Raw genomic sequence first — 57,671 nt, 5'->3', positions numbered from 1 at the left:
GGGTGAAGCTAGAGGCGACATCCCTTAACTCATCGAGCGACTCGGTAGACACCTGCGCCGCCTGACCTACTTGATTGTTCGCATACTCGACAAACTGCACAAGCGAGTACATCCAGAAGTTCTCAACCCCCGCAACCCGCCGCATCTCCGCAACAAGTTCCGGATGGGGCCCGATGGTCTTCCCCTGGACCTGCAGCCACCAATCGTCCTTCTTATCTGACGTAATAAAAATTACCGAATTCGAGCCGATAGACCGAACGTGCTCCAGTGTTTGCCGCCAAACAATCAAATCACCGCATTTCCTTGAGTAGGTTAGCCCGTCAGCTACAAAACGAGCACTCTTCGGGTCGCGATCCTTGTCTAAGTCATTAAACCCGGGAGGAACGCGCAACGAGTACCTTTCATCTGCTTCTCGTTGCAGCTCTTCCACCGCAGCTTGGTCAGCGGGCCGCGGCCCCACCTTTCCTGCAAACAGCTCATCAATTGAATCGCGGACGCTGTCCGCATGAGATAGCGCCAGTTGCTTGTCTTGCGCTTTCTTGACTGCGTCACTTAGGTTGCTGTGTGCGTTTTCCAGCGCCTCAAGAAGCGGAGCAGATCGAACATCAATCCCTTGTCGATCCAAGTCGAGCTTTTCAACGCGACCTCTTACGACTGCAAGAGCGTCTTGGCACTCTTTCAGCGTGTCATCTACGAGCTGCCTCTGAGATACGATTACACCCAGCCGATTACGCTGAAACTCAAGTCCAACATGATAAGGAATCCAAATCCGATCAGATAACTGCTTCAACAATGCGACTGTCTCAGCTCGTGCCTGGTCAGGAACCCGGTAAAGGTGTAACAACGCATTCGTGTCGAACACGAAAAGAGCGCGCCCCCATAGCTCCGAGAGCCTTGCTTTATCTAAACCGTAGCACCACGCGAAATCTGATCTCACGGTTGCCTCTCACCGAAAAACCCAAGCACTTAGAAAGATTGATCCAGTTCAATTTCCTATTTTATGCTCACCCGCACTTGCTATACCCACAGTTCAAGCAAGTCGCACACCCATCCATGATCACCACGGCCTTCTGGTTGCACTTGTGGCACATCACCGCCGAGGGCGGGAAGCTCGCGCCTTCGCCGGTGACTTCGACGTCCTCGCTGCGCGGCTCGGCGTGCACGCGCGGCTCGGGGAACAGGTCGCCCGCCGGGCTTACGTCAGAGTTTTTTTTTGAGGTGAGCGCGTCGTACTGCTTGCGCTTCTCGGCGATGAGCGCGCGGGCTTCAAGGCTCATTTCCGGGTCGTGGATCATGCCGATCGACTTGAGGTGGTCTTCGACCACGGCGCCGATCTCGGCGACCAGGGACGGCATGTACACGCCGCCGGCCTTGAAGTAGCCGCCGCGCGGGTCGAACACGGCCTTCATCTCGTCGACGAGGAAGGTGACGTCGCCGCCCTTGCGGAACACGGCCGACATGATGCGCGTGAGGCCGACGATCCACTGGAAGTGGTCCATCGACTTGGAGTTGATGAACACCTCGAACGGGCGGCGCTGCTCGTGCTCGGTGCCGGGGTTGAGCACGATGTCGTTGATGGTCACGTACATCGCGTGCTCGACGAGCGGCGTCTTGATCTTGTACGTGGAGCCGATGAGCACGTCCGGGCGCTCGACGCGCTCGTGCATCTGGATCACCTCGGCCGCCGGGCGCGCCTCGGGCTCGGCGCGCGGCGCGGGCTGCGCGGCTTTCGCTTCCTTCGCCTTGTCCTCGGGGGTGACGACGGCGTAGCCCTTGATTTTCTTTTCGATCTTGACGGCCATGGGTGTCCTGCTGCGGCGGTGCGCTCAACGCGCGGTGGTGTGGGTGGCGCGCCGGCCGCGGTCAGGCGGCCGGCGCATGGGCAACGCGGTTACGCGCGGCCCGGGTTCTTCCATGCGGTGCGGCCCGCGGTCCGGCCGGCGCTGCGGCCGCCGCCGCGCGTGGAGACCGAGCGCGTGCCGACGCCCTTCTTCGTCGCGGCCTTCTTGGACACGCCCGAAGCGGACTTGGTGGCGGCGCGGCCGGCGCTCTTCTTGGCGACGGTCTTGCTGCCGAAGGTCTTCTTGGAGGCGGTCTTCTTGCCGACGGCCTTTTTGCCGATTGCCTTCTTGGCGGCGAACTTCTTCGTGGCGGTCTTCTTGCCGACCGCCTTCTTGGCGACGGCCTTCTTCCCGACGGTCTTCTTGGCGGCGAACTTCTTCGCTACGGCCTTCTGACCGACCGTCTTCTTGCTCGCGACCTTCTTGCCGACCGTCTTCTTCGACGCGGCCTTCTTGCCTGCGGCCTTCTTCGCGATGGCGGTGCGGCCGGCGTTGACGGCACCGGTGCGCTGGGCGGCGTTGCGCGAAGCGGCGCCGGCGCTCTTGTTGGCGACGATCTTCTTGGTGGCGAACTTGCGGACCGGCAGCTTCTTGGTCGTGGTCTTCTTTGCGGCGGCCTTGCGCAGCGAGGCCTGCTTGGCGACCGACTTCTTCGTTGCAACACCGCCCGAACCGCCGGCGGCGGACTTCGTCGCGGCGCTCTTCTTGGTCGCGGCTTTCTTCGTCGCGCCCTGGGTCACCCCGGCGCGCTTGCCGGCGGCGGCCTGGGTGCCGGCCGACTTCTTCGATGCGGACTTCGTGACCTTCGTCGCGGCGCCCGTGGACGCGGCGCCCGCGGTTGCGCCCTTCTTCACGGCGGCGCTGCGGCCGGCCTTGCGGGCGGTGGTGCCGGCGCTGCCGGCGGCGGTCGTGCGACGCGTGGCCTTCTTCGTCGCGCCGGCGCTTGCGCCCTCGCCTTCGCGCGCACTGTCGCTATCGGTGTCGTCGCCGGTGTCGACCTGACCCTCGCCCTCACCCCGGCTCTCGTCGTCATCCGACGCATCGCCACGGGCCTGCTCGCGCGCCTCGCGGCTGGCGACTTCGAGCTGGCGCTTGGCGGTGTCGACCGCTTCGCTGACCGCCTGGCGTGCGGCGTCGGCGGTTTCGACGACGGCGGCGATCGCGCTTTCAGCGGTTTCGACGACGGCCGAGACCGCGCTGCCGGTGGTTTCCGCGATCGCGGTGCCAATGTTGGTCGCGGTCTCGGTCACCGTCTCGGCGGCCTCGGACAAAGTCGCCGTGACGCCATTTCCGTTGCTCTGCATGTTGCCCTCCTTGCGGGCGATGTGAGTGCTGGATGGTGCTGCCGGGCGAAGCTATACCCGCGGCGCGCGCAACGAACGTGAAAGCTCGCGCTAGGACCGCCGGGCGGACGCGCTGAAAAACACGCCGCGCGAAGTGCGGATGGAACGAGTGGGAGCGCGCCGCGCGGTGACACGCGGCGCGCCGTGCGGCTTAGAACTTGCCGTAATAGCCTTCCTTGAGTGCATCGAACAGGTTCGCGGCGGTGTGCATCTCGCCGTCGTATTCGATCTGCTCGTTGCCCTTCACTTCGACCACGCTGCCGTCTTCGAGCTCGAAGCGGTACATCGTGTTCTCGAGGTCGGCTTCCTTGACGAGCACGCCCTGGAACGCGGCCGGGTTGAAGCGGAACGTGGTGCAGCCCTTGAGGCCCTGCTCGTGGGCGTAGCGGTAGATGTCCTTGAAGTCCTCGTACGGGTAGTCGGTGGGGACGTTCGCGGTCTTGGAGATCGAGCTGTCCACCCACTTCTGCGCGGCGGCCTGCACGTCCACGTGCGCCTTCGGGGTGATGTCGTCGGCGGCGATGAAGTACTCGGGCAGCTTGCCGGCCTCGTCCTCGGCGAACGGCATCGCCTTGGGGTTGACCAGCCCGCGGTAGGCGAGCAGCTCGAAGCTGTAGACGTCGACCTTTTCCTTCGACTTCTTGCCTTCGCGGATCACGTTGCGGCTGTAGTGGTGCGCGAAGCTCGGCTCGATGCCGTTGGAGGCATTGTTCGCGAGCGACAGAGAGATCGTGCCGGTCGGCGCGATCGAGCTGTGGTGCGTGAAGCGCGCGCCGGTCTCGGCGAGCTCATTGACCAGCTCCGGCGCGACTTCGGCGATGCGCTGCATGTAGCGGCTGTACTTCGCGTGCAGCACGCGGCCGGGGATCTTGCTGCCGAGCGTCCAGCCGTCCTTCGCCATCTCCGGACGCTTGCGCAGCATCTCGGCGGTGACCTCGAACTCCTCGTCCATGATCGGCGCGGCGCCCTTTTCCTTCGCGAGCGACAGGCCGGTTTCCCAACCGGCGACGGCCATTTCGCGCGCGACGCGCTCGGTGAACTCGCACGACTCGGCCGAGCCGTACTTCATGCGCAGCATCGTCACCGTGCTGCCCAGGCCGAGGAAGCCCATGCCGTGGCGGCGCTTGCGCAGGATCTCGCGGCGCTGCTGCTCGAGCGGCAGGCCGTTGACCTCGACGACGTTGTCGAGCATGCGGGTGAACACGCGCACGACTTCCTTGTACTCGTCCCAGTCGAACTCGGCCTGCTCGGTGAACGGGTTGCGCACGAACTTGGTGAGGTTGACCGAGCCGAGCAGGCAGGCGCCGTACGGCGGCAGCGGCTGCTCACCGCAGGGGTTGGTGGCGCGGATCTGCTCGCACCACCAGTTGTTGTTCATCTCGTTGACGCGGTCGATGAGGATGAAACCCGGCTCGGCGTAGTCGTACGTCGAGACCATGATCATGTCCCACAGGTGCCGCGCCCTGATGTGGCCGTAGATCTTGCAGGCCACCAGGCCGTCGTCGCGGGTGACGTAGTTGCGGTGCGTCGGCCACTCGCGCCAGATCACCTGCTCGGCGTTGTTCAGATCGAGGTCGTCCTGCTCCTTGATGTGCACCGGGAACACGAGCGGCCAGTCAGCGTCGGTGTTCACGGCCTCCATGAAGCCGTCGGTGATCAGCAGCGAGAGGTTGAACTGGCGCAGGCGCCCGTCCTCGCGCTTGGCGCGGATGAAGTCCTTCACGTCCGGGTGCGACACGTCGAACGTGCCCATCTGCGCGCCGCGGCGGCCGCCGGCCGAGCTCACGGTGAAGCACATCTTGTCGTAGATATCCATGAACGACATCGGGCCCGACGTGTACGCACCGGCGCCGGCGACGAACGCGCCGCGCGGGCGCAGCGTCGAGAACTCGTAGCCGATGCCGCAGCCGGCCTTGAGCGTGAGGCCGGCCTCGTGGACCTTCTCGAGGATGCCGTCCATCGAGTCCTCAATGGTGCCACTCACGGTGCAGTTGATCGTGCTCGTGGCGGGCTTGTGCTCGAGCGCGCCGGCATTGGACGTGATGCGGCCGGCGGGGATCGCACCGCGGCGCAGCGCCCAGGTGAAGCGCTCCATCCAGTACTGCTGCAGCTCGGCGGTCGGCTCGGCTTCGGCCAGCGCCTTTGCGACACGCTGGTAGGTGCCGTCGATGTCGGCGTCGAGCGCCTGTCCGGTCTTCGTCTTGAGCCGGTACTTCTTGTCCCAGATGTCGAGCGATGCCGGCTGCATCGGGATCTCACGCGGGGGCTGGGTCTTGACCATCTCGAGACGCGCGGTGCTCATGTGTGCCGTAGCTCCTGTCGGCCGTGGGACGAACCCGCGGCGCCATGCTGGAAAGAAGTGCGCTCAGGCCCGCGCGGTCGACCGGGCGAAGCCGGCGACGACGCGCGCCGCACCGCCGGAACCGGCCGTGCACGCGATTGCAAAATGGGTCGAAACAGTGGGGTGGAACGCACGCCCAAGCGATGGAAACAAGCGGTTCTGCATGGCGTACGGCTTCCTGTGCTGGCGGAGCCCAACCCCCCTTGGTTGGGTTTCGCAACACTACAGACACAAGATGTAGTGCCTGCGTGAGCGGGCAAAGCTAAACCCGGGTTCGGGTGAAGTCAACGACCGGAGCGGGCCGATTCGGTGCACTTCACCCCTTGCAATTTGCTGCGCACCGCGCCGCGCGTGGGCTGCAGCGGGGATGAGAAAAAACCGGGGTGGCCGGCTTCATGTTCGGTTTCGCGAATGCGGTCGAGACTGGCTCGGCCGTGCGGCGCGGCGCCCGCTTCGACCCGCCCCGATCCGGGCGCAACTTGAATACGGGCTGCTGCGCCGCGACATCCCACCCATCGCCTTCCCGTGCAGCCCCGATGCGCCGACCGACCTCGCCCACGAAGACCCTGATCGCACTGAGCTGCGCCGCCGCGTTCGGCGGCTTTGCCGCGACCGCGATGCGCGACGGCGTGCAGACGCCCGCGCAGGCCGCGCCGCTGGCGAGCGCCGCGACGCCGGCCACCGTTGCGGCGCTGCCGCCGCAGGTGAACGGCCAGCCGCTGCCCTCGCTCGCGCCGATGCTCGCGCGCGTGACGCCCGCGGTGGTGAGCGTGCACACCAAGCAGCGCATCCGCGTGAGCCCGTTCGCCGACCCGTTCTTCCGGCGCATGTATCCGGAGCTCACGCAGGAGCGCATCAACGAATCGCTGGGCTCGGGCGTGATCGTCGATGCGCAGAGCGGCATCGTGCTCACGAACCACCACGTGGTCGAAGGCGCGGACGAGGTGTCGGTGACGCTCGCTGACGGGCGCACGCTGAAGGCGGAGTTCGTCGGCTCGGACCCGGACACCGACATCGCGGTCATGAAGATCCCCGCGCAGAACCTCAGCGCGGTGCCGTTCGCGGATTCGGGCCCGCTGCAGGTCGGCGATTTCGTCGTCGCGGTCGGCAACCCGTTCGGCATCGGGCAGACGGTGACGAGCGGCATCGTCTCGGCGGTGGGCCGCAGCGGCCTGCGGGGCCTGGGCTTCCAGAACTTCATCCAGACCGACGCGTCGATCAACCCGGGCAACTCCGGTGGCGCGCTCGTGAACCTCGAAGGCCGTCTGGTCGGCATCAACACCGCGAGCTTCAATCCGCGCGGCAGTGCGGCGGGCAACATCGGGCTGGGCTTTGCGATTCCGGTGAACCTCGCGCGCGACGTCATGACGCAGCTCGTCGCCACCGGCGAAGTGCGGCGCGGCACGCTCGGCGTCGAGTCCCAATTGCTCGATGCGCGCATCGCGCAGGCGCTCGGCCTCGGCGCCGACGTGCGCGGCGCAGTGATCACGCGCGTGTACAGCAACGGCGCCGCGCAGGCGGCCGGGCTCGAGGTCGGCGACGTGATCGTCGAGGCGAACGGCCAGCGCATCGACGGGCCCGACGCGCTGCGCAACTTCGAGGGCCTGCAGGGCATCGGCCGGCCGGTGCGGCTTGCGGTGCTGCGCGAGGGCCGACCGCTTACGCTCACCGCCACGCTGCGCGAGCAACCGCGCAGCACGGCCGGCGCGGAGATCGATCCGCGTTTGACCGGAGCGACGTTCACCGAGTTGCCCGAGCGATTCCGCCAGGGCGGCTTGACCGGCGTGCTGGTCGAATCGGTCGCGCGCGGCTCGCGTGCGGCGCGCAGCGGGCTGCAGGCCGGCGACGTGGTCGTCGAGGCAACGAGCGGCGGCTTTGTGGATCTCGCGGGATTCCGCGCTAACTTCACGCAAGCTCCGCCACAGTTGATTTTGCGCATCGTGCGCGGCAATCGCCAAGGCACCTTGGCGATGCAATGAACCGCTCCAGGAGACCACCCACCATGAGCCCCACTTCGACCGATCCGGTCATGACGAACCTTGGCGAATGCGGCACGCAGTTGAAGCAGGCCGCGCTGGATGCAGGCGCCGCGATGCGCAACGCGGCGAGCGCCGCAGGTGAGGAACTGCGCCTGGGCAAGGCCGCGGTGAAGGCCGACCTGGCCGACGGCGCACTGGCCGGCATTGCCGCCGGTGAGCAGGCTTCGCAGATCGCCGCCGAGCAGGTGGACGAGCTGATGGAGAAGGGCCGTGAGTTCGTGCAGAGCGCATCCGAACTCGTGCGCGAGCGTCCGCTCGCCTCGTTTGGTGTTGCGTTCGCGGCGGGCTGGATCATCGCCAAGCTCGGTCGCAGCAAGTAAGCGCAGACGTGAGCGCGCCCGGAGAGACGCGCACGTCGGGCCGGCCGGCGTCGGAGGATCGTGCGCGCGCGCCTGATCCGCTCGAAGCGTTGCGCGAACTGCGCGACGCCGGGCGCGCCGGCCTTTCGGCCACGAGCGAGGCCGGCAAGGCGTTCCGCACGCTGCTGTCGGCCGACGTCGCGCTCGCACGCAGCGCGATGGGCCGCGCCGTCGCGTTCATCGCGGTCGCCATCGTGTTCGGCGCGTCGGCGTGGCTGCTCATCGTCACCACGCTCGTCATTGCGCTCGTGCGGCATGCGGACTGGCCGTGGTCGGTCGCGCTGCTGACGTGCGCGGTCGTGAGCCTGGCCGTCACCGCCTATGGCGCGTGGCGGGCGCTGTACTACTTCGAACACACGCGGCTGCGTGCGACGCGTCGCCAGCTCGCCCGCCTGGGCGTGGGTGAGCTCGCCGCGTACATGCCCGGTGCCGGTTCGCCGGAGTCGACCCGCGCGGCGACGGATCGCCTCGCCGACCACCCGCCGGGCAAGGATGAGCGCGGCATCGACGTGACCCCGCCATGAGCGCGCCGCACGCATCCGACAGCGAATCCACGGCGACCGCGAAAGCCGCCGACCCGACACCGACGCCGTCGCTGCTCGGGAGTTCGCGCGCACCCAAGCACAACGTCCACTCGGTGATGAACTTCGACCAGCTGCTCAAGAAGGTCGAACAGGCCGAGGACGCGCTCGAAGCGCGCGAGCGCGAAGCGGTGGCCGACTGGCGCCGGGTTCAGGCCACGTGGAACGCCGCGTGGACGCCGGGCCGCATCCTGATCGCGGGGCTGACGAGCGGGTTCGCGTTCGGGCGCGCGTCGCGCGGCAGCAAGGGCGCCGGGTCGGGCTTCCTGCGCATTCTTTCGACGGTGTCGAACCTGATCGCGAGCGCAAACGCGCAGATGGCGGCGCACGAGGCCGAGCACGTCGCCGATCGTGTCGACGCAGCGACCCGCGGTCACGGCCACGACGAGTGGTATGACGACGTGCCGGACGAGGGCGCGCACCACGGCTACGCCGATGATGAACTCCGGATCCGCGTGCAGCCGCCGGCAGGTCGCGACCCGCGAACGGCGCAGACGCTGTCACCCGATGAAGCCGTCCGGCGCGCAGGCGCGGAGTCCGCACGCCAGTGAGCGCTCCCGTGCCTGCCCCGGAAATCCACATCACGCCGGACGGGGCGCACAGCCCATCGCCGGAACCGCGACCTCGCTCCTCACTCGCAGCGATCGTCATCGCGACGCTGCTGTCCGGCGCGGCCCTGTGGGCGGCGCAGGACCTGCTGCTGCCGGTGCTGCTGGCGGGCTTCTTCGCGCTCGTCGGCAATCCGATCATCCGCGGCCTGCAGCGCCTGCTCGTGCCGCGCTTTCTCGGCGCCGTGCTCGTGATCTGGGCCGGCCTGACGTGCACCTACGTGCTCGGCGAGCAGCTCGTGCAACCGGCCGCCGAATGGGTGCGCGAGGTGCCGCGCGAGATGCGCCGGCTGGCGCCGAAGCTGCGCGACCTCGCCAAGCCCGTGCAGGACGCCAGCAAGGCCGCCGAGAACATCGCGCGCGCGGCCGGCAGCGGCAGCAACTCGCGCACGGTGCAGGTCGTGCAGGCCGAGAAGAACGACCCGTACCGCATGCTCGCCGCCACGCCGAAGCTGCTGACAGCCGTGCTCGCGGTGGTGCTGCTCACGTTCTTCTTCATGGTCTACGGGCAGAACCTGCAGAAGAACGTGTTGGCGCTGCTGCCCACGCGCCAGCAGAAGAAACTGACGTTCGAGATCCTCACCTCGATCGAGCGCGAGATTTCGCGCTACGTGCTGACGATCAGCGTCATCAACGCGGTGGTCGGTCTGGTGTTCGCCTCGCTGCTGCATTTCGTGCTCGACGTGCCAGCGCAGGAGGCGCTGCTGTGGGGCACGATGGCCGCGCTGTTGAACTTCGCGCCGTACGTGGGCCCCTTGATCGGGATCCTCACGATGCTGCTCATGGGCTTCGTGAGCTACGACGAACTGTGGCCGTCGTTGATGCCGGCGGCGCTTTATCTCGCGCTGCACACGCTCGAAGGCCAGATCCTCACGCCGATCGTGCTCGGCCGCCGCATGCACCTCTCACCGCTCGTGCTGATCCTGGCGCTCATGGTGTTCGGCTGGCTGTGGGGAATTATCGGCCTGCTGCTCGCGGTGCCGCTGCTCGTGTGCGTGAAGCTGGTGCTGGCGCGCGTGGAAGGCATGGAGGGGTGGGCGCGGTTGCTGGAGTAAGCGCTTTGCGCTTTGCGCTTTGCGCTTTGCGACTTGCACGCTCCCTACCGAGCTTTCCCTTTTGTGCTTTCCGCGTTGCAGTTTCCGCTCGCGCCCCTACGCATTTCGCGTTGGCTTAAGGCTCAAAGCCTGGCGCTTTCGCCTTTGATCTGGCACGTAGCCTCATCGATCAGGCGAATCGGAGACCCGAAGGGCGGCGGCCATGGATGGCCGCCGTTTTGCGACTGAGCCATGGAATGGCGAATCGGAAAATTGCGTCGTGGTGTCCGCCTGTCATTGAGCCCTGTCGAGGAAGGCCGTTTCTTTTGGTTACTTTTCTTTGGGCCAGCAAAGAAAAGTGACCCGCCGTAAGGCGGAAGCTTGCGCTGTGCATGAGGCAAAGCTTTCGCGCTCGCGCGCGAGTCACTTTCTCTTGCTGGCCCAAGAGAAAGTAACCAAAGAGAAGGGCCTTCCCCGACACACCTCCCGCTGCAGCGTGAAGTGCATGACAGATTTTCCGACTCGCCCTCCTGGCTCAGCCGGAAAACGGCGGCCATCCATGGCCGCCCTTCGGGTCTCCGATTGTCGAAAAGCCGAGGACCAAGGCAGTGGCTCCGCCTACGTCGATGGCGATGGCGATGGCGATGGCGATGGCAGAGGCTCATCGAGCTGCTGGGAGCTGTCCCGTGATGAATCCGGCGGGCGGACGCACACGTAGCTGCACAGCCGTGCACGCGGCGCCGGCCGCAACCACACGATGACGACATCCCGCCCCGACACGCTCGCTAGAATCGCCCGATGACGTTCCCCGTCCACGCGATCACCCTCGACCTCGACGACACGATCTGGCCGGTCTGGCCGGCGATCATGCGCGCCGAGGCGGCGCTCGATGCCTGGCTGGCCGAGCACGCACCGCGCACCGCCGCACGCTGGCCAATGGAGGCGCGGCGTGTGCTGCGCGAGCAGGTCGATGCCGAGCATCCGCACCTCGCGCACGACTTCACGCAACAGCGGCTCATCACGCTCGAGCGCATGCTGCGCGCGGGCGGCGATGACGTCGCGCTCGTCGAGCCCGCGTTCGAGGCGTATTTCACAGCGCGCTGCGAGGTCGAGCACTACGACGATAGCGTCGACGCGCTCGAGCGCCTGGCCGCGCGCGTGCCGCTTGCCGCGCTCAGCAACGGCAACGCCTGCCTCACCCGCATCGGCCTGATGCCGCTGTTCCGCTTCCAGCTCGGCGCACGCGAGCACGGCCGCGCCAAGCCCGATCCGAGCATCTTCCTCGCCGCGTGCGAGCGGCTCGGGGTTGCGCCCGAGCACGTGCTGCACGTCGGCGACGACGCCGAGATGGACGTCGTTGGCGCGCACCGCGCGGGCCTGCGCACGTGCTGGATCAACCGCGTCGAACACGCGCCGACGCCGCGCCGCTGGTCGCACGCTGAAGTCCGCCCCGACCTCGAATTTCCCACCCTCGCCGCGCTCGCCGACTGGCTCGACGCGGCGCACCTGCCGGACACCGCCACCGCATGAACCTGCCCCTCGGATTTGCCGCCGCCTCCCCGGACGCCCTGCCGCTGCACATCGTCGACCGCGCGGGCTTCACGCAGTGGCGCACGTCGCAACCGGCCGCGACGCAGGCCTGGCTCGACGCGCACGGCTTCGACGGCGCGCCGGGCAGCGCACTCGTGATCCCCGATGCGGAAGGCCGGGCGAGCAGTGCGGTGATCGGTGTCAGCGATGCGCTCGATCCGTTTGCATACGCGCATGCGCCGTTCGCGCTGCCGCCCCGCGTGTGGCGACTGGCAGGCCAGTTCGATGCGATGCCGCTCGCCGCCGTGCGCCTGGGCTGGGGCCTGGGTTGCTACCGCTTCGATCGCTACAAGGCCGCGCCGCGCAAGCCCGCGCAGCTCGTGATCGACGGCGACGCGGACGCGGTGTTCGCCGAGCTCGCGGCCTGCGTGCGCGTACGCAACCTCGTCAACACGCCGACCGAGCACATGGGCCCCGACCAGCTCGAGCAGGTGGCCTGCGAGATCGCGCAGGTGCACGGCGCGCGCATCGAAGTCGTCAGCGGCGATGACCTGATCACCCAGAACTTCCCGTCGATCCACGCGGTCGGCCGCGCCTCGCACCGCGCGCCGCGCCTGATCGCCGTGCACTGGGGCGACGAGGCGCACCGCCGGCTCGTGATCGTCGGCAAGGGCGTCTGCTTCGACACCGGCGGCCTCGACATCAAGCCGGCCGACGGCATGCGCAACATGAAAAAGGACATGGGCGGCGCCGCGCATGCGATCGCGCTCGCCGAATGGATCATGGCGCGCAAGCTGCCGGTCCGGCTCACGCTGCTCGTGCCCGCGGTCGAGAACGCGATCGGCCCGGATGCGCTGCGTCCGGGCGAGGTGATCGGCACGCGCGCCGGGCTCAGCGTCGAGATCGACAACACCGATGCCGAAGGCCGGGTGATCCTCGCCGATGCGCTGGCCTACGCAGGCGAGTTCGATCCCGAGCTCATTCTCGATTTCGCGACGCTTACGGGTGCGGCGCGTGTCGCACTCGGCCCCGACCTGCCGGCGCTGTACAGCAACGACGATGCCGTGGCGCAGGCCTGGCTCGATGCGGGCACGCGGCTGCGCGATCCGCTGTGGCGCATGCCGCTGTGGCGGCCGTACTGGCGCTACCTGACGAGCACGATCGCCGACATCGCAAACGCCGGCCCGTCGAAGATGGCCGGCAGCGTGACCGCCGCGCTCTACCTCGAACGCTTCGTCCCCGCGCAGGTGCCATGGGCGCACCTCGACGTGTACAGCTGGAATGACGCCGACCGCCCGGGCCGCCCGGCCGGCGGCGAGGCGCAGGCGCTGCGTTCGGCATTCGCGATGCTCGAGGCGCGGTTCGCCGGCTGATTTCGACGACGCCCGCGTGCGGGCGCCGTTACAGCCAGCCCTTCTGCCGCGCGTGGCGGTATGCCTCGATGCGGTTGGCGACGCCGAGCTTGCCGATCGCTTCGGACAGGTAGTTGCGCACGGTGCCGGGGGACAGCCCGAGCCGGGCGGCGATGTCGCCGGCGGCGAGCCCCTCGCCGGCCAGCCGCAGCGTCTGCCGCTCGCGGTCGGTGAGCGGATCGGCGTCGCCCCAGGCGTCGACCGCAAGCTCCGGGTCGATCGCACGCCCGCCGCGGTGCGCCTGGCGGATCGCATCGGCAAGCCGCTCCGCCGGCGCGTCCTTGAGCACGTAACCGGACACGCCGGCGTCGAGCGCGCGGCGCAGGTAGCCCGCGCGGGCGAACGTGGTCGCGATCACCACGCGCACCGGCAGGGCATGGCGCTGCACGCGCTGGGCGAGTTCGAGCCCGGTCAGCCCCGGCATTTCGATGTCGGTCACCAGCACGTCCGGCCGCAGCCGCTCGATCTCGCGCCACGCGGCCTCGCCGTCGGGCGCGGCGCCGACGACGTCGAGGTCGGGCTCGAGCCCGAGCAGCGCCGACAGTGCGCCGCGCACCATCGCCTGGTCTTCGGCCAGCAGCACCCGGATCATCGCCGTCCTCCGCGCGTCATCGCGGCCGCACCGTAGCAGATGCGCTCAGGCGGCCGCCGCGCCCGGCAGGCCGGCGGCGCGGCGGCCGGTGTCGGGCTCACGTTGGTCGCTGCCGCGGTCCGAGCGAGCGTCGCCGAGGGCAGGGTGATCGCCCTGCTCGCCCGTCGCCTGCGCCCCGGCGCTGGTCTGCAACTCCAGCGGCAGACGCGCTTCGAGCCGCGTGCCGCCAGCGCGCGCGGTGTCGATGCGCAGCCGTCCGCCGAGCGCTTCGATGCGCTCGCGCATGCCGGCCAAGCCATTGCCCGGCACGATCGCACCGCCGCGGCCGTCGTCCTGGACATGCAGCACGAGGTCATCGCCGTCGCGCTCGAGCGCGATCGACGCCCGCTGCGCACGGGCGTGCCGCTGCACGTTCGTGACCGCCTCGCGCACGGTCATTGCGAGCACGGTTTCGAGCGCGGGCGGCATCGAGAGCGTCGCCAGCGAATACCGGAACTCGACGCCGTCGGCCTCGAGCAACAGACGCGCCGATGCGAGCTCGGCGGCGAGGCCCGCGGCCCGGATCCCGGTGACCGCGCTGCGCACCTGGGTCAGTGCGTCGCGGGCCACGCGCCCGACCTCGGCCAGCTCGCGCCGCGCCGCCTGCGGGTCGCGCTCGACGAGCCGGCACGCCAGCTCGGACTTCAGCGCGACGAGCGACAGCGTGTGGCCCAGCAGGTCGTGCAGGTCGCGGCCGATGCGCTCGCGCTCGGCGAGCGCGGCAAGGCGGCGCACTTCATCGTGGCTCAGACGCAACTCAGCGCGCTTGCGCGCGTTCTCCTGCATGAAGTGGTTGCCCGTGAACACCGCGACCGCGACGACCAGCGTCAGGCCGAACACGATGAGCGGGTGGCCGAGCCAGACGATCTCGGCGAGATACAGCGCGAGCACCAGTGCAAGCCAGCCCATGCGGCCGGCCAGCCCACGCGCCGCGAACGGTGCAAAACCGGCCGCGTAGATCACGTAGGTGTTCGAGTACGGGTTGATCGGCGCGAGTGCATAGCCGAGACCGGCGATCGCGAGCATGCACGCCACGCGCCGCGCGCCGGTGCAGCGGTAGACGGCGAAGTACAGGGGCAGGAATACCGCGACGGATGCCAGCGTGGGCACGAGCGCGCCGAGCCGCGGCCGCCAGCCGTCGAGCCCCTGCGCGCTGCCGAACAGCAGCGGCAGGAACAGGAACGCGAGGTAGCCGAGCACGAAGAACGGCATCCAGCTCAGCTGCAACTCGTCCGGCACGAGACGGTGGCGCAGACGCAGCGCGGCGGCGGCGAAGCGGTTCGGCATGCGCGCAGTGTGCCGCAGCGGCGCCCGCGTCATCGACCTAGCCACCGCGGGCGAGCCGCCAGCGCGCGTACATCAGGCACGCCGCGGTGAAACCGACCAGCACCGCGAGGTGCAGCGCGAGCGCGCCGCCGGCGTCTAGCCCGATCACCTTCAACGCGACCTGGCCCAGGTGGTAGGCCGGCCAGGCGGCCGCAAGTTTGGCGAACACCGGCGGCAGCGCCGTCAACGGCATCCACAGTCCCGACAGGAACGACATCGGCAAAAACAGCAGGTTCACGACCGCCGGCGCCGCCGAGCCACTGACGCTGACGCCGACTGCGAGCCCAAGTGCGCAGAACGGCAGCGCGCCGAGCACGTGGACCGCCGGCAGCATCAGCCACTGCCGCGGCGTGAGCACCACATCGCCGAGCGTGGCGGCGAGGCCGGCCAACGCGATCGAGATCACCGCCGAGAACGCGAGCGCCGTGGCGAGCTTGGCCGCGAGGTACGCGCCCGGCGGCATCGGCAGGGCGCGTTTGAGCGTGAGCAGGCCGCGCTCGCGCTCGACCGCCACGCTTACGCCAAACCCGAACAGCGCCGCGCCCATCACGCCGAAGACCCCGTACGTGGCCAGCAGATAACGCGCGGCCTCCGCACCGTGGCGGCCGGCGAGCAGCACACCGAACAGCAGGTAGAACATCAACGGAAACAGCAGCGTTGGCAGCACGAACGAGGGTGTGCGCAGCGTGCGGATGAGCTCGTACGCGGCCTCGAGTCGGTAGGCGCGCCACGGCGTGAAGCGCGCCGGCGGAACGATGTGCAGACCCGCGCGGTTCGATGCGGAAGCGTTCATCACGCGGCCTCCTGGTGCAGCGCCGGTGCGGCGTCGCGGGTCAGTTCGACGAATGCGTCGGCGAGGCCGGCGCGCTGCACTTCGAGGTCGACGCAGCCCGGGTCGGCGGCGAGCAGGCGCCGCACGACCGCATCGGCGTCGTCGACGACGAGTTCGAGCCGGGCGCCGTCGCGGCGCGCATCGCGCACCTGCGGCCAGGCGGCAATCTGCACCGGGTCGAGCGCGCTCGTGACACGGATGCGCGCCTGCACGATCTGCGCGCGCACCTCGTCCATGCGCCCGGCCGCGACGACCCGACCGCGGGCCAGCATCACGACGCGGTCAGCCAGCGCTTCGGCTTCCTCGAGGTAGTGCGTGGTCAGCAGCACCGCGCAGCCACCGTCGACGAGTTCGCGGATCGCGCGCCACAACCCCTGCCGCGCTTCGATGTCCAGGCCAGTCGTGGGTTCGTCGAGGAACAGCAGCTCGGGGCGCCCGCACAACGCAAGCGCGAACTGCACGCGCCGCTGCTGGCCGCCCGAGAGCTGCAGGTAGCGGCGCTCCAGCAGGCCATCGAGACCGGCGAGCGCAACGCAGTCCGCCGTGCTGCGCGGCGCTGCGTAATAGCTGCGCGTGAGTTCGATGAGCTCGGCGACGGTCGCGTGGTCCGGCAGGCCCGCGCTTTGCAGCATCACGCCGATGCGTCGGCGCGCGGCAAGCGCCTGCGGCCGCAGGCCAAACAGCGTCGCCGCCCCGCGATCGGGCTCGAGCAAGCCGAGCAGCAGGCCGATCGCCGTGCTTTTGCCGGCGCCGTTTGCGCCGAGCAGCGCGAGTACTTCGCCGCGGCGCACGTCGAGATCGACGCCGTCGAGCGCGGTCAGCGGGCCGTACGTCTTGTGCGCCTTCGCCAGGCGCGCGAGGGAATCGTGGGGCTGCATGGTGGCTTCGGGGTCGTGTCGAGAAGCCCCATGCTCCGCCGCCGCGCTAAGCGGCGGCAGTCGCGTGCATCATGCGATGCGCATGACAGCTGTCATGGGACGCGCACGGCAGCTGCACCTAGACTGGCTCGAACGCTGCGCTGGCCCCGTGCGTCTGCAGGCCGCCGATGTCCGAGTGCGCGAGCGCGAAGGTCCGGCGCGCATTCGGGGGACACCCGGCGCCGACCGCCGCCATGGCCTCGCGCGGCCGCGCCCCTCACACTGTGCGTTCGATCGCACTGGACCAGGACGATGACGGCACCGGCAGACCTGCTGCGGGAACTCAAGATCGACCGGCGCAAGGAGGCGAGCAAACCGCCGCGACGCAAGTGGCCGATCGTGGTCGGCGTGCTGGCCGTGCTGATCGCCGTGTTCGTCATGCTCGGCATGAACCGCCCCGTCGAGGTGCAGACCGCGACCGCAAGCGACGCGGCCGATCCCGCGAACGCATCGGTGCTCGATGCTTCGGGCTACATCGTGCCGCGCCGCATCGCGACGGTGTCGTCGAAGATCACCGGCCGCGTGCGCGACGTGCGCATCGAGGAAGGCCAGCGCGTCGAGGAAGGCGAGATCCTCGCGACGCTCGACCCGATCGAAGCGAGCGCGCAGCGCGAACTCGCGCAGGCGCAGCTTGGGGCCGCGCGCAGCCAGGTCGGCCAGGTGCAGGCGCAGCTGCGCGAAGCCGAGGCGCAGACGCGCCGGCTTGCCGCATTGCAGGGCGAGCAGCTCGTCTCGCGCGCGCAGTACGAGCAGGCCGTGGCGCAGCGCGATGCACTGCGCGCGCAGGTCGCGGCGATCCAGCGCAACGCGCAGGTGGCGGGCGAGCAGCTCGACGTCGCGCGCATCGGCGAGGACAACACGGTCGTGCGCGCACCGTTCGCGGGCGTGATCACCGCCAAGGCCGCGCAGCCCGGCGAGATCGTCTCGCCGATCAGCGCGGGCGGCGGCTTCACGCGCACCGGCATCGGCACGATCGTGGACATGGACTCGCTCGAGGTGCAGGTCGACGTCAATGAGGCCTACATCGGCCGCGTGCAACCGGGCATGCCGGTCGAGGCCGTGCTCAACGCGTACCCCGACTGGCGCATGCCCGGCGAGGTCATCGCGATCATTCCGACCGCCGATCGCAGCAAGGCGACGGTCAAGGTGCGCATCGCGCTCAAACAGAAGGACCCACGCATCGTGCCCGACATGGGCGTGCGCGTGAGCTTCCTCGAAAAGAACGCTGCGAACGCACCGAAGCCGACCGGCGCGTGGATCCCGCAGAAGGCGATCGTGCTGCCCGAGGGCACCGAGGCCGCGACCGCGAAGACCGGCCATGTGTTCGCGGTCGTCGATGGCCGCGCGCAGCGCCGCGAGGTGCAGCTCGCCGAAACGCGCGATGCGGACCGGCGCGTGAGCGCGGGGCTCGAGCCGGGTGCGAAGGTCGTGCTCGATCCGTCGAGCATCGACGACGGCGCGCGCGTGACGACCGGCGCGGACGACGCCGCGGAGCGCTGAACCGTGCACGCGCGTGCCACCGATGCGACCGCTGCCGTGGACACGCCGCTGGTCGAGATCCGCGGCCTGACCAAGAGCTACGAGCGCGGCAACCAACGCGTCGAAGTGCTGCACTCGATCGACCTCGACATCGCGCACGGGGATTTCGTCGCCCTGATGGGGCCTTCGGGCTCGGGCAAGACCACGCTGCTCAATCTCATCGGCGGGCTCGATTCGCCGTCGGGCGGCGTGCTGCGCGTGGACGGCGTGGCGATCGACGATCTCAATTCGAATGCGCTCGCCGCGTGGCGCGCGAACACGGTCGGTTTCGTGTTCCAGAGCTACAACCTGATGCCCGTGCTCAGTGCGCAGCGCAACGTCGAACTGCCGCTGCTGCTCACCGACATGGGTGCGAACGAGCGTGCACGCCGCGCCTCGCTCGCGCTGCAGCTCGTGGGCCTGGGCGAGCGCGCGAAGCACAAGCCGAACGAGCTGTCGGGCGGTCAGCAGCAACGCGTCGCGATCGCACGCGCGCTCGTGTCCGATCCCATGCTCTTGATCTGCGACGAGCCCACTGGCGATCTGGACCGCCAGACCGCGGACGAGGTACTCACGCTGCTGCAGCAGCTCAACCGCGAGTTCGGCAAGACGATCGTGATGGTCACGCACGATCCGAAGGCCGCCGAATACGCGCAGCGCACGGTGCACCTCGACAAGGGCACGCTCGTCGACGAGCCGACGCCGCACTGACGTGGACGCGCGCAAGTACTTCCCGCTCGTATGGACCGCACTGCTGCGCAAGAAGACGCGCACGGTGTTCACGCTGCTCTCGTTGACTGCGGCGTTCCTGCTGATCGGTCTTCTGCAGGCGGTGAACTCGCTGTTCGCGGGCGGCGCGGACTTCCTCGGCGCCAACCGGCTCATCGTCCAGGCGAGGACCAGCTTCACGCAGCCCCTTCCGATGCGCCTGCTGCCGCAGATCGAGGCCGTGCCGGGCGTCGAGCGCGTGGGTTTTTCGCAGTTCTTCGGCGGCCAGTACCGCGACGAACGCGCGGGCTTTCCGCAGTTCGTCGTCGACCCGCAGCGCCTGCGCGAGACCTACCCCGAGTGGGTCATGCCCGACGAGCAGTGGCGCGCCTTCGTCTCCACGCCCGACAGCGCGATCGTGGGCCGCAACCTCGCGTTGCAGTACGGCTGGAACGTCGGCGACATCGTGCCGCTCAACAGCTTCATCTGGACCAAGGCCGACGGCAGCCGCGTGTGGGAGTGGCGCATCGCCGGCATCTTCGATGGCATCAGTGAGAAGTGGCAGGACCAGACGCAGTTGATGTACCTCAACTACGGGCACTTCGACGAGGCGCGCAACGAACGCGCGCGCGGGCTCGCCGGCGTGTTCGTCGTGCGCGTGTCCGATCCGCTCGAATCGCCGCGCATCGCCGCCGAGATCGACCGCCGTTTCGCGAACTCCGCCGACGAGACGAAGACGCAGAACGAGCAGGACTTCCAGCTCAACTTCATCAACCAGTTCGGCGACATCGGCTTCATCATGAATGCGATCAGCGGCGCGGTTTTCTTCACCATCCTGATCCTCACCGGCTTCACGATGAGCCAGGCCGTGCGCGAGCGCATTCCCGAGCTTGCGGTGCTCAAGTGCCTGGGCTTCACCGACCGCACCGTGCTGTGGCTCGTGCTCGGCGAGGCGCTGCTGCTGTGCGCGCTCGGCGCCGCGCTCGGCATGGCGCTCGCGGCGGTGATCACCGCGAACCTGCCGCCGCAGTTCCCGCCGCTGCAGCCCGACCGGCGCGTGTGGCTGTTCGTGATCGCTGCGGTGCTCGTGCTCACCTGTGCGGTCGGCGTGCCGCCGGCGTTGCGCGCGAAGCGGCTGAAGATCGTCGATGCGCTGGCGGGCCGCTGACATGAGTGCGTCGACGTGAGCCTGCCGACATGAGCACGCTGCGGCAGACGCGCGAGATCGTCGCGCTCAACCTGCGGAGCATTCCGCAGCGCTGGGGTGCGTCGCTGGTGATCGTCGTTGGCATTGCGGGTGTCGTCGCGGTACTTGTGGCGATGCTGTCGATGTCGGCGGGACTGACACGCACGCTCGGCTCCACCGGCCGCGCCGACCGCGCGGTGGTGCTGCGCGCGGGCAGCAATGCGGAGCTGTCGAGTTTCATCGACCGCGCGCTGGTCACGCTCATCAAGCAGGATCCGACGATCGTGCGCGGCCGCGACGGGCTGCCGCTCGCCTCGGGCGAGATCATCGTAATCACGGAAGTCGCGCGCCGCGGCGAAGGCGGCAGCACGAACGTCACCCTGCGCGGCGTCGAGCCGAACGCATTCGAGCTGCGGCCGGAGTTGTCGATCGTCGAGGGCCGGCGCATGCGGCCCGGGTTGCAGGAGCTCATCGTCGGACGCAGCGCGCAACGGCAGTTCGAAGGGCTCGATGTCGGCGCGCGGCTGCTGCTCAAGGGCTCGTACTGGACGATCGTGGGCGCGTTCGAATCCGATGGCGACGGTCACGAATCCGAGCTGTGGGGCGACACCGAATCGGTGCAGGGCGCATTCAATCGCACCGGTTATTCGTCGGTGCTCGCGCAACTGCCCGACGCGGCCGCATTCGACGGCTTCAAGGCGCGACTCCAGGCCGATCCTCAGCTGACCGTCGATGTCGAGCGTGAGGTCGACTTCTTCAGCGAACAGGCCGAAACGCTGACGTTCCTGATCCGCCTGCTGACGAACGTCATCACCGCGATCATGGCGTTCGGCGCGTTGTTCGGGGCGCTCAACACGATGTACTCCGCGGTGTCGGCACGCACGCGCGAGATCGGCACGCTGCGCGCGCTCGGTTTCGGCCGCGTGCCGGTCATCGCCTCGGTCATGGCGGAGGCGCTCGCGCTCGCGGTGCTCGGCGGCGTCATCGGCGCGCTGCTCGCGTACGTGATGTTCAACGGCACGAGCGTGTCGACGCTGAGCCCCGGCTCGTTCACGCAGGTGGCGTTCAACTTCGCGGTCACGCCCGCGCTCGTGCTGCAAGGCCTGTTGTGGGCGCTGCTGATCGGTTTTTTCGGCGGGCTGATGCCTGCGCTGCGCGCGGCGCGCATCCCGGTGACCGAGGCATTGCGCGCGACTTGAGCCGGCCGACGGCTCGGGGCAGCGCCGTCGGCAGCCCGCGTGAAGAACGTGTGCAGCCGCGACCGTAGAATGGCGCCGCACTCAGGCCGCCGACCTCCCGCGGCCGTCGATCGAACTTCGCATGCACGACGAAAAACCCCGGTTGCACGGTCCCCGTCCGACGGTCGCCCAAGGCGCCGCGTCGGAAATCGGCGACCACAAGGACGACATCTTTTTCGCCGCGATCGAACTCACGCGCATGCCGATGCTCGTGACCGATCCGCGCCAGCCCGACAACCCGGTCATCTTCGCGAACCGCGCGTTCCTCGCGATGTCGCAGTACTCACTCGACGAAGTGATTGGCCGGAACTGCCGCTTCCTGCAGGGTCCGGCGACGGACCGGGACGTCATCGCGCAGTTGCGCGACGCCGTGGAGCGACGCACGGAGATCGCGGTCGAGGTGCTGAACTACCGCAAGGACGGTTCGAGCTTCTGGAACGCGCTGTTCGTGTCCCCGGTGTTCAACCACGCCGGCGAGCTCGTGTACTTCTTTGCGTCCCAACTCGACGTGAGCCGCCGCCGCGACGCCGAAGAGGCGCTCGCGCAGGCGCAGAAGATGGAGGCGCTTGGTCAGTTGACCGGCGGCATCTCGCACGACTTCAACAACCTGCTGCAGGTCATGAGCGGCCACGTGGACGTGCTGCGTGCGAAAGCGCAGCGCGGCCTGCTCCGCGAGGGCGAACTCGAACGCGGGCTCGAGAGCGTGCGCGGCGCGATCACGAAGGCGGCATCGCTCACGCAGCAGCTGCTGTCGTTCTCGCGCAAGCAGACGCTGCGCGGCCGCGTGATCAACCTCAACGGCACCGCGCGCAGCATGGAAGACCTCATCGGTCGCACGCTCGGCGAGGCGATCGCGGTCGAGTACGACCTCGACCCGACGTTGCCGAACTGCGAGCTCGACAACACGCACCTCGAGGTCGCGCTGCTGAACCTGCTCGTCAACGCGCGCGACGCGCTGCCGGGCGGCGGCACGATCCGCATCCGCACGCAGCGCGTGGACGTGGGCGACGCGGACGGGCGCGCGTTCCGCGGCCTGCCGCCGGGTGCGTACGCGACGATCGCGATTTCCGACAACGGCTCGGGCATCTCACCCGAGCTGGTCGACCGCGTCATGGAGCCGTTCTTCACCACGAAGGAGGAAGGCAAGGGCACCGGACTCGGGCTCGCGGGCGTGTACGGCTTTGCGAAGCAGAGCGGCGGCGTCGCGATGATCTACTCGGAGGTCGACCTCGGCACGACCGTGCGCCTGTTCTTCCCAGCCGTGGAGCGCGAACTCGGCGAAGCGCGCACGACGCCCGCGCACGCGCAACTGACCGGCGGGGACGAGACGATCCTCATCGTGGACGACCGCGTGGAGATCGCCGCGCTCGCGGCCGACATGCTGCGCAGCGTCGGATATCGCACGCTCGTCGCGCACAGTGGGGCCGAAGCGATCGCCTGCATCGAAGCGCAGCCCGACGTCGACCGGCCGCAGTTGCTGTTCTCGGACGTGGTGATGCCCGGTGACATGAACGGCTACGCGCTCGCGCAGGTCGTGCGGGCGCGCTATCCGTTGATGCAGGTGCTGCTGACCACCGGCTTCGACCGCGACCTCGGCGAGCTCGAACGCGTGGAGACCGGCGAGTTCGATGTGCTGCGCAAGCCCTACAGCCTCGCCGACCTCGTGCGCCGCATCCGCATGCGCCTCGACGAGACGTTCGGTCCGCGGATGTAAGTGCCCGCGGCGTGCCGGTCAGGTCGATTTGGGCGCACGCACCCGCGCGAGCGTGATGATCACCACGCCGACGAGGATCACGGTCATCGCGCCGATGTCATTGAGCGTGAACACCTCGCCGCCGAGCAGCGCGCCGAACGCCACCGCGATCGGCGGGTTCACGTACGCGTAGCTCGTCGCGAGCGCGGGCCGCACGTGGTGCAGCAGCCAGATGTAGGCGGTGAAGCCGAGAATCGAGCCGGCGGTGATGAGCCAGGCCAGTGCGAGCGTCGCGTCGAGCGGCGGCACCTCGGTCATGCGCTCGCCGTGCAACAGCGCCGCCAGCAGCATCCACACGCTGCCGCAGAGCATCTGCCCGCTGGCGGCCATGAACGGCTCGGGCAGGTCCTGGTCGCGGCTCCAGATCGAGCCCCAGGCCCAGGCGATCGGTGCGATCGTCAGGCACACCAGGCCGAGCAGCGACGACGACAGCTCGCTGCCGGCGTTGAGCCAGATCACACCGAGAAAGCCGATCACGAGGCCCACCCATTCGATGCGCGAGGGGTGCCGCCCGCGCAGCATCGCGAACACGCCGGCGAACAGCGGCATCGACGCGACCGCGATTGCCGCGATGCCTGAGCCGACCTCGGTCTCGGCGAGGTTCACCAAGCCGTTCGACAGCAGCACCATCCAGATCGACAGCACGGCGAGCGTGCGCCATTGCTTGCGCGTCGGCGCGCTCGTTCCCCGTGCGCGCAGTACGACATACATGAGCGCGCCGGCGATCGACATGCGGATCGCGCCGAGCAGGAACGGCGGGTAGCCCTCAAGCGCGAAGCGGATCGCGAGGTACGTCGAACCCCAGAGCACGTACAAGGTGACGAGCGCGGTCGCGACCGCAAGCGCCGAGGCAGACCGGACAGCGGGGGCGGATGCGGCGGTCATGGGCGGGGGCTCGGGGCGGTCGCGCATTGTCGACGAGCGCATGCGCGCTGCCTACGGCCTGGCGTGGTGATTGATGCGCGCTTCGTTGCTGCCACCGAGTTCCGACGCGCATCTGACAACAAAAAGGCCCGGTTGCCCGGGCCTTTGTGTGTCCGCCGAAGCTGGGCCTCAGTGTGCCCAGCGGCCGGGCTGGTCTGCGCCCGGCAGCACTTCCGCCGACAGGCGCTGGTCGTTGCGCAGCAGTCGGATCGCATCGGCCAGGATCGCCGCCGATTCGCGCAGCAGCGGATCGGGGCGGTCCTCGGCGGCCTTCTCGCGCGCGACGTCCTCGCGCAGGTCGCGCTCGTTCGCCTGCAGACCGTCGTCGAGGTTGTCGTCGCCGAGCGGATCGAGCGCGAGCCCGAGCTCACGGCGCTCGGCCTGGCGCTGCTTGCGCTTGGCTTCGTCGCGGTCACGCTCGGCGCGGCGCTCGTCTTCGTTGAGCGACACGGACTTCTCGGCGTTCTGCTTGCGGAACTCGGCCACGTCCTCGGTCCACCACTGGAATTCCTTGTCCTGCGCGATCCGCGTGTCGTGCAGCGCATCGAGCTTCGGCACCAGCGAAGCAAAATCGCCGTAGCGCGCGTGCGGCACCGACGCGATACGCGTCCACGGCAGCGCGTTCTCGTACGTGCTCTCGCCGAACTCGCTGGCATCCACCGACGCGGGGAACGCGATGTCGGGCACGACGCCCTTGTGCTGCGTCGAGCCGCCGTTGACGCGGAAGAACTGGGCGATCGTGAACTTCACCTGCCCGAAGCGCGCCTTCTCGGCCGAGGGCCAGCGGTCGAGGTCGTAGAGGTTCTGCACGGTGCCCTTGCCGAAGCTCGTCTCGCCGATCACGAGGCCGCGCCCGTAGTCCTGGATCGCGCCCGCAAAGATCTCCGACGCCGACGCCGAGCCGCGGTTGATGAGCACGGCGAGCGGGCCTTCCCACTTCACGCCCGGGTCCTGGTCGCCTTCGACGCTCACGCGGCCGCCGGACTCGCGCACCTGCACGACCGGCCCGCGGTCGATGAACAGGCCCGTGAGTTCGATCGCCTCGTTGAGCGAGCCGCCGCCGTTGTTGCGCAGATCGAGCACGACGCCGTCGACGTTCTTCGCGCGCAGCTCCTCGAGCAGCTTCGCGACGTCGCGCGTCGCGGAGGCGTAATCGCCCTTGTTGAGGCGGCGGCCTTCAAAGTCCTGGTAGAAGCCCGGCAGCTCGATCACGCCGATGCGCTGCTCGCTCGCGCCCGATGCGCCAGCCGGGATCGTGATGACCTTCGACTTCGCGGCCTGGTCCTCAAGGCGCACCTTGTCGCGCACGAGCGTCACGCGCACGGGCTTGCTGTCGAGGCCCGCTTCGGCCGGCACCACGTCGAGGCGCACCTTCGTGCCCTTCGCGCCGCGGATCTTCGCGACCACATCGTCGATGCGCCAGCCGATCACGTCCTCCATCTGGCCGCTCTCGCCCTGCCCGACCGCAACCACGCGATCGCCTGGCTTGACCTTGCCGGAGTTGCTGGCCGGGCCGCCGGGCACGATCTCGCGGATCGCGACCACGTCGTCCTGCCGCTGCAGCACCGCGCCGATGCCCTCGAGCGAGAGCGACATCGACAGGTTGAAGTTGTCGGCCGAGCGCGGGGTGAAGTAATCGGTGTGCGGATCGATCGCGTTCGCGTACGCGTTGACGAACGCCTGGAACACGTCCTCGCCCTTGAGCTCGGAGATGCCGCGGGCGAGGGTCGCGTAACGCTTGTCGAGCGTCTTGCGGATCTCGTCGGGCTGCTTGCCGGCCAGCTTCAGGCGCAGCCAGTCATTGCGCACCGACTGCGTCCACAGCGCATCGAGCGCGGCGCGGTCGGTGGCCCAGGCGGCGTCCTCGCGGTCGTAGTCGAAGCGGTCCTCGCCCTCGAACGCAAAGATGTCCTGCTTGAGCAGCTTGCGCGCGAACGCGACGCGGTCTTCCACGCGCTGGCGGTACGTCGAGAAGATCGCGTACGCGGGATCGAGGCGCCCGGCCTTGATCGCATCGTCGAGCTTGAGCTTGTACGCGTCGAACTTCGCCACGTCCTGCGCGGTGAAGAACTGCTTCGAGCCGTCGAGCGATTCGAGGTAGCGCTCGTACATGTCCGCGGACAGTGCATCGTCGAGCGGGCGCGGGCGGTACGCATAGCGGCTGTCGGACAGCAGGCCGTAGACGAGCTTCGCCGCGGTGACCTGGTCGGTCGTGGGCGCGTTCGGCAGCGTGCTGACCTTCGCCTTGTCGATCAGGGCCTGGTCGGCCGGTGCATTGCCCGCGGGCGCACCCGTCGGCGGCACCGGCGTGTTGGCGCCGAGCAGCGCGAGCGGCGCGGCCAACAGGATCGCAGCGAACAGGGAGGTACGGCGGGGGAAAGAGGTCTTGGGCATGCGATCGCCGCGAAAGCGGCCAGCTGGAAGCGAGGGAGTTGCCGCGAACGTCATTGACGTAACTGTCGTCAGCGTGCTGCAACATACGACCACAGCACAGTGCCGAAAGTTGCCGAGGCTGTCACCTGCATCACCCCGGTTTCGGACCGACGGCAGGCCAACGTTCATCGACGGAATCGCGTGGCGCTTCCACACTGCGCGCGCAACCGTGATGGGCCGGTTACATCGCCGTTAGCGAATCGCTTGCAGTGGCCTCTGTGGCGGAACGCGCCGTTGCACTCACGCCGCAACGAAGCCCGCGTCGATCGCCTGCCGGTCGGCGTGATACGACGAACGCACGAGCGGGCCGGACGCAACGTGCGTGAAGCCCAGCGACATGCCGTAGTCCTCGAGCGCCTTGAACTCCTCGGGCGTCCAGTAACGCAGCACCGGATGGTGGTGCGGCGTCGGCTGCAGGTACTGGCCGATCGTGACCATGTCCACGTCGTGAGCGCGCAGGTCGCGCAGCGTGCCCTGCACCTGTTCCATGTCCTCGCCGAGGCCGAGCATGATGCCGCTCTTGGTGGCCACGTCGGGGTGCTGCGCCTTGAAGCGCTGCAGCAGCGTGAGTGACCACTGGTAATCCGCGCCCGGGCGCACGTTGCGGTAGAGCTCAGGCACGGTCTCGAGGTTGTGGTTGAACACGTCCGGTGGATTCGTCGCGAGGATTTCGAGCGCGCGGTCCATGCGGCCCTTGCCGCGGAAGTCCGGCGTGAGGATCTCGATCTTCGTGCGCGGGCTGTGCTCGCGGATCGCGCTGATGCAATCGACGAAATGCTGGGCGCCGCCGTCGCGCAGGTCGTCTCGATCGACGCTGGTGACCACGACGTACTTGAGGTTCATGTCCGCGACGGTGGTCGCCAGGCTCAGCGGCTCGCCAGCGTCGGGCGGCTTGGGCCGGCCGTGGGCGACGTCGCAGAAGCTGCAGCGGCGCGTGCAGACCTCGCCGAGGATCATGAACGTCGCGGTGCCGTGGCTGAAGCACTCGTGGATGTTCGGGCAGCTCGCCTCCTCGCACACCGTGACGAGGCGGTTCTCGCGGAGCTTGGCTTTCAGCTGCTGCACCGAGTTGCCCGACGGGATGCGCACGCGGATCCACGAGGGCTTGCGCAGCACCGGCGCATCGGCGAACTGCACGGGGCTGCGCGCGATCTTGTCGCCGCCGAGCTGCTTGACCCCGGCCTCGAGCGTTGCAGGCGCATCGGCGCCGACGACCGCGAGCGGGATGGTCTTCAGAGCGTCGGTCATGGCAGGTCTCGATGCGAACGGCGATGCGGGCGCCGATTTTCTCAGGTTTACGCGGGCAGCGCGTCCGCGGATGCCGCTACGGGCTTAATCGCGAGCCCAAACTGCCGCGCAATTTGCGAAAGCAGCACGGGCTTGACTGCACTGAGGCCGGACGGGCCGCCGAGATCGGCGAGCGAAACGACCTGCAGGCCCGCGTAACCGCAGGGGTTGATGCGCGAAAATGGCTCGAGATCCATCGAGACATTGAACGCGAGCCCGTGGAACGTGCAGCCGCGGCGCACGCGGATGCCGAGCGCCATCACCTTCGCGTCGTTCACGTACACGCCCGGCGCGCCGCAGCGGCGCGCGCCGTCGATGTTCCACTCGGCGAGCGTGTCGATCACCGCCTGCTCGATGCGCTCGACGTACTCGCGCACGCCGACCTTCATGCGCTTCAGATCGAGCAGCGGATACAGCACGAGCTGGCCGGGGCCGTGGTAGGTCACCTGGCCGCCGCGATCGACGTGCAGCACCGGGATGTCGCCCGGCACCAGCACGTGCTCGCGCTTGCCGGCCTGGCCGAGCGTGAACACCGGCTCGTGCTCGACAAGCCACAGCTCGTCGGGCGTATCGTCGCCCCGTGTGTCGGTGAACGCCTGCATCGCGCGCCAGACCGGCTCATAGGGGCGGCGTCCGAGATCGCGGGTGATCACAGTCAACGATCGAGAACCTGGAGGAGACGTCAAATCGTCCACTTCACGTCGGGGTTCGCCCGCAACACATCGTGGGCGCGCTCGTGGTCCTCACGGCTGGCGGCCAAAAACGGGATACGCACGGACACGTACTTTCCGTTCGACGACGGGCGTGTCGTGACTGCACCGTGCAACACCTGGATCCCCGCCGCTTCAAGCTGACGGGGTAGGTGCGCATCGAGCGCGGCGGCAGTGAGGCCCATCGCGCAGAGTTCGAATTGCCCGGGGTACTGGAAGCCGTGGTCCGGATTATCGGAATGGATGTCCATCCGATAAGTGTAAGGCGGGAACGCGCCCAGTACCCGACAGAGTCAGCCGCCGTTCTGCGGATGACGCATCTGGCTGTCGGAGTGCGAACGCGCGCGCTCCAATTCTGCCTTCGTGCGGCAGACCCGCTCCGGCCGGTTGCTCCCGATTTTTTTCTCGCTTCGGCAGATCAGCTTTTCAGCGTCCTTATCCACCGCAACGGCTTGGGGCGCCTCGCTCGGTGCAGGCGCGGGCGGGTCCGAGGCAAACGCAAGGGCGGGAAGCAGCAGCAAGCTTGCGGTAAGGGCACGGATCATCGGGGTAGCTCGTTCGAGGAAGGCCGGACAATACGGCGCCCACATCACGTGCTGAACGTGCCAGACGTCACGCGCCCGGCACGCCGGGAACGCGGGTGATTACGACTCCCACCACATCAGCAGCTCGTGCCAGAGCTTCTTGAAGAAGCCGGCCTCCTCGACGGCCGCGAGCGCCACCAGCGGGCGCTGCGCGACGGGCTTGCCGTCGAGCATGACCTTCACCGTGCCGATCTGCTGGCCCTTCTTGATCGGCGCGATCAGCTGGCCCGGCACGTCCATCGTCGACTTCAGCCGGTCGTAACGGCCGCGCGGAACGGTGATGAGCATCGGCGCGGTCAGGCCAAGCTGAACTTGGTCGGCACCGCCCTTCCAGACCTTCTGCGTCGCGACGGCCTTGCCGGCGTCGAACAGGCGATGGGTTTCAAAGAACCGGAAGCCCCAGTTGAGCAAGGCCTGGCTGTCGTCGGCACGCTGCTTTTCACCGGTGGAGCCGACCACGACCGAGATCAGCCGCTGGTCGCCGCGCTTGGCCGAGGCCATGAGCCCGTAACCCGCGCTCGAGGTGTGGCCGGTCTTGATGCCGTCGACCGACGCGTCGCGCCACAACAATAGGTTGCGGTTCGCCTGCGTGATCGGGCCGACCGTGAATTCCTTGATCTTGTTGTACGAGTACGCCTGCGGGAAATCGCGGATCAGGGCGCGGCCAAGCACGGCGAGATCGCGCACCGTCGTCATGTGGCCCTCGGCCGGCAGGCCGTGCGGGTTCACGAAGTTGGTGTTCTTCATGCCGATGCGCTTGCCGTACTGGTTCATCAGCGAAGCGAACGCATCGGTGCTGCCGGCGACGTGTTCGGCGAGCGCGATCGCCGCGTCGTTGCCGGACTGGATCACCATGCCCTTTTCCATCTGTTCGAGCGGCGCGGTCTTGTTGACCTCGAAGCCCGAGTAGCTGCCGTCGGTGCCGGCGCCGCCCTCGCGCCAGGCGTTCTCGCTCATCATCACCGGGTCGGTCGGCTTGACCTTGCCGCCGGCCATCTCGGCCGCGATGACGTAGCTCGTCATGACCTTGGTGATGCTTGCCGGTTCGACCGGCATGTCGATGTTCTCGCCCGCCAGCACGTTGCCGCTCGCGGCGTCCATGAGGATCCAGGCCTTGCCGACGACCTTCGGTGCCGGCGGAACAGGCAGCGCGTCGCTGAGCGCGCGCGGCGCGGCGGTGGCCGGCGTCGGCGTGGCGGGGGCCTGTGCGAAGGCGAGGCCGAACGTGGCGGTCAATGCCGCAGAGGCGGCCCAGACGACGAGCGTCGTCGCGGCGGGGATGGAACGGGCTTTCATGTGATGCGTCTCCGTGCCGGTCTGCGCCGGCGATCGATTCCAATCAGTCGTTCACGCGCCGCGGCGTGCCAAATCCCAGACCTGCGAGGCGGGAGGCGAGTTCCGCTTCGCCGGCCGCTGCGACCGGGCCTATGCGCAGGCGCCACACGTTCTGCCCGTTGACGACGCCATCCTGCAGGCGCGCGCCGCCGATGCCCGCACCCTGCAACATCTGGAGCGCGCGGTCGGCGTTCGAGCGCGCGCCGAAGCTTGCGACCTGGAGCGTGAGCCCGCCACCCGCAGCGGCGACTGGCGCGGCGCCGGACGCCGCGGCCGCCGCGACGATCGGCGCTGCGCTCGTCTCCGGCGACGGGCCCGGTGTTACCGGCTTGCCGGTCGCGACGCGGATCTGGCGGCTCTTCATCCAGGCATCGAACTCGTCCGCGTTCATCGCGCGACCGTCCTGGCGCATGTCGAAACGGACGTCGCCCGCGGCCGGCGTGTGCGGGGCCGCCGCGGCGGCGCCGGCGGCCGGCACCGTCACGCTCGATGCAGCAGCAGCGGCATTGACGGCGACACCGGCGCCCGACATCGCCGTCGGCAACGCACCGCCGGTGCCTGTCGGCGGTGCCACGTCCGGGGCGCTCGCGCTCGCGGCAGGCGTCGGCGCCGCCGGCTTGCGGCCCGGGATCACGGCGACGAGGCGGTCGAGCGCGCTGCGCACGACGCTCGGCGAGGTGTTGACCGCGCCCATCGCCTTCTTGCCGCCCTTGCCCGACGCGCCTGCGATCAGCGTGCCCGGATCGTCCGGATGCACCGCGCGCACTTCGACGCGGCCGGTGCCGGCCTGCGTGATGCCGAGCTTGACCGCGGCGGCGTAGCTGAGATCGATGACGCGGCCGTCGTGGAACGGGCCGCGGTCATTGACGCGCACGACGACGGACTTGCCGGTGTCGAGGTTCGTCACGCGCGCGAAGCTCGGCAGCGGCAGCGTCTTGTGCGCGGCGGTGAACGCGTACATGTCGTACACCTCGAGGTTCGAGGTGCGGCGGCCGTGGAACTTCTGGCCGTAATAGGAGGCCAAACCCTGTTCGACGTAGCCGCGGCTCGTGTCGAGCACGTGGTAGGTCTTGCCGAGCACGGTATAGCTCGAACGGTTGCCCACGTTCGAACGCGGGATGTCGGTGATCTCCGGCTCGGGGATCGCGTCGACGTCGGGCAGGTAGTCCGGGGTGCTGTCGGCCACGCCGGGCTTGTACAGGCCGCCGGCGACGTAATCGCCACGCGTGCTCGGGTCTTCCTGCGCGGGGGCATACGGCGAGGCCTTGCGCACCTTGGCAGTGGCCGGGACCTTTGCGATCACCGGCGCAGCGGCGGGCGGCGGCACGAGGGGGGGCAGCGGAGCCTTGTCGGCGGTTTTGGGCGCGCTTGCGCAGGCGGCGAGCCCGAGCGCCGCCGTCACGATCAGCAGTGGCTTCATGGTGCGGTCGATCCTTGAGCCGCGGCGTTGGCCGCCGGCGTGCGTCCAGCGATTGCGTCGGCCAGGTCACGCACGGCCATCGCGTAGTGCTTGGAGATGTTGTAGCGGGTGATCGCGTAGAAGTTGCGGAACCCGAGCCAGGCTTCGCGCCCGTCCGCGCCGTCCAGGTAGACGACCGTGGCAGGCGTCTGCGGCGGCAGCGGCGCCGATGCGCGATACCCGGCCTCGGCCAGGTCGCCGAGCGTGTAGACCGGCTCGAAACCCTCCGGCTCGAACGGCAGCGCATCGGGCGCAACCTGCGCGCGCGCCGCGATCGGGCCGCCGCGCTGCCAGCCGCCCTTGACGATGAAGTAGTTCGCGATCGAGGCGAACACGTCGTCGAGGTTGGTGAACAGGTTGCGCTTGCCGTCGCCGTCGCCGTCGACTGCGAACTCGAGGTAGCTCGAGGGCATGAACTGGCCGTAGCCCATCGCACCGGCATAGCTGCCGGTGAGCGAACTCACGTCGACACCCTCTTGCTTGCCGAGCGCGAACAGCATGGCGAGTTCGTTGCGGAAGAAGGCCTCGCGGCGCGCCTCTCGCTCGGCCTTCGTCGGGTCGCCGCTGCGCGGGTAATAGAAGCCGAGCGTGTAGAGCGCATCGACGATCGAGTGCTTGCCGGTGTTCGCGCCGTAGCTGGTCTCGACGCCGATGATGGCAACGATGATCTCGGCCGGCACGCCGGTGGCGGCCTCGACCTTCGCGAGCTTGGCGCGGTGCTGCTCGAGGAACTTGCGGCCGCCTGCGATGCGGGCGTCGGTCACCAGCAACGGGCGGTAGTCGCGCCACGGCTTGGCTTCGGCCGGGCGAGACATCGCGGTGAGGATGCTCTCGCGCTTGGTCGCCTTCGCGAGCACCGATTCGATGCGCGCCGGCTCGATGCCGTACTTCGCGGCCGTGTCGCGCACGAACTGCGCACGCGCCTGTTCGGGCGACATCGCCGGATACGGGTCGGGCAGCGGGCTCGTGCCCGGCGGCTTTGCGAACGGGACAGTCGGCTGCGGCAGGCGCGGCGCGGTGGACACCGGCTGCGGTGCGGCGGGCTGCGTGGGGTGCATCACCGGGGGCGGCGCCTGCGTGGCGCAGCCCGCGAGGGCGAGTGCGACGGTGCAGGTCATGATGCGTCGGGCGTGGGGGCTTCGGCTCATCGGCGCGAGGGTAGCACGCACCCCAAAGCCTCCAAACCCGACCGTAAACGCAGAAATGAACGCTCGAGTCAGGCTCGAGCGGGCACGGCCGAGCGCATCACGCGCGGTGCGGAGCGGCGCTCCGGCGCGCTCAGCGCCCATGCACCGGCCGATGCGCGCGCACCGCCATGACCACGCCGAGGCCCGCCAGCAGCGACACGGCCGACGTGCCGCCGTAGCTCAGCAGCGGCATCGGCACGCCGACCACCGGCAGCAGGCCGGAGATCATGCCGCCGTTGACGATCACGTAGACGCAGAACGCCAGGCCGAGCGCGCCGGCGAGCAGACGCGAGTAGCCATCACGTGCTTCGCTCGCAATCCACAGGCAACGCCCGATCACGAACAGGTAAAGCGCGAGCACGACGACGACGCCGACCCAGCCGAACTCCTCGGCCAGCACGGCGAAGATGAAGTCGGTCGTGTGCTCGGGCAGGTAATTCAGGTGCGCCTGCGTGCCCTCGCCCCAACCCTTGCCGGAAAAACCGCCGCCGCCGATCGCGATCTTGCTCTGGATGATGTTCCAGCCCGTGCCCAGCGGATCGGATTCCGGATCGAGGAACGTGAGGATGCGGTCCTTCTGGTACGGGCGCAGCAGCCAGAACCACGCGACCGGCGCGATCGCGGCGACGCCGCCAGCCGCCGCGCCGAACCACCACCACGGCAGCCCCGCGAGATACAACGCGAACGCGCCGCTCGCGGCGACGAGCATGCCGGTGCCGAAGTCGGGCTGCTTGAGGATGAGCAGCGTCGGCAAACCGATGATGAGCCCGGCGATCACGACCGTGCTCACGCGCGGCGGCAGCGGCTCGCGGTTGAGGTACCAGGCCACCATCATCGGCAGGCTCAGCTTGAGCAGCTCGGCCGGCTGGAAATAGAACACGCCCAGGTCGATCCAGTGATTGCCGTGCTTGCCGTCGCCGACGAACAGCACCGCGACGAGCGGCACCAGCGAGACAGCGAACACCGCCGGGGTCCAGTTGCGCAGCTGCGTGGGCGGCAGGCGCGAGAGCGCCCACATCGCGGCGAGGCCGACGCCGAAGCGTGCGCCCTGCGCGAGCATCATGCGCATCGAGTTGTCGGCCGCGCTGTAGAGCACGGGCAGGCCGATCGCCATCAGGGCGAGCAGCGCGGCAAGCAGCGGCAGATCGAGCGTGCGGGTGAAACGCTGCACGAGGTCGAACAGCCAGCGCAGGATGACGCTCATCGACGCGGCTCGCTGCTCGGCGGGGCCGGTGCGGCCTGGGTGCGCGCGGGCGAAGCGGGCGGACCGGCCGGGGCGCGGCTCGTCATGGCCTGCGCGCTTGGATCTGCGGCCGCCGGCGTGGCGCCTGCCGACGGCGCGGGCGCGGCGCGCGCACCTGGAGTCGTGGACGGCAGGTCTCGGCTGCCGGGCACGACCTGCTTGAGCGGCGGCGGCGCAACCGAGCCCGGGATCCCGTCGAGCGTGCCCGGCGGCAGCTGCCGCGTGCTCTCGGGATCGGGCTCGGGCATCTTGCCCGTCAGCCAGGCGTCGAAAATCTTGCGTGCGATCGGCGCTGCGGTGCTGCCGCCGTAACCGCCGTGCTCGACGACAATCGCGACCGCAATCGTCGGGTTGTCGGCCGGCGCGTAGCCCACGAACAACGCCTGGTGGCGCAGGTGGTAGGGCAGCGAGCGCGGATCCATGCTCTGGCTGCCCTTGCGGCTGATCTTCTGCGACGTGCCGGTCTTGCCGGCCATCAGGTAGGTGGCGCCCCGGGCCATCGCGGTCGCGGTGCCCTGGCCGTGGATCGTCGCCATCATGCCTTCCTGCACGATGCGCAGGTGCTCGAGGTTGTCGGTGATGCGCCGCGGCGCATCCTGCGGCAGCGGCGTCCACGGCGCGCGGTAGCCGTCGCGGCGCGCGTCGACGAGGTGCAGGCGGCGCAGCCGGCCCTGGTCGGCGATCGCCGCGGTGCCGCGGGCGAGCTGCAATGCGGTCGCGATCCAGTAGCCCTGGCCGATGCCGGCGATCACCGTCTCGCCCGGGTACCACGGCTCGCGCGTGCGGCCGCGCTTCCACTCGGGCGACGGCACGATGCCCGCGTTCTCGCCCGCGAGGTCGATGCCGGTCGGCTCGCCGAAGCCGTAGCGCCGCATGTACTGCGCGAACCGCGCAATGCCCATGTGGTAGGCGAGCTGGTAGTAGTAGTAGTTGATCGACAGCGAGATCGACTTGCGCAGGTCGGTCCAGCCCGCGCCGCCCGACGAGTCGCGGTAGCCGCGCCGCTGGCCGGGGATGCGGAACTCGCCGGTCGAGAACACGCGGTAGTCGGGGGTGCGCACGCCGCTGTCGAGGCCGGCGAGCGCGGCGAGCGGCTTGATCGTCGAGCCCGGCGGGCCGCCGCCAAGCACGTTGCGGTTGAACAGCGGACGCGACGGGTCGGTGGTCAGACGCTGGTAGTCATCGTGCGAGATGCCGTTGACGAACAGGTTCGCGTCGTAACCCGGCAGGCTCACCATGCCAAGCACGGCGCCGGTGCGCGGATCGACCGCGACGGCCGAACCGTCCTTGTCACCGAACGCGATCACCATCGCGCGCTGCAGGTCCAGATCCAGGCTCAGGCGCAGATCGGCGCCCGGCACGGCCGGAACGCGGTCGACGAGGCCGAGCTGGCGCCCTTCCACGCTGGTTTCGATCTTGTCGTAGCCGATCTTGCCGCGCAGCGCCTCTTCGTAGAAGCGCTCGAGCCCGGTCTTGCCGATGTGGGAGAACGCCGCGTTCGCCTCGCCCATCTTCTCGGCATCGGCTTCGTCGACGCGCGCGACATAGCCGATCGTGTGCGCGAACAGCTCACCGTAGAGGTAACGACGGTTGAGGTAGGACACGAGCTCGACACCCGGAAAGCGCCAGCGGTCGACCGCGAAACGCGCAGCCTCCTCCTCGGTGACGCGCAGCTTGAGTGTGATGGGCTTGAAGCCGCGCGACGCGCGACGCGCTTCATCGAAGCGGGCCAGGTCGTCCTCGCTGAGCTCGACAAGGCCGCGCAGCGCGGGCAACCAGACCGCGGGGTCGCCCGCGTCTTTCGGGGTCACGTCGAGCCGGTACGCGGGCACGTTGTCGGCCAGGATGCGGCCCTTGCGGTCGTAGATCAGGCCGCGGCCGGGGACGACCGGCTGCAGCTTGATGCGATTCGCCTCCGAGCGCGTGGCGTATTCCTCGTGCTCGATCACCTGCAGCTGGAAGTACCAGACGGCCAGGCCGAGCAGCGCGATCACGACACCCGCAAACGCGAGCGCAGACCGCTGGCGGAAACGCACGGCTTCGGCGGCGACGTTCTTGAGCACGCGACGACGCGGCCGGACCTTCAGAAAGCGCACGGCTCAGCGCCTCCGCATCGCGCCGACGCGCAGGGCATCGAGCCCCACGAACACGGGCGGCCACAGCAGCAGGCCCATGAGCGGCGCGAACCAGAACGCCGCGCTCAGCGTCGGCGCGCCGAGCACGAGGTGCAGGCCGGCCGCGACGATGCGGTCGTTGAGCAAGAGTGCGCCGATCGCGAGCGCCTGCTGCGACATCGGGAAGAAACGCAGCCGCGCGCGGAAGCGCTGCAGGATGAACGCCATCGCGACCAGCCGCAGCGCCTGCTCGCCGAGCAGGCTGCCGAACGCAAGGTCGGCCACGAGGCCGATGGAGAACGCGAAGCCCAGCCCGACGCGATCGGGCGTTTCGATGACCCAGTACGCGAGCACGAGCGCAAGCCAGTACGGGCGCAGCGGCTCGATCGATTCGGGCAGTGGCACCAAGCCGAGCAGCAGTGCGATGAACACGCTCAACGGCAAGGCCCAAGGCGCATGGCCGCGCATCAGCGGTCGCCTCCGTCGTCGGGCGGGGCGGGCTGCGGCTCAGCGGTTGCGGGCGGTGCGGTTACGGGCTCAGCAGCGGTCGGCTCAGCACTTGCAGTCGGCGCAGCTGGGGGCAGCGCGGTGGCGGGCGGTGCGGTGGTCGAACGCGTGGCCGCAGGCGGCGCAGCGGCGGACGGCGCGGCAATGGTCGTAGGCGTCGCGCGCCGCGGCGCAACGGGGCGCGGCGTCGTCGCTGCCTGCGGGGCTGCCTGGCGTGGCGCCGTGGCGGCGGGTGCGCCGGCCGGTGCAGGCACAGTCGTCGCGCTTGGACTTGAGCTTGGACTTGCGGTCGGGCTCGCGGCACCCGCGCGCGGCGGGACGGCGTCCGGGCGCAGCGGCGTGACCGGCGCCGAAGGCGCGGCGGCCCCGCTCGTGCCTGCCTTCTCGCCCGCGGAGCCACCCTCGCCTGCGGCCCCGGTCGCCGCGTTGACGTCCACCGGATCCACGCGGCGCGGCGCGGCGCGCAGCAGCAGCACTTCGCGGCCGCGATCGATCGCCGCCGCGGGCGTGAGGTCGCCGACCAGGAAGGCGCGGCTGTGATCGGGCTGCAGCGCGGTGACGGTGCCGACCGCGAAGCCCGGCGGGAAACGCCCACCGAGGCCCGACGTCACGAGCACGTCGCCGACCTTGACGTCACTCGACAGCGGCACGTTCTCGAGCGCGAGCCGGTCGCTGCGGCCGCGGCCGTAAGCGACGAGGCGCACGCCGTTGCGCGCGACCGAGACCGGCACCGCGTGGTCGGGGTCGGTCACGAGCAGCACGGTGGCCTGCAGCGGCGTGACCTGCACGACCTGCCCCACGAGCCCGCCGGCGTCGATAACCGCCTGGCCTGCACGCACGCCGTCGCGGCTGCCCGCATCGAGCACGAGGCGCTGGCGCGTGGGATCGAGATCGACGTCGAGGATCGGAGCGAGTTGCGCGTCGAGCCGGTTGCGCTGCGCGGCGTCGAGCAGCTCGCGCAGGCGCGCGTTGTCGGCCGCGACAGTCTGCATGCGCGCCATGCGCGCCCGGTCGAACAATGCCTGCCGGCGCAGTTCGCGGTTTTCTTCGGTGAGGCGCGCCAGCGTGCCGGCGTCCTCGGCCAATTGGCCGGTCACGCGCGCGGGCCAACCGGCCAGCGCCCACAGCGGCTGCACGAGCACCGTGGCCTCCGAGCGGGCACGGTGCAGCCAGCCGCCGCGGTGGTCGAGCACGACCAACACGAGCGCGACGGCGAGGTAGGCCATGAGCCGCAGCGTGCCGGTGACGTCGCCGCGGGCGGCAGGGGATGGACCGGCGTAAGGCACTTCGGAACGAAAGGTCGAGTTCGGAATCGGGGTTCAGTGCAGCGCTTGCGGCGCGTCGGCGACGACGTGCATGCAAGGCCGGGTCACCGGACGAGGTCGAAATGGTGCCTGCGAGCCGGGCGGCCGCGACAACCGCGCGGCCGAACCCAATCCCCAATCACAAATCCCGCGCTTATTCCGGCGCAAAAAACTCGTTGCCGTGCATGTCGACCAGCTCGAGCGCGCGGCCACCGCCGCGGGCAACGCAGGTCAGCGGGTCGTCGGCCACCTGCACGTGCAGGCCGGTTTCTTCGCTGATCAGGCGATCGAGGTCGCGCAGCAGCGCGCCACCGCCGGTGAGCACGATGCCGCGCTCGGCGACGTCGGCGCACAGTTCCGGCGGGGTCTGCTCAAGCGCGAGCCGGACGGCCGCAACGATGCCGCTGAGCGGTTCGCGCAGCGCGTCGAGCACCTCGTTCGAGCCGATCTTGATCATCTTCGGCACGCCCTCGGCGAGGTTGCGGCCGGAGACTTCGATCGTGCGCGCCTCTTCGGACGGATACGCGCAGCCGATCTCGAGCTTGATGCGCTCAGCGGTCGACTCGCCGATCAAGGTGCCGTACGTACGACGCACGAAGCTGATGATCGCCTCGTCGAAGCGGTCGCCGCCGATGCGCACCGATGCGGAATACACGATGCCGTTGAGCGCGATCACCGCGACTTCGGTCGTGCCGCCGCCGATGTCGACGACCATCGAACCGCGCGCCTCGGTCACCGGCATGCCGGCGCCGATCGCGGCGGCCATCGGCTCTTCGATCAGGTACACCTCGCGCGCACCGGCTTCTTCGGCCGATTCCTTGATCGCGCGGCGCTCGACCTGCGTCGAGCCGCACGGCACGCACACCAGCACGCGCGGGCTCGGACGCAGGAAGCGCGAGCGGTGCACCTTGCGGATGAAGTGTTTGAGCATCTCTTCCGTGTAGGTGAAGTCGGCGATGACGCCGTCCTTCATCGGACGAATCGTGGTGATGTGCCCCGGTGTGCGGCCGAGCATCTGCTTGGCCTCTGCACCGACGGCCGCCACCGAGCGGTTGCCACCGACCACGCGGTCCTGGCGCACGGCCACGACCGACGGCTCGTTGAGCACGATGCCCTGCCCGCGCACGTAGATGAGGGTGTTCGCCGTGCCCAAATCGATGGACAGGTCGTTCGAGAACATGCCGCGAAACTTCTTCAACATCGCGTGGGCCGACCAGAAAGAAAGGGGAGTAAAGGGGGATGCAACAAGCGGGCTAGCCTAGCAACGCCCCCCTGCCCGAACAAGGAAAACCAACGGTTTACGTCGGTTTGCGCCGCCTCTCGTCAGCCCACGTTCCCAATGCCGGCGGGCGGTCAATAAAAAATGGGCACCCCATCGCTTGGGCTGGCCCCGGATGCGGCGTCAGTGGCCCGCGCGCAGCGCAGCCGCTACGCTGTGCGCCGTTTGCGTCCACGCCTCAAGGATTCTCGATGTCTGCCCTGATCTGCGGCTCGCTGGCCTACGACACCATCATGGTGTTCCCGGACCAGTTCAAGAACCACATCCTGCCCGACAAGGTGCACATCCTGAATGTGTCGTTCCTGGTGCCGCGCATGCGCCGCGAGTTCGGCGGCTGCGCGGGCAACATCGCGTACAACCTCAAGCTCATCGGCGGCGATCCCGTGCCGATGGCGACCGTGGGCCAGGATTTCGCGCCGTACCACGCGCACTTCGAAGCCTGCGGCATCCGCCTCGACCAGGTGCGCGTGATCGAGGACATGTTCACGCCGCAGGCGTTCATCACGACCGACCTGGACAACAACCAGATCACCGCGTTCCACCCCGGCGCGATGAGCCGCAGCCACGACAACCACGTGCGCGACGTCGACGGCGTCACGTTCGGCATCGTCGCCCCCGACGGCCGCGACGGCATGCTGCAGAACGCGAAGGAGTTCGCCGAGTGCGGCATCCCCTTCATCTTCGATCCGGGGCAGGCGATGCCGCTTTTCTCCGGCGAGGAGTTCCGCCACTTCATCGAGCTCGCGCAGTACGTGGTCGTCAACGACTACGAGTCGAACCTGCTGCAGGAGCGCACCGGCTGGGACGAGGCGACGATCGCCTCGAAGGTGCGCGCGTACATCACCACGCGCGGCCCGCGCGGCTCCCAGATCCACACCGGCGACGGCGTGCATGAAGTGCCGCCCGCGCACGAGCGCCAGGTGGTCGATCCGACCGGCTGTGGCGATGCCTACCGCGCCGGGCTGATCCTCGGCCTCATGCGCGGCCTCGACCTGCCGACCTGTGGCCGTATGGCGTCGCTGATGGGCGCACTCAAAGTCGAGCATCCGGGCACGCAGAACCAGCGCTTCACGTACGACGAGTTTGCCGCGCAGTTCAAGCAGCAGTTCGGCTACGCGCTCTAAGCGTCAACGCTAGCACCGTGTCCGCGAACAACCTCAGGACGCGGCCTGGCGGGCGGCCGCGTCCTGCGCGAGCTCAGCTTCCTTGACGAGGCCGAGCGCATAGATCGACCACGCCAGATAGGCGCGGATGCGCTGGAAATAGCGATGCCCGACGGGTTCGCGCAGGCGGATGCGCTGCTCGCAGCGGCGCTTCTGCTCGACGAGGTAGTCGCGCACGGTGTTGAGCTTCTCGCGGGCGGCCGGCACGTCGAGCCCGTCGAGCGCGAAGAACGGCAGCGTGCGGTAGTCAGGATGGATCGACGCCGGCGACTTGTTCCAGTTGATCGCCGCGACCGACGCGAGACGACCCGCCGTGCCGGCATTCCCGCACGCGCAGCGCACCGCGTGGGCCTGCCCTTCGAACCGAAGCTCCGGTTGCGCCTTGCAGCGGGCGCAGCGGTTGATCCAGCGTCCGGCGTCGAGCGGGTCTTCGGGCCCGAAGTCGAGCCAGTCCGGATGGATGTCGATCTCGTGCTCGACGATGCGCGCCTGGCGCAGCGGGCGGTTTGAAGTCGGGGAGGTCGAGGTCGTGACGTTGTGCATGCCCATCGATTCGCAAGCGGCAGGGGAGTAGCGGCCCGTCCGATGCGCCGTCGCAAGGCCGCTACGTTACCGCAAGCATGCCGGCCTGGCACCGATGCGCGTCACGCCGTGGCGCGGGCATTCACATCATGTGCTCGACCCACAGCATCTCCGGCTGCGCGATCGACTCGAACTCCATGTACGGCATGCGCACCGCGTCGGTGTGCGTACCGGCGTTGAACGTGACGCTGTCGTGCGCGGCGAGCCGCGAGTCGACGTGGACCGGCATGCCGTAGAGATGGCCGAACGGCGGCATCGCCCCGGGCTCGCAGTCTGGAAACGCATCGCGGAACTCGTCCTCGTGCGCGAGCTCGACCTTCGCGCCGCCGAGCGCCAGCGCGATGCGGTGCAGGTCGGCGTTGAATTTCGCAGGCATCACGAGCATCGCAAGCGCGCCGTCGATCTTGAGCATCACGATCTTCGCGAACTGCTCGCGCGGCACCTGCAGCACCTCGGCGGTGTGCGGCGCGGTGATCGTGCGTTCGTGATGCAGCGCGGTGTAATGGGCGTGGGTCTCGTGCAGACACGAGTGCAGACGCGGGCTGAGCATGACCTCCCTCCCGGGCGGCCCGCGACTCCGCTTCGTCGGGTCGCCGCACGGATCGTGCACGCATCCTGCTGCGCACGCGCGGCACGGCCGCGCAGGATCACGCTAGGCGCAGGCGCGCTGCCGGCACGTGACGGAAGGCGCGACGGCAGCGGCGCCTCATCCGCGATGCCGTGCGGCCTCAGGGCCAGCCGGGCAGCTTCTGCGGTTGCAGCTCGCCGACTTCGAACACCGCGGTGCGGGTGCCGCCGGCCTTGACCGGGAATTCGACCGCGAGCGTCTTCTCGGCCTGCTGCGCCATTTTCCACAGCGCTTTTTCGTCCTCGATGAACATCGCGATCGCCTCGTCGGTGTCCGGGCGGCTCGCGGCCATCGACCGCGGCGTGCCGTCATCGAGCGTCACCTTCACCTTGCAGCCGCCGTAGCAGTTGAAGTCGCCACCTTCGAGCGTGAGGTAGCTGCTGTCGCCCCATTCGGGGTGGTCGCGGAAGATCAGCCGCACGGGCTTTGCGCCGGCGCCGGTGTCGACCGGCTCCTTCGCGTAGATCGCGGCCGACAGCTGCTCGCCGTTGCCGGCGCGCTCGGTCTGGTACATCCACAGGCTTGCAAGGCGGCGCTGCTCGCGGTCGGCCTCGGCCTTCGCCTTCGCTTCCTCGTACTGCGGCTTGATGCGTGCCGCGGCCTGCGTGCCGGCGTGCTGGGCCATGAGCACGTCGCCGTGCGCACGCGCGAGGCCCCAGTTGCTCTTGGCGAACTCGGCTTCGAACTGCTTTGCCATCGACTCGGCGGCCTGCTCGTTCGTGGCCGCCTGCGCGGCGGCCTGCTCGGCCGGATCCGGGGCCGGCGTGCAGGCGGCGAGTGCGAGCGCGGCGGCGAGCACGAGCGAGGGCTTCATCGACATGGCGGGTCTCCGTGGGGGACGTTCGATCATGGCGCGGTGTGCGTCGAGTCGATGCATCGCAGCGCGCCTGCATCACAGCGCCGCCCGGGAGGCACGCCGGGCGGCGCGTGTGGCTTACGGCGTTTTCGCGGCCGGCTGCTTCGCCTTCGCGATCACCGATTCGACCGAGCCGGTCGTGATCGGGTGATAGCCCGGGCGCGCCTTCGCGAACGTCGCCTCGGCAAGCGCGAGGCCCTGCGGCGTTTTCACGAGCTCGCTGTACGTCGGCATGATGAGCTTGCGGCGGCCGATCGTCTGCAGGAACTGCACGATCGCCTCATTCGCCTTCGTGTAGCCGCTGCGCACCGCGACCGGGTACCAGCGTTGCGCGATCTCGCCGTTGCGCGTGCCGGTGAAGCCGTAGGCGGCATCGAGCGCGGCGAGCTGGTCGACGGTCAGCGTCTGCGGCATGCCTTCGATGAAGTGCACCCATTCCTGCGTGACCCAGTTGCCGGTCAGCGACTTCGGCGGCAGCGTGCCGTCCTTGAGCCAAGCGGCGCGCGCGGCATCGACGGCGTCGAAGCGCGGCGAGGTGATCTTCGGCGCGAACTCGGGCACGCCCGGCTGGTAGATCCACTTCTCGACCTCGGCCATCGTCACCTTGCCGGGGTGCTTGTCGATGAGGTTCTTCTGCAGGTAGTCGACGAACGTGGCGGTCGGGATCGACTGGAACGCAAAGTGGTCGAAGTAGTTCTTGAGGAACGGATCGAACACCTCGCGGCCGAAGCGCTGCTCGAGGAACTGCAGGAACCACGCGCCCTTCGTGTAGACCGTCGCGCTCGAGCTCTCATCCGGGTCCTTGAGCACGCCGGGCTTGACCGCAAGCTGCTGCAGCTTCGGGTCGACCTCCTTGAACTCCTTCGCCAGCTCGTTGCGCTCGATCACGTTCTCCATGTCAGCGCGCTCCTTGCCGTACAACTCCTCGATGATGCGGTTCTCGACGTAGCTCGTGAACCCTTCGTTGAGCCATGCGTCCTTCGCGGTCGAGAACGTGACGAGGTTGCCCGACCAGCTGTGCGCAAGCTCGTGCGCGATGAGTGCGACGAGCGACTTGTCGCCGGTGATCACGGTGGGCGTGATGAACGACAAGCGCGGGTTTTCCATGCCGCCGTACGGGAACGACGGCGGCAGCACGAGCATGTCGTAGCGATCCCAGCGGTACGGGCCGTACAGCTTTTCATTCGCGACGATCATCTTCTCGGTGTCTTCGAATTCCTTCACCGACTTGTCGACGGCGGCCGGCTCGGCCCACACGCCGCTGCGCTCGCTGATCGGCTTGAACACCAGGTCGCCCGCCGCGATCGCAAGCAGATACGAGGGGATCGGTTGCGGCATCTTGAACGTGTACTCGCCATCCCGCGGGGCCTTCGGGTCGTTGTCGGCGCTCATGAGCACCATCGTGTCCTTCGGGCTGGTTACGTTCGCGGTGTAGGTGAAACGCACCTGCGGCGTGTCCTGCAGCGGCACCCACGAGCGCGCGTGGATCTGCTGCGACTGGCTGAACATGAAAGGCTGCTTCTTGCCTTCGGTCATCGACGGCTCGAGCCACTGCAGGCCCGACGCGTTCGGCGAGGTCTTGTACGTCACGCGGATGCGCTTGTTGCGGTCCGGTGCGGCGATGACGAGGCGGCTACCGAGAACGTCGTCGGCCGGATCCACCGTGTAGATCAGGTCGGTCCACTTGCCGTCGGCCCGTTCGCCGACCACCTTCTCGATCGTGAGATCGCGCGTGTCGAGCACGAGCCGCCCGTGGGTCGGATCGAGCCACTCCAGCGTGTAGGTCGCACTGCCTTCGAGCTGCTTCTCGGCGAAGTCGACATCGAGCACGAGCGCGATGTCCTTCGTGCGCACCTTGTCCGGCTCGGCATAGGAGTGCTCGTCGACGGCCGTCGTGGCCGCGGGGGCTGCGCTCGTTGCGACAGCGGGCGGCGCGTCGGCGGCCGGCGGCGGCGCCTCAGGCGAACAGGCGGCGGCGAGCACGGCAGCGAGGCAGAGAGTCAGGCGAGACAGGCGCATGGCGGATCCGGGTGGCATTGACCGGTCGAGTTTAGCGCCCCGCCCGATGCGGGCGGCATGACTTCCCGCACCGGCGGCTGACCGGCCGCGTCGCTAGACTTCCGCGGATGCCGTTTTCCAATTTCTGCCGCCGCCCGACGCGGCCCTTCGTCGCGTGCGCCGTTCTGCTGCTCGCCTCCCTCGCCACAATCGCGCACGCGGCCGATGCGCCGCTGTCGGTCCCGCGCGTCGATGCCGACATCGAGGTCGACGGCGTCATCGACGAGGCCGTCTGGCAACAGGCCGCGCAAGTGGCGTTGCCGTACGAGATCCAGCCCGGCGACAGCGTCGATGCGTCCGTCGCGACGACCGCCTATATCGCGTACACGGACGATGCGCTGCTGGTGGCGCTCGATGCACGCGACCCGGACCCGTCGAAGATCCGCGCGTTCCTGCGCGACCGCGATGCGCTGTACCGCGATGACTTCGCGGGGATCATGCTCGACACGTTCGACGACCAGCGCCGCGCATACGAGTTCTTCGTCAACCCGCTCGGCGTGCAGGCGGACCTCGTCAAGGAAGAAGCCAGCGGCCACGAAGACGATGCGTGGGACGGGCTGTGGACCAGCGCGGCCCAGATCACCGAGACCGGCTACCGCATCGAGATGCGGATCCCATTCGCGACGCTGCGGTTTCGACCGACCGACGGCGCGCGTCGCTGGGGCGTGCGCTTCCTGCGCGTGCGGCCGCGGGAGCACCGCTTCGTGTACGCGGACCAGCGTGTCGAGCGCGGCGCGCGCTGCGATCTGTGCTCGATGCGCAAGTTCGACGGCTTTGCCGGCATCCGGCAGGGCCGCGGGCTGGAGATCACGCCGACCCTCACCGTTGCGCACGCGCAATCGCGCGACGGGGACGACTGGCGCGGTGAGGGCACGCAGATCGAGCCCGGCGTCGACGTGGCTTGGACGCCGAGCCCGAACCTCACGCTCAGCGCAACGCTGAACCCGGATTTCTCGCAGGTGGAGTCGGACTCGGCGCAGCTCGATCTCAATACGAGCTTCGCCTTGTTTTTCCCCGAGAAGCGGCCGTTCTTTCTTGAGGCCGCAGACACGTTCAGCACCCCGCTGCAGGTGCTGTACACGCGCCAGATCGCGGATCCGGACGTCGGCGTGCGGGTCACCGGGCGCCTGGGTTCGAGCGCGTACGGCGCCGTGCTTGCGCGCGACGCGATCACGCAGCTGTTGATCCCCGGCGCGCTCGGCTCGCGCTTCCAACTGCTCGACCAAGCCTCCGACGCGGCGTTTGCACGCTACCGCCACGACTTCGACGGACAGGCGAGCTTGGGCGCCGTGGCGACCGTGCGCAGCGGCGACGACTACCGCAATGCACTGGTGGGCTTCGACGGCCGCTGGCAGCGCGACAGCCACACCTTCAGCGGGCAGTGGCTGCGCAGCGATTCGCGCTATCCCGGCAGCCTTGGGCTCGACGAGGCATCGCCGACGGGCGATGCGCTGGTCGCGCGCTACAACTTCGGCAACCGCAACTGGAACAGCCACCTGCACCACATCCGGATCGACCCGGGCTTCCGCGCCGATCTGGGCTTTATTTCGCAGGTCGGCTTCGACCGCACCGTCGCCGGCGGGAACCGCCACTGGTATGGGGCCGAGGGCGCGGCGATCACGCGCGTTACGGTCGGCGGCGACTGGGACATCACCCATCGCAGCGACGGCCAGGTGCTCGAGCGCGAGGTGGAGGGCTTCGTAGGCGTCCGGGGCCCGCGGCAAAGCTTCGCCCAGATCGGCGGCGGCGTACGCGAGCGCTTCTGGGACGGGCGCATGTTCGACGAGTCGTTCCGCTCGCTGTTTCTCGAAGCCACACCGTGGGCGGGCGTGCGCACCGAACTGGTCGTGCAGACCGGCCGCCAGCTCGATTTGCGCGCTGCGCGGCTCGGCGACTACACGCAGCTCGGCGTCGAACTCGGGCTGGACATCGGGCGCGGCCTCGCCATCGCGCTCGACGCGAACGTGCAGACGCTCGAGCGCGACGGCGGCACCGCCTTCGAGGCCCGGGTGCTCGACGGCCGCGCAAGCTGGCAGCTCGACCCACGCCAGCGGCTGCGCCTGTCCGTGCAGGCAAGTGAAGTGCAGCGGGATGCGGCGTTGTATGCCGTGCCCGTCGGAGCCCGCAGTCGCGACGTCGCGGCGCAGTTGCTGTACTCGTACAAACTCAACCCGCGCACGGCCGCGTACCTGGGCTACTCGCACGGCGGCTATGCCGACGATGACCAACTGCAGCTGGCCGATCGGGACCGCGGCGTGTTCCTGAAGCTCAGCTACGCCTGGCAGCCGGGGGGGTGATCGGGGCGGCGCCCGGCGCCTGCCGGGCGTAGCCGCCTGACGTGTGTGGGGGTGGCGACAATGCCGCCCGTCGAAGCGTCACACCGCGTAGCCGGTGTGGATCGCGACGATGCCGGCCGAGAGGTTCTTGTAGCTGCAGCGCTCGAAACCGGCGGCCTGCATCATCGACTTCAGCTCGTCCTGCGGCGGATGCTTGCGGATGCTTTCGGCGAGGTACTGGTAACTCCCCGGGTCGCCTGCGAACAGCTTCCCCAGCTTCGGCAGCACGTTGAACGAGTGGAAGTCGTAGATCGGCTTGAACCACTCCGCCTTCACTTCCGAGAACTCCAGCACGCGCGCCTGCCCACCGACCTTGAGCACGCGATGCATTTCGCGCAGCGCAGCGTCCTTGTCGGTGACGTTGCGCAGGCCGAACGCGATCGTGACGAGGTCGAAGCTCGCATCCGGGAACGGCAACTTCTCGGCGTTGCACTGCACATAGTCGAAGCCCGACACGCGGCCGCGGTCGATCATGCGGTCGCGACCGACGCGCAGCATCTCGCCGTTGATGTCGCCGAGCACGACGGCGCCCGCATCGCCAACCCGATCGCGGAGCAGCGCGGCGATGTCGCCGGTGCCGCCGGCCAGGTCGAGCGCGCGATCACCGGGCCGCACCTGCGCGGTCGCAACGAAGTAGCGCTTCCACGCGCGATGGATGCCGAGCGACATGAGGTCGTTCATGAGGTCGTACTTGCGTGCGACCGACGAGAACACCTCGCCGACGAGTTTCTGCTTCTCCTCGACGCGCACGTCGCGGAAGCCGAAGTGGGTGGTGCCGGGGCGGGGGTCGTGATCGCTCATGCGGCGATTATCGCACCCGGGCGCGTGCATGCCGCGCTGGGCTGGCATCGCAAAAAAGAAGGGCCCGCATATGCGGGCCCTTTTTCGTGCATCGGCGTGCGGTCAATAGCTGACCGACACCTGGTTCGAGCAGCTCGCCGTGCCGGCGTTGCAGACCTTGTAGGTCACCGAGCCGCTGCCGCGGACGCGCAGGCTGTCGGTGTACGCGCCGGTGTTGTTGATCGACGAGGCAACCTTGCCGCCGTTGCGGAACACGTCGACCGCGACATCGCCGCCGCTCCACGCCAGACGGTTCTCAAGACGACCCTTGCGCGTGCTGAAGTTCTGCGCGGTCAGGCCCGTTGGCGCCGTCGCCGGCTCGCCACCGCCCCCGCCGACGATCGCTTCGGCCGCCGCGAACGTGCGCACGAGGCCGTAGCCGTAGCTCGTGTCACGCCCGGCCGCGCCGAGGTCGAGCGCCGTACCGGTGAGCGCGGTGCGCACCTGATCGTTCGTGGCCGACGGGTTCGCGCTCCACACGACAGCGGCCGCGCCGGCGACGTGCGGCGTCGCCATCGAGGTGCCGTCGAGGTAGGCATAGCCGCTCGTGTTCGACTCAGCCACCGTGCTCGCATTCGCGCTCTGGCCGAGCGCGCCCGCGACGAGGGCCCGGCCGTCTTCCTGGCTCAGGCTCAGCGCCGGGATCGTCGACGTGACGCCGTCGCCGAGCGTGCCCGAGAAGCCGCCCGGCGCGTTGTTGTAGACGATCGCCGCGACGCCGCCGCCCGAGGTCACTGCGTTGACCTTGTCGACAAAGCTGATGTCGCCGCGCTCACAGAGCACGACCTTGCCGGCCCAGCCGCCCGGCGCGGTGCAGCGCCCGCCGTCGACGAGGCCGCCGGTCGCGGTCTTCTGCACCGTGCCGGTCATCGCCGAGACGATGTAGTTGGCCGCGCCGACTTCCAGGGATGCGTCGCGGAGCGGGTAGGTGCTGAGCACGCCGACGCCCGGCGCGGCGATCTCGACCTGGCTGGTGTACTGCGAGAAATCGGCCTTCACGTTGTTCTGGTCGACTGCAGCCACCGACACCACGCTGTCGTACGACGCCGGGTAGCTGTGGCGGTTGTTGCCGTCGTTGCCGGCCGCCGCGATGCTCAGCACGCCCTTGGCGTTGAGATCGGCGAACGCGTTCTTCTCGGTGGTGCTGCTGGTCGAGCCGCCAAGGCTCATGTTGATGACCTTCGCACCGGCTGCCTCGCAGCGGTTCGCCGCGTCGACGAGCGTCGACGCGTAGCTCCAGCCGCACGAGGCGCCGTCGAACACCTTGACGATGTGCAGCGAGACCTTGCCCGGGCTCACGCCGACGACGCCGGCCGTGTTGTTGACCGCGGCGATCGTGCCGGCCACGTGCGTGCCGTGGCCGCAGCTGTCGTTGTTCCAGCCGCTCGGATAGCCCGTCATCGCCACGCCCGCGAAGTCCTCATGCGCGGCGTTGATGCCCGAGTCGATCACGCAGACCTTGACGCCCTGCCCTTCGGCTCCGACGCTCCAGGCCTGCGGCGCCTGCACGTTGTTGATGCCGTACGGCGTGACCTGGCCGAGCGCGTAGCGCGGCGCATCGGGCTCGACGTACTCGATGTTCGGGTTGTTGCGCAGCCCGGCCAGCGCCTGCGCCGGCACGGACACGGCGATCACGCGCTGCCGATCGAGCTTGAGGTGCACACGCCCGCCAGCACCTCGCACCGCGTTTTCAGCCTGTGGTCCGGCGCCGGGCTTGAAGCGCACGAGGACGCGATTCGGATCAGGCTGTGCGGCAGACGCCGAGGCAACGGTCAGGACGGCGGCGGCGGCGAGCGCGGCAACGAGCGGGTGGCGCTTCATGGGTGTGCTTCTCCTCGAGTATCGGAAACGGGACATCCATCACGGATGAGCCGAAGACCGACCATACCCCCACTGAAGCTGAACAGGGTGCTGCACTGCAGCAGCCGTGTTCAGAACCCTGATCAGAGGATGTAGCGGCTGAGGTCCGGATCCTTCACCAGCTCGCCGAGGTGGGCGTCGACGTATTCACGGTCGATCGTGACCGCCTGCCCGCCGCGGTCGGGCGCATCGAAGCTCAGCGTGTCGAGCAGCCGCTCGAGCACCGTGTGCAGGCGGCGCGCACCGATGTTCTCTTGCCGCTCATTGACCTGCGCGGCGATTTCGGCGAGCCGCTCGACGGCCTCGGGCGCGAACGCGAGCTCGACGCCTTCGGTGCGCAGCAACTCGATGTACTGCGTCGTCAGCGCGGCCTTCGGCTCGGTCAGGATGCGCACGAAGTCGTCCTTGCTCAGCGCACTGAGCTCGACGCGGATCGGGAAGCGGCCCTGCAGCTCGGGGATCAGATCGCTCGGCTTGGCCAGGTGGAACGCGCCGGAGGCGATGAACAGGATGTGGTCGGTCTTGATCGAGCCGTACTTGGTCGAGACGGTCGAGCCTTCGACGAGCGGCAGCAGATCGCGCTGCACGCCCTCGCGCGACACGTCGCCGCCGCTGAGGTTCTCGCCGCGCTTGGCGACCTTGTCGATCTCGTCGATGAACACGATGCCGTGCTGTTCGCAGGCCTCGATCGCCGCTTCGCGCACGTCGTCCTCGTTGACGAGCTTGCCGGCCTCTTCCTCGACGAGTTGCGAGCGCGCGGCCTTGATCTGCAGCGTCTTCTTATGGGTCTTCGCACCTGCGACCTGCGAGAACATCTGCCGCAGCTGCTGGCCCATCTCCTCCATGCCCGGCGGCGCCATGATGTCGACGCCGACGTTGATCGCGGTTTCGATCTCGATCTCGCGCTCGTCGAGTGCGCCGCTGCGCAGCTGCTTGCGCAGCTTTGCGCGCGTTTCGTTGTCCTTTGCGCTCGCCTCGTCCTCGGCCGGTTCCTCGCCCCCGAATCCAAACACCGTGGTGACCGCGCGCCGCGGCAGCAGGGCATCGAGGATGCGGTCTTCCGCGCGCGCTTCGGCCTGCGCACGAACACGCTGCTTGGCCTGTTCGCGATAGAGCTTGACCGATGTGTCGGCCAGGTCGCGGATGATCTGCTCGACGTCCTTGCCGACGTAGCCGACCTCGGTGAAGCGCGTGGCTTCGACCTTCACGAACGGCGCATTCGCGAGCGTGGCCAGGCGGCGCGCGATCTCGGTCTTGCCGACGCCGGTCGGGCCGATCATGAGGATGTTCTTGGGCATCACCTCATTGCGCAGCACGGGCTCGAGCTGCATGCGGCGCCAGCGGTTGCGCAATGCGATCGCGACCGCGCGCTTGGCATCCTGCTGACCGATGATGTGGCGATCGAGCTCCTGCACGATCTCGCGCGGGGTCATCGTGGCGTTCGAAGTATCGGGTCTATGCGGCATCGGAATCGGGTCTTTGATATGGGTCGCGGAGACGGGAACGGTGGCGGCATGCGTGTGACCGCCGCGAGGACGCGTTGCGACGCGGGCGCGTCAGCGGGCTGATTGCGCGCGGCGGATCAGAGCTCTTCCACGACGATGTTGCGGTTGGTGTAGATGCACACGTCGCCGGCGATGTTGAGCGCCTCGACGGCCATGGTCTTCGCATCGAGCGTGGTGTGCAGCGCGAGCGCACGCGCGGCGGACAGCGCGTACGGGCCGCCCGAGCCGATCGCGATGATCCCGTCCTCGGGCTCGATGACGTCACCGGTGCCCGAGATGATCAGCGAGGTGTCCTTGTCGGAGACCGTGAGCAGCGCTTCGAGCTTTCCGAGGCGGCGTTCGGTGCGCCAGTCCTTCGCCATCTCGACCGCGGCGCGCGTGAGCTGGCCGTGTTTTTCGAGCTTGGCTTCGAACAGTTCGAACAACGTGAACGCGTCGGCGGCCGCACCGGCAAAGCCTGCGAGCACCTGGCTGTCGCGGCCGAGGCGTCGCACCTTGCGTGCGTTGCCCTTCATCACCGTGTTGCCGAGCGTGACCTGGCCGTCGCCGGCGACCGCGACGCGGCCGTCGCGCCGCACCGAGAGGATCGTGGTGGCGTGAAAGACATTCGGGTTGCGACTGGGGTCCATGCGGCCTCCGGAGGGTGTCCGCACGAGATGGGGTCGTACGCCGGGGCGACAAGGGGCCTGTGCCCTCAACGCGCGTTTGCACGTCCGCTGCAGGCGCCGGAGCCCGCGCTGATCACTCTTCTTCGCTCGCCCCGCGCTTGCGCCGCGCGCGCGGATGCGCCGCGTCGTACACCTTCGCCAGGTGCTGGAAATCGAGATGCGTGTAGATCTGCGTCGTCGCGATATCGGCGTGGCCAAGCAACTCCTGCACGCCGCGCAGATCGCCCGACGATTCGAGCACGTGGCTTGCGAACGAATGCCTCAGCAAATGCGGATGCACGCGCTTGAACAGGCCCTGGCGCTGCGCGAGCTGGGCAACGCGCAACTGCACCGCGCGCGGCGTGATCGGCCCGCCGCCGCGGCCCGGAAACACCGGCGCGTCGCTTGCGGCACCGGTTTCGGCGCGCCATTGCGCGAGCGCGGCGCGCGCATGCGAGCCGACCGGCACGCTGCGCTCGCGCCGGCCCTTGCCGAGCACGTGCACGAGGCCATCGGCGAGGTCGAGGTCGCGCCAGCGCAGGCGGCACAGCTCGCTCAGGCGCAGGCCCGAGGAATAGAACAGCTCGAGCAGCGCGCGGTCGCGCAGCCCGAGGGGCGCGTCGGTGGGCACTTCGACGAGCGCGGTGGCTTCGTCGGCATCCAGCACCTGCGGCAGCTTGCGCGGGGCCTTCGGCGCACGCACCTGCGCGGCCGGGTTCGCCGCGATACGGCCGTGCTTGAGCAACCAGGCAAAGAAGCTGCGGCACGCCGACAGGCGCCGTTGCAGGCTCTTCGGCGACAGCCCGCGTCGATGCTCGGCGGCGACGAACGCGCGCAGCGGTGCCGCCTGCAGCTGCACGACATCGCCCTCGCCTTGCGCCAGGCACCACTGCGTGAGCGCATCGAGATCGCGCCGGTACGCATCGAGCGTGTGCGGCGAGGTGTGCCGCTCGACGCGCAGGTATTCGAGGAACCCGTCGACCGCGTTCATCTTGTTGCGTGCAGCCGTTTAGCTCGGATCAGGTGTCGAAGCGCGCGAGCGCGGCTGCGAATGCCTCGATCATCATGCGCAGGAAGAGCGTGCCCATGCCGGGGAAAAACCGGTTCGCGTCGCGGCTGCCGACCGCGACGAGGCCGATGCCGGTGACCGGCAGCAGCGCAGTCGATTGCATCTCGTCGGCGCGTGCGCCGTACAGCAGTGCGTGCTTGTCGGGATTGAGCCGCCCGCACAGCGCCTCGCCGCTTGCGAGGCAATCGCGGAACGGTGTCAGGCGTGCGTCTTCGGCGTCGATGACCTGCAGCCACTCGACGTCGTGCAGGCCTTCGACCGGACGCAGCAGCACGATGCGCACGAGCTCGCCGTTGAAGTCCTCGGCGAGGCTCGCGGCCATCGCGCGCACGGTGTCGGCCGCATTCGTCTGGCGCATCAGCAACAACGTGAGCTGGTGCGCACGCACGCTGAGCCGCTCGTTTTCCTGCGCGTTCGCAAACAGCTCGTGCAGCCGACGCGAGAGCTCGCGGTTCTTGTCGCGCAGCACCTCGAGCTGGTAGCTCGCGAGCGATGCGGTCGCACCCTGTTCGCGCGGCACGACGAGCGTGAGCGCGAGATCGGGAAACTGCTGCAAAAAGCGCGGGTGCCGGCGCAGCCAGGCGGCGACGTCATGCGCGCCGAGCTTGTCAGTGTCGATCATCGATCCATTCCCCTTCGAACACGAACGAGGCCGGGCCGGCCATCGTGAGCGGCACGTCGTCCGACGGCCATTCGATCTGAAGCGTGCCGCCGGGCAGCTCGACGCTCACCACACGCGCGACGCGCCCACGCCGCATGAGCACCGCGGCGGCCGCACAGGCGCCGCTGCCGCACGCGCGTGTCTCGCCCGCACCCCGCTCGTACACGCGCAGGCCGATGCGGTCGCGTGCATGCACCTGCGCGAAGCCGACGTTCGCCGACTCTGGAAACGCGACGCTCGCCTGCAGCCGCGGGCCAATCGTCGCGACCGGCGCGGCGTCGACGTCATCGACCTCGATCACGGCGTGCGGATTGCCCATCGAGACCGCGCCGAACGCGAGCAGCGCGTCGTCGACCTCGAGTGCGTATGCGTCGAGCGCGCGGTGAAAGCCGCGCAACGGCACGCGTGCGGGCTCGAACTCGGGCACGCCCATCGCAATGCGGAAACGACCGCCGCCGAGCGGCGTCACCGCATGGCGGCCGGCCGGGCTGTCGAGCTGGAAGTCACCGTCTCCGGCCGCACCGTCGCGCACGAGCCAGGCCGCGATGCACCGCGCGCCGTTGCCGCACTGCTGCGACGGCGAGCCGTCCGCGTTCCAGATGCGGTAGCGCGCGACGGCGCCGGATGCGAGCGCGTCCTCGACGGTCAGGATTTGGTCGCAGCCGATGCCGGTGTGGCGGTCGGCGAGCGCGCGGCAGGTGGCAGCGTCGGGCGGCGTGCGCCCGCCGCGCAGGTCGAGCACGACGAAGTCGTTGCCCGCGCCGTGCATCTTCGTGAAGCGACGCATCGCCTGCGCCATGGCTCAGCGCGCCGGTGGATCGGCCGGGATGTCGTCCGGCTCGATCGCATCGACGCCGGTGTCGGCCTCGGGCTCGACCTGCGGCAGCGCGTCCGGGTCGGGCACCGGGCGCGCGGCCTCGGGCAGCGGCGCATCGGCCTCGACCGGCGCCGCCGACGGCAGCACGAGCGGGCCCTTGTTGCCGCAGCCGGCGAGCGGCAGCAGCGCGGACAGAAGGAGTGCGGAGATGATCGGTCGCATCGGGCGAGTGTAGCGGGCTTGCCCGGCGCTGCGATGCGCGCGGCATCGCGGTCCGTCTGCGGCGATCAGCGCGGCGGCTCGGGACGGCGCCACAACCACAGCGCGACGATCACCATGCACGTCGTGCCAGTCGCGGCCATCCACGCGCGCGGCGCGGTGAGCCACATGATCGCGGCGGCCACGGCCATCATCACGGTTGCCAAGCGCTTCGCGCGCCGGCTCACCGCGCCGTGTGCCTGCCAGTCGCGGATCATCGGACCGAAGCGGCGGTGGGCGAGCAGCCGCGCGTGCAACCGGTCCGAGCCGCGCGCGGCGGCGAACGCGGACAGCAGCACGAATGGCACCGTTGGCAGGCCCGGCAGCACGATGCCGATCAGGCCTAGGCCGAGCGCGGCGTACGCGAGCAGCCACCAGGCCCAGCGGAAGCGGTTTGGCGTGGAGGAAGTCATGGACGCGGAAACGCGGTGATCTCAGTCCCCAGACGAGTCGCGTACGAGGGTACCGGGACCGGACGCCGGGCTCTGCGGCTCTCGGCTCCGTCGGACCCTCCTGGTCCGACTCGCCGCGCCTGCCATCCATGGCCGGCTCAACGCCGCAGAGCCCGACATCCGGCCCCTCTGCGGAACCACGCTGCGTCCGAAGCCAAAGAGCGAACAGCACCAGCTTGCACGATGGAAGCGTTTCGCACTGCGTCGATGGTTCCCCGAGGGCCCAGTCGACGGAGGACATGCGTCAAGCGGGCCATGGAGGGCCCGCGCCGCGAGTCGGGCAGGAAGCCCGACCGAGCGGGAGAGCATGCCTCCGTCGGCCGGGCCCGAGCCTCCGCAGCCCTCGCGCTTTAACGCTTCCGCGTCAGCGACCGCCGGCGGCCGTCTTTGTGCTCGTATCGCTCACACCGAGCTGATCAAGCGCGAACGCATACATCTCGGCCAGTTCGCGATAGCGACGGAAACGCCCCGACTTGCCGCCGTGACCCGCATCCATATTCGTGCGGAACAGCACCGGCTTGTCGGAGGTGTTGAGGTCGCGCAGGCGCGCGACGTACTTCGCAGGCTCGAAGTACTGCACCTGCGAGTCCCACAGGCCCGTGCCGATGAACATCGCCGGGTAGGCCTGGTGCTTGAGGTTGTCGTACGGCGAGTACGAGAGCATGTACTCGTAGTAGTCCTTCTGCTCGGGATTGCCCCACTCGTCGTATTCGTTCGTCGTGAGCGGGATCGTCGGGTCGAGCATCGTCGTGACCACGTCGACGAACGGCACCTGCGACAGGATCAGGCGGTACTTCTCGGGCGCCATGTTGCTGATCGCGCCCATGAGCAGGCCGCCGGCACTGCCGCCGTACGCGGCGACGCGGTCCTTCGCCGCATAACCTTCGCGCACCAGATGGTCGGTGACGTCGATGAAGTCGGTGAACGTGTTCTTTTTGTTGAACAGCTTGCCGGCGTCGTACCACGCGCGACCCATTTCCTGGCCGCCGCGGATGTGCGCGATCGCATAGACCATGCCGCGATCGAGCAGGCTCACCACCGGCAGGTTGAACGCGGGGTCCATCGACGAGCCGTAGCTGCCGTACGCGTACTGCAGCAGCGCGGCGGTGCCGTTCTTCTCAAAGCCTTTCTTGTAGACGATCGACACCGGAATCTTCGTGCCGTCGCTCGCCGCCGCCCACATGCGCTCAGTCACGTACTTCTCGGGATCGTAGCCAATCACCGGCTGCTGCTTGAGCAGGCGGCGCTCACCGGTCTTCGTGTTGACCTCGTACGTCGTGGCCGGCGTCGTCAGCGAGGTGTACGTGTAGCGGAGCCAGTCGGTGCCCGGCTCGGCGTTCGTCGCCAGGCCCATGCTGTAGGCCGGCTCGTCGGCCTTGACGTACTCCTCCTGGCCCTCGCCCTTGAGCAGGCGCAGGCGCTCGAGCCCGTTCGAGCGCTCGGCAATCGCAGTGAAACCGTCGAACAGCTCGAAGCCCTCGATGAACACGTCGTCGCGGTGGGCGACCCAGTCCTTCCACTGCGCGCGCGAGGTCGAACCGGTCGGCGCGGTCACGATCTTGAAGTTTTCAGCGCCGTCGGCGTTTGTGCGGATGACCCAGCGGCCGTCGTAGTGATCAGCGTCGTATTCGACATCGCGCTCACGCGTTGCCAGCACGGTGAACCCGCCGGGGTTCGCGGCCGGCGTGCAGCGCGACTCGCTCGAGACCGTGCTCTCCACGCCGATGCAGATGAACTTGTCATCGCGGGTGCGGCCGATGCCCATGTAGAAGCTCTCGTCCTCTTCCTCATAAACGAGCACGTCTTGCGATGCAGGCGTACCGAGCACGTGCTTCTTCACCCGCTTGGTGAGCAGCGTCTCGGGGTCTTTCTCGATGTAGAACAGCGTGCGGTTGTCGTCAGCCCACACGAGGTTCGGCGATACGCCGCCGATGCGGTCTTCGAACACCTCGCCGGTCTCAAGGTTCTTCACGCGCACCGTGTACTGGCGACGGCCGACATCGTCCTCGGCCCACGCAAGCATTTTATTGTTCTGGCTGACGACCCAGTCGCCGACGCTGAAGTAGTCCTTGCCCTTCGCCATGACGTTGAGGTCGAGCAGCACTTCTTCCGGCGCGTCCATGCTGCCCTTGCGTCGCGCGTAGACGGGGTAGTCCTGGCCGGTCTCGAAGCGCGAGTAGTACCAGTAGCCGCGCTCGCGGTACGGCACCGAGCTGTCGTCCTGCTTGATGCGGCCGACGATCTCGTCGTACAGGCGATCCTCGAGCGGCTTGAGGCGCTGCATCGTCGAGTCGACGTAGGCATTCTCGGCTTCGAGGTAGGCGATGACCTCGGGGTTCTTGCGGGTGTCGTCGCGCAGCCAGTAGTACTCGTCGG

General features: G+C 68.8%; 50 protein-coding genes (2 of these 50 cut by a window edge). 14 read left to right on the top strand and 36 right to left on the bottom strand.

The genetic code is table 11. The features are described 5' to 3' along the window. From IE075_RS10725 to IE075_RS10710, 4 genes are all read right to left on the bottom strand, one after another. A protein-coding gene (locus IE075_RS10725) for a PIN-like domain-containing protein (protein WP_229792465.1) crosses the window boundary here: on the bottom strand, positions 1–862 show its 5' portion. It extends 491 nt beyond the left edge of the window; 862 of the gene's 1,353 nt are visible here — the first part of the coding sequence; it begins with the start codon at positions 860–862; the stop codon falls past the left edge of the window. 142 nt (positions 863–1,004) lie between these two features. Continuing rightward, positions 1,005–1,802, bottom strand: a complete 798-nt coding sequence (locus IE075_RS10720) for a TSCPD domain-containing protein (protein WP_189456361.1) — start codon at positions 1,800–1,802, stop codon at positions 1,005–1,007. 89 nt (positions 1,803–1,891) lie between these two features. Continuing rightward, positions 1,892–3,145 (bottom strand): histone H1-like repetitive region-containing protein, encoded by a 1,254-nt coding sequence (locus IE075_RS10715; protein WP_189456359.1) that lies wholly within the window; start codon positions 3,143–3,145, stop codon positions 1,892–1,894. Positions 3,146–3,335: 190 nt separating this feature from the next. After that, positions 3,336–5,486, bottom strand: coding sequence for an adenosylcobalamin-dependent ribonucleoside-diphosphate reductase (locus IE075_RS10710; RefSeq protein ID WP_189456356.1), 2,151 nt, complete (start codon positions 5,484–5,486; stop codon positions 3,336–3,338). Between the two features lie 575 nt (positions 5,487–6,061). Between IE075_RS10710 and IE075_RS10705 the strand changes: the two genes are divergently transcribed. From IE075_RS10705 to IE075_RS10675, 7 genes are all read left to right on the top strand, one after another. Further along, complete coding sequence (locus tag IE075_RS10705) at positions 6,062–7,504, top strand: trypsin-like peptidase domain-containing protein (RefSeq protein ID WP_189456355.1); 1,443 nt, start codon at positions 6,062–6,064, stop codon at positions 7,502–7,504. A 23-nt stretch (positions 7,505–7,527) separates the two neighbouring features. Next, positions 7,528–7,884 (top strand): hypothetical protein, encoded by a 357-nt coding sequence (locus IE075_RS10700; RefSeq protein WP_189456353.1) that lies wholly within the window; start codon positions 7,528–7,530, stop codon positions 7,882–7,884. Positions 7,885–7,892: 8 nt separating this feature from the next. Continuing rightward, positions 7,893–8,447, top strand: a complete 555-nt coding sequence (locus tag IE075_RS10695; protein ID WP_189456351.1) for a phage holin family protein — start codon at positions 7,893–7,895, stop codon at positions 8,445–8,447. Then, positions 8,444–9,055: a hypothetical protein gene (locus tag IE075_RS10690; protein WP_189456349.1), complete on the top strand. Its 612-nt coding sequence runs from the start codon at positions 8,444–8,446 to the stop codon at positions 9,053–9,055. The genes IE075_RS10695 and IE075_RS10690 overlap by 4 nt, the downstream gene beginning before the upstream one ends. Next, positions 9,052–10,167 carry an AI-2E family transporter gene (locus tag IE075_RS10685; RefSeq protein WP_189456347.1) on the top strand — a complete coding sequence of 372 codons (1,116 nt, stop codon included), beginning with the start codon at positions 9,052–9,054 and terminating at the stop codon, positions 10,165–10,167. The genes IE075_RS10690 and IE075_RS10685 overlap by 4 nt, the downstream gene beginning before the upstream one ends. Before the next feature lie 777 nt (positions 10,168–10,944). Continuing rightward, positions 10,945–11,676 (top strand): HAD family hydrolase, encoded by a 732-nt coding sequence (locus IE075_RS10680; protein ID WP_189456345.1) that lies wholly within the window; start codon positions 10,945–10,947, stop codon positions 11,674–11,676. Continuing rightward, positions 11,673–13,049, top strand: a complete 1,377-nt coding sequence (locus IE075_RS10675; protein ID WP_189456344.1) for a leucyl aminopeptidase family protein — start codon at positions 11,673–11,675, stop codon at positions 13,047–13,049. The genes IE075_RS10680 and IE075_RS10675 overlap by 4 nt, the downstream gene beginning before the upstream one ends. A gap of 28 nt (positions 13,050–13,077) precedes the next feature. Here the strand turns inward: IE075_RS10675 and IE075_RS10670 are convergent, their stop codons facing one another. From IE075_RS10670 to IE075_RS10655, 4 genes are read right to left on the bottom strand one after another with little or no spacing between them, the layout of a single operon-like run. Continuing rightward, complete coding sequence (locus IE075_RS10670; RefSeq protein ID WP_189456342.1) at positions 13,078–13,680, bottom strand: response regulator transcription factor; 603 nt, start codon at positions 13,678–13,680, stop codon at positions 13,078–13,080. A 45-nt stretch (positions 13,681–13,725) separates the two neighbouring features. After that, positions 13,726–15,006, bottom strand: coding sequence for a sensor histidine kinase (locus IE075_RS10665; protein ID WP_189456340.1), 1,281 nt, complete (start codon positions 15,004–15,006; stop codon positions 13,726–13,728). Positions 15,007–15,043: 37 nt separating this feature from the next. Continuing rightward, positions 15,044–15,838, bottom strand: a complete 795-nt coding sequence (locus IE075_RS10660; RefSeq protein WP_189456338.1) for an ABC transporter permease — start codon at positions 15,836–15,838, stop codon at positions 15,044–15,046. Next, a complete protein-coding gene (locus IE075_RS10655; RefSeq protein ID WP_189456336.1) occupies positions 15,838–16,755 on the bottom strand; it encodes an ABC transporter ATP-binding protein in 918 nt (305 codons plus the stop codon). Before IE075_RS10655 ends, IE075_RS10660 begins: the two co-directional genes overlap by 1 nt. A gap of 291 nt (positions 16,756–17,046) precedes the next feature. Between IE075_RS10655 and IE075_RS10650 the strand changes: the two genes are divergently transcribed. The 5 genes from IE075_RS10650 (at position 17,047) to IE075_RS10630 (ending at position 23,158) form a co-directional block, all read left to right on the top strand. Continuing rightward, the gene (locus tag IE075_RS10650; RefSeq protein ID WP_189456334.1) at positions 17,047–18,294 is read left to right on the top strand and encodes an efflux RND transporter periplasmic adaptor subunit; all 1,248 of its coding nucleotides are present in this window, start codon (positions 17,047–17,049) and stop codon (positions 18,292–18,294) included. Between the two features lie 3 nt (positions 18,295–18,297). Then, positions 18,298–19,023, top strand: coding sequence for an ABC transporter ATP-binding protein (locus IE075_RS10645; RefSeq protein WP_229792463.1), 726 nt, complete (start codon positions 18,298–18,300; stop codon positions 19,021–19,023). 1 nt (position 19,024) lies between these two features. Further along, entirely contained in the window at positions 19,025–20,188 is a 1,164-nt protein-coding gene (locus IE075_RS10640) for an ABC transporter permease (RefSeq protein ID WP_189456332.1), read from the top strand. A 29-nt stretch (positions 20,189–20,217) separates the two neighbouring features. Further along, complete coding sequence (locus IE075_RS10635) at positions 20,218–21,405, top strand: ABC transporter permease (protein WP_189456330.1); 1,188 nt, start codon at positions 20,218–20,220, stop codon at positions 21,403–21,405. A gap of 121 nt (positions 21,406–21,526) precedes the next feature. Continuing rightward, positions 21,527–23,158, top strand: coding sequence for a histidine kinase famiy protein (locus IE075_RS10630; RefSeq protein ID WP_189456328.1), 1,632 nt, complete (start codon positions 21,527–21,529; stop codon positions 23,156–23,158). Between the two features lie 18 nt (positions 23,159–23,176). Here the strand turns inward: IE075_RS10630 and yedA are convergent, their stop codons facing one another. From yedA to IE075_RS10560, 14 genes are all read right to left on the bottom strand, one after another. Continuing rightward, positions 23,177–24,082 carry a drug/metabolite exporter YedA gene (gene yedA / locus IE075_RS10625; protein ID WP_229792462.1) on the bottom strand — a complete coding sequence of 302 codons (906 nt, stop codon included), beginning with the start codon at positions 24,080–24,082 and terminating at the stop codon, positions 23,177–23,179. 168 nt (positions 24,083–24,250) lie between these two features. Next, a complete protein-coding gene (locus tag IE075_RS10620) occupies positions 24,251–26,515 on the bottom strand; it encodes a carboxy terminal-processing peptidase (protein WP_189456324.1) in 2,265 nt (754 codons plus the stop codon). Between the two features lie 279 nt (positions 26,516–26,794). Continuing rightward, the gene (lipA, locus tag IE075_RS10615; RefSeq protein ID WP_189456322.1) at positions 26,795–27,802 is read right to left on the bottom strand and encodes a lipoyl synthase; all 1,008 of its coding nucleotides are present in this window, start codon (positions 27,800–27,802) and stop codon (positions 26,795–26,797) included. Positions 27,803–27,849: 47 nt separating this feature from the next. Next, positions 27,850–28,536, bottom strand: coding sequence for a lipoyl(octanoyl) transferase LipB (gene lipB, locus IE075_RS10610; protein ID WP_189456320.1), 687 nt, complete (start codon positions 28,534–28,536; stop codon positions 27,850–27,852). Next, the gene (locus tag IE075_RS10605; RefSeq protein WP_189456317.1) at positions 28,524–28,802 is read right to left on the bottom strand and encodes a DUF493 family protein; all 279 of its coding nucleotides are present in this window, start codon (positions 28,800–28,802) and stop codon (positions 28,524–28,526) included. Before IE075_RS10605 ends, lipB begins: the two co-directional genes overlap by 13 nt. Positions 28,803–28,844: 42 nt before the next feature. Continuing rightward, complete coding sequence (locus IE075_RS10600; RefSeq protein ID WP_189456315.1) at positions 28,845–29,096, bottom strand: hypothetical protein; 252 nt, start codon at positions 29,094–29,096, stop codon at positions 28,845–28,847. A gap of 99 nt (positions 29,097–29,195) precedes the next feature. Further along, on the bottom strand, positions 29,196–30,431 hold the full coding sequence (locus IE075_RS10595; protein ID WP_189456313.1) for a D-alanyl-D-alanine carboxypeptidase family protein: 1,236 nt from the start codon (positions 30,429–30,431) through the stop codon (positions 29,196–29,198). 43 nt (positions 30,432–30,474) lie between these two features. Continuing rightward, complete coding sequence (locus tag IE075_RS15845; RefSeq protein ID WP_189456311.1) at positions 30,475–31,890, bottom strand: septal ring lytic transglycosylase RlpA family protein; 1,416 nt, start codon at positions 31,888–31,890, stop codon at positions 30,475–30,477. Next, positions 31,887–33,077, bottom strand: coding sequence for a lytic murein transglycosylase B (mltB, locus tag IE075_RS10585; protein ID WP_189456308.1), 1,191 nt, complete (start codon positions 33,075–33,077; stop codon positions 31,887–31,889). The genes IE075_RS15845 and mltB overlap by 4 nt, the downstream gene beginning before the upstream one ends. Before the next feature lie 130 nt (positions 33,078–33,207). Beyond that, the gene (rodA, locus tag IE075_RS10580; RefSeq protein ID WP_189456306.1) at positions 33,208–34,320 is read right to left on the bottom strand and encodes a rod shape-determining protein RodA; all 1,113 of its coding nucleotides are present in this window, start codon (positions 34,318–34,320) and stop codon (positions 33,208–33,210) included. Continuing rightward, on the bottom strand, positions 34,317–36,446 hold the full coding sequence (gene mrdA, locus IE075_RS10575) for a penicillin-binding protein 2 (RefSeq protein WP_189456678.1): 2,130 nt from the start codon (positions 36,444–36,446) through the stop codon (positions 34,317–34,319). Before mrdA ends, rodA begins: the two co-directional genes overlap by 4 nt. Positions 36,447–36,458: 12 nt before the next feature. Beyond that, positions 36,459–36,941 carry a rod shape-determining protein MreD gene (mreD, locus tag IE075_RS10570; protein WP_189456304.1) on the bottom strand — a complete coding sequence of 161 codons (483 nt, stop codon included), beginning with the start codon at positions 36,939–36,941 and terminating at the stop codon, positions 36,459–36,461. Continuing rightward, positions 36,941–38,266, bottom strand: coding sequence for a rod shape-determining protein MreC (gene mreC, locus IE075_RS10565; protein ID WP_189456302.1), 1,326 nt, complete (start codon positions 38,264–38,266; stop codon positions 36,941–36,943). Before mreC ends, mreD begins: the two co-directional genes overlap by 1 nt. 172 nt (positions 38,267–38,438) lie before the next feature. Beyond that, positions 38,439–39,485 carry a rod shape-determining protein gene (locus IE075_RS10560; protein WP_189456300.1) on the bottom strand — a complete coding sequence of 349 codons (1,047 nt, stop codon included), beginning with the start codon at positions 39,483–39,485 and terminating at the stop codon, positions 38,439–38,441. Between the two features lie 269 nt (positions 39,486–39,754). Between IE075_RS10560 and IE075_RS10555 the strand changes: the two genes are divergently transcribed. Then, on the top strand, positions 39,755–40,687 hold the full coding sequence (locus tag IE075_RS10555; protein WP_189456298.1) for a carbohydrate kinase family protein: 933 nt from the start codon (positions 39,755–39,757) through the stop codon (positions 40,685–40,687). A gap of 33 nt (positions 40,688–40,720) precedes the next feature. On the opposite strand, the gene IE075_RS10550 is transcribed toward IE075_RS10555, so the two are convergent. The 4 genes from IE075_RS10550 to IE075_RS10535 form a co-directional block, all read right to left on the bottom strand. After that, positions 40,721–41,269 carry a hypothetical protein gene (locus tag IE075_RS10550; RefSeq protein WP_189456296.1) on the bottom strand — a complete coding sequence of 183 codons (549 nt, stop codon included), beginning with the start codon at positions 41,267–41,269 and terminating at the stop codon, positions 40,721–40,723. 121 nt (positions 41,270–41,390) lie between these two features. Continuing rightward, on the bottom strand, positions 41,391–41,858 hold the full coding sequence (locus IE075_RS10545; protein ID WP_189456294.1) for an aminoacyl-tRNA deacylase: 468 nt from the start codon (positions 41,856–41,858) through the stop codon (positions 41,391–41,393). Positions 41,859–42,036: 178 nt separating this feature from the next. Continuing rightward, positions 42,037–42,750, bottom strand: coding sequence for a hypothetical protein (locus tag IE075_RS10540; protein WP_189456676.1), 714 nt, complete (start codon positions 42,748–42,750; stop codon positions 42,037–42,039). Between the two features lie 120 nt (positions 42,751–42,870). After that, a complete protein-coding gene (locus IE075_RS10535; protein ID WP_189456292.1) occupies positions 42,871–44,811 on the bottom strand; it encodes a M1 family metallopeptidase in 1,941 nt (646 codons plus the stop codon). 107 nt (positions 44,812–44,918) lie between these two features. Between IE075_RS10535 and IE075_RS10530 the strand changes: the two genes are divergently transcribed. Continuing rightward, a complete protein-coding gene (locus IE075_RS10530) occupies positions 44,919–47,147 on the top strand; it encodes a carbohydrate binding family 9 domain-containing protein (RefSeq protein ID WP_189456290.1) in 2,229 nt (742 codons plus the stop codon). Positions 47,148–47,225: 78 nt separating this feature from the next. Here the strand turns inward: IE075_RS10530 and ubiE are convergent, their stop codons facing one another. From ubiE to IE075_RS10480, 10 genes are all read right to left on the bottom strand, one after another. Further along, entirely contained in the window at positions 47,226–47,987 is a 762-nt protein-coding gene (ubiE, locus tag IE075_RS10525) for a bifunctional demethylmenaquinone methyltransferase/2-methoxy-6-polyprenyl-1,4-benzoquinol methylase UbiE (protein WP_189456289.1), read from the bottom strand. 102 nt (positions 47,988–48,089) lie between these two features. Then, a complete protein-coding gene (locus IE075_RS10520; protein ID WP_189456288.1) occupies positions 48,090–49,847 on the bottom strand; it encodes a S8 family serine peptidase in 1,758 nt (585 codons plus the stop codon). A 122-nt stretch (positions 49,848–49,969) separates the two neighbouring features. Continuing rightward, positions 49,970–51,319 carry an ATP-dependent protease ATPase subunit HslU gene (hslU, locus tag IE075_RS10515; protein WP_484484280.1) on the bottom strand — a complete coding sequence of 450 codons (1,350 nt, stop codon included), beginning with the start codon at positions 51,317–51,319 and terminating at the stop codon, positions 49,970–49,972. A 149-nt stretch (positions 51,320–51,468) separates the two neighbouring features. Beyond that, positions 51,469–52,020: an ATP-dependent protease subunit HslV gene (gene hslV, locus IE075_RS10510; RefSeq protein ID WP_189456283.1), complete on the bottom strand. Its 552-nt coding sequence runs from the start codon at positions 52,018–52,020 to the stop codon at positions 51,469–51,471. Positions 52,021–52,132: 112 nt separating this feature from the next. Then, the gene (gene xerC / locus IE075_RS10505) at positions 52,133–53,029 is read right to left on the bottom strand and encodes a tyrosine recombinase XerC (RefSeq protein ID WP_189456282.1); all 897 of its coding nucleotides are present in this window, start codon (positions 53,027–53,029) and stop codon (positions 52,133–52,135) included. A gap of 28 nt (positions 53,030–53,057) precedes the next feature. After that, on the bottom strand, positions 53,058–53,729 hold the full coding sequence (locus IE075_RS10500; RefSeq protein ID WP_189456279.1) for a DUF484 family protein: 672 nt from the start codon (positions 53,727–53,729) through the stop codon (positions 53,058–53,060). Next, positions 53,716–54,567: a diaminopimelate epimerase gene (gene dapF, locus IE075_RS10495; RefSeq protein ID WP_189456277.1), complete on the bottom strand. Its 852-nt coding sequence runs from the start codon at positions 54,565–54,567 to the stop codon at positions 53,716–53,718. The genes IE075_RS10500 and dapF overlap by 14 nt, the downstream gene beginning before the upstream one ends. 3 nt (positions 54,568–54,570) lie before the next feature. After that, positions 54,571–54,807: an LPS translocon maturation chaperone LptM gene (lptM, locus tag IE075_RS10490; RefSeq protein ID WP_189456275.1), complete on the bottom strand. Its 237-nt coding sequence runs from the start codon at positions 54,805–54,807 to the stop codon at positions 54,571–54,573. Positions 54,808–54,872: 65 nt separating this feature from the next. Beyond that, on the bottom strand, positions 54,873–55,256 hold the full coding sequence (locus IE075_RS10485) for a YbaN family protein (protein ID WP_189456273.1): 384 nt from the start codon (positions 55,254–55,256) through the stop codon (positions 54,873–54,875). A 403-nt stretch (positions 55,257–55,659) separates the two neighbouring features. Continuing rightward, on the bottom strand, positions 55,660–57,671 hold the 3' portion of the coding sequence (locus tag IE075_RS10480) for a S9 family peptidase (protein ID WP_189456271.1). Its footprint extends 139 nt past the window's final position; the window shows 2,012 of its 2,151 coding nt (coding positions 140–2,151); its start codon lies beyond the right edge, outside the window; the stop codon is at positions 55,660–55,662.

Origin of the sequence: Cognatilysobacter bugurensis (assembly GCF_014652095.1) — a bacterium.
Taxonomy (GTDB): Bacteria; Pseudomonadota; Gammaproteobacteria; order Xanthomonadales; family Xanthomonadaceae; genus Cognatilysobacter; species Cognatilysobacter bugurensis.
This window is presented reverse-complemented; position numbering and strand designations above follow the sequence as displayed.

Coding starts and splice junctions, on each gene's coding strand:
- ubiE (WP_189456289.1), bottom strand. CDS start 47,987: ATGAGCGATCACGACCCCCGCCCCGGCACCACCCACTTCGGCTTCCGC.
- IE075_RS10700 (WP_189456353.1), top strand. CDS start 7,528: ATGAGCCCCACTTCGACCGATCCGGTCATGACGAACCTTGGCGAATGC.
- yedA (WP_229792462.1), bottom strand. CDS start 24,082: ATGACCGCCGCATCCGCCCCCGCTGTCCGGTCTGCCTCGGCGCTTGCG.
- IE075_RS10600 (WP_189456315.1), bottom strand. CDS start 29,096: ATGATCCGTGCCCTTACCGCAAGCTTGCTGCTGCTTCCCGCCCTTGCG.
- IE075_RS10630 (WP_189456328.1), top strand. CDS start 21,527: ATGCACGACGAAAAACCCCGGTTGCACGGTCCCCGTCCGACGGTCGCC.
- IE075_RS10665 (WP_189456340.1), bottom strand. CDS start 15,006: ATGCCGAACCGCTTCGCCGCCGCCGCGCTGCGTCTGCGCCACCGTCTC.
- IE075_RS10485 (WP_189456273.1), bottom strand. CDS start 55,256: ATGACTTCCTCCACGCCAAACCGCTTCCGCTGGGCCTGGTGGCTGCTC.
- IE075_RS10530 (WP_189456290.1), top strand. CDS start 44,919: ATGCCGTTTTCCAATTTCTGCCGCCGCCCGACGCGGCCCTTCGTCGCG.
- IE075_RS10620 (WP_189456324.1), bottom strand. CDS start 26,515: ATGCCCAAGACCTCTTTCCCCCGCCGTACCTCCCTGTTCGCTGCGATC.
- mreD (WP_189456304.1), bottom strand. CDS start 36,941: ATGCGCGGCCATGCGCCTTGGGCCTTGCCGTTGAGCGTGTTCATCGCA.
- IE075_RS10555 (WP_189456298.1), top strand. CDS start 39,755: ATGTCTGCCCTGATCTGCGGCTCGCTGGCCTACGACACCATCATGGTG.
- hslU (WP_484484280.1), bottom strand. CDS start 51,319: ATGACCCCGCGCGAGATCGTGCAGGAGCTCGATCGCCACATCATCGGT.
- xerC (WP_189456282.1), bottom strand. CDS start 53,029: ATGAACGCGGTCGACGGGTTCCTCGAATACCTGCGCGTCGAGCGGCAC.
- IE075_RS10605 (WP_189456317.1), bottom strand. CDS start 28,802: ATGGACATCCATTCCGATAATCCGGACCACGGCTTCCAGTACCCCGGG.
- IE075_RS10680 (WP_189456345.1), top strand. CDS start 10,945: ATGACGTTCCCCGTCCACGCGATCACCCTCGACCTCGACGACACGATC.
- IE075_RS10690 (WP_189456349.1), top strand. CDS start 8,444: ATGAGCGCGCCGCACGCATCCGACAGCGAATCCACGGCGACCGCGAAA.
- lipA (WP_189456322.1), bottom strand. CDS start 27,802: ATGACCGACGCTCTGAAGACCATCCCGCTCGCGGTCGTCGGCGCCGAT.
- IE075_RS10655 (WP_189456336.1), bottom strand. CDS start 16,755: ATGCAGCCCCACGATTCCCTCGCGCGCCTGGCGAAGGCGCACAAGACG.
- hslV (WP_189456283.1), bottom strand. CDS start 52,020: ATGGACCCCAGTCGCAACCCGAATGTCTTTCACGCCACCACGATCCTC.
- IE075_RS10675 (WP_189456344.1), top strand. CDS start 11,673: ATGAACCTGCCCCTCGGATTTGCCGCCGCCTCCCCGGACGCCCTGCCG.
- IE075_RS10670 (WP_189456342.1), bottom strand. CDS start 13,680: ATGATCCGGGTGCTGCTGGCCGAAGACCAGGCGATGGTGCGCGGCGCA.
- IE075_RS10540 (WP_189456676.1), bottom strand. CDS start 42,750: ATGAAGCCCTCGCTCGTGCTCGCCGCCGCGCTCGCACTCGCCGCCTGC.
- IE075_RS10660 (WP_189456338.1), bottom strand. CDS start 15,838: ATGAACGCTTCCGCATCGAACCGCGCGGGTCTGCACATCGTTCCGCCG.
- IE075_RS10535 (WP_189456292.1), bottom strand. CDS start 44,811: ATGCGCCTGTCTCGCCTGACTCTCTGCCTCGCTGCCGTGCTCGCCGCC.
- IE075_RS10520 (WP_189456288.1), bottom strand. CDS start 49,847: ATGAAGCGCCACCCGCTCGTTGCCGCGCTCGCCGCCGCCGCCGTCCTG.
- IE075_RS10560 (WP_189456300.1), bottom strand. CDS start 39,485: ATGTTGAAGAAGTTTCGCGGCATGTTCTCGAACGACCTGTCCATCGAT.
- IE075_RS10500 (WP_189456279.1), bottom strand. CDS start 53,729: ATGATCGACACTGACAAGCTCGGCGCGCATGACGTCGCCGCCTGGCTG.
- lptM (WP_189456275.1), bottom strand. CDS start 54,807: ATGCGACCGATCATCTCCGCACTCCTTCTGTCCGCGCTGCTGCCGCTC.
- dapF (WP_189456277.1), bottom strand. CDS start 54,567: ATGGCGCAGGCGATGCGTCGCTTCACGAAGATGCACGGCGCGGGCAAC.
- IE075_RS10720 (WP_189456361.1), bottom strand. CDS start 1,802: ATGGCCGTCAAGATCGAAAAGAAAATCAAGGGCTACGCCGTCGTCACC.
- IE075_RS10550 (WP_189456296.1), bottom strand. CDS start 41,269: ATGCACAACGTCACGACCTCGACCTCCCCGACTTCAAACCGCCCGCTG.
- IE075_RS10650 (WP_189456334.1), top strand. CDS start 17,047: ATGACGGCACCGGCAGACCTGCTGCGGGAACTCAAGATCGACCGGCGC.
- rodA (WP_189456306.1), bottom strand. CDS start 34,320: ATGAGCGTCATCCTGCGCTGGCTGTTCGACCTCGTGCAGCGTTTCACC.
- IE075_RS10545 (WP_189456294.1), bottom strand. CDS start 41,858: ATGCTCAGCCCGCGTCTGCACTCGTGTCTGCACGAGACCCACGCCCAT.
- mltB (WP_189456308.1), bottom strand. CDS start 33,077: ATGAGCCGAAGCCCCCACGCCCGACGCATCATGACCTGCACCGTCGCA.
- IE075_RS10635 (WP_189456330.1), top strand. CDS start 20,218: ATGAGCACGCTGCGGCAGACGCGCGAGATCGTCGCGCTCAACCTGCGG.
- IE075_RS10710 (WP_189456356.1), bottom strand. CDS start 5,486: ATGAGCACCGCGCGTCTCGAGATGGTCAAGACCCAGCCCCCGCGTGAG.
- IE075_RS10715 (WP_189456359.1), bottom strand. CDS start 3,145: ATGCAGAGCAACGGAAATGGCGTCACGGCGACTTTGTCCGAGGCCGCC.
- IE075_RS10595 (WP_189456313.1), bottom strand. CDS start 30,431: ATGAAAGCCCGTTCCATCCCCGCCGCGACGACGCTCGTCGTCTGGGCC.
- IE075_RS10705 (WP_189456355.1), top strand. CDS start 6,062: ATGCGCCGACCGACCTCGCCCACGAAGACCCTGATCGCACTGAGCTGC.
- IE075_RS15845 (WP_189456311.1), bottom strand. CDS start 31,890: ATGAAGCCACTGCTGATCGTGACGGCGGCGCTCGGGCTCGCCGCCTGC.